This is a genomic window from Ensifer sp. 1H6, from assembly GCF_001976035.1.
Taxonomy (GTDB): Bacteria; Pseudomonadota; Alphaproteobacteria; order Rhizobiales; family Rhizobiaceae; genus Ensifer; species Ensifer canadensis.
In genome coordinates, this window is sequence record NZ_MOAI01000003.1 from 171,625 (window position 1) to 228,321 (window position 56,697).

The following is a 56,697-nucleotide window of genomic DNA, read 5'->3' on the forward strand; positions in this document are numbered from 1 at the left end:
TCAGAGCGTTGTAGATGTGGCCGGCGCCGTCGCGATAGGGTTCGCCGATAATCGCCGGTTTCTGCCCGGCGATGCCGGTTGCCAGAAACGCGGTGACGTTCAGCTTCTGCCAGGTGGCCAGATCGTCGCGCAAAACGATCGCAAACTTGGTGTCGAACATGACGGGTATCTCCATTTCAGGACATCAGGGCGTGCCCAAGGAGGCCTTAACCGAGGACGCAGCGATCAATCTTGAACGATTGTGCGGATCGCCGGGCGATGGCATCCGCGTCGCGGCACCGGTGGACGGCATAGAGCGCATCGAGGCCCGGCTGCACGGCAAGGTCTTCGAGCCGCATCGCCACGACACCTATGCGCTTGGCGTGACGCTTGGCGGCATCCAGACCTTCCAGTATCGTGGCGAGAGCCGCTACAGCACGCCTGGAAGCATCATCATCATTCACCCCGACGAACTGCACGATGGCGGCGCGGGCACGGAAGCGACGCTTCGCTACAGGATGATGTATCTGCAGCCGGAGCGATTGATCGCGGCGCTTGGCGACAGTGGCGGCGCCTTGCCCATCATAGCCGCCCCGGTTGTTGGTGACGTGGCCCTGCGCCAGGCGATCGGCGAGGCCGTCATGGATCTCGACGGCGGTATTGACGAACTCGCGCTCGACGACATTCTTACACGCATTGCAGAAGGCTTGTGCCGCCATGCCGGCACGACAAGCAAGGCTGCCGGCAGGTCGGCCAAGCGGGCGGTTTCGAGGCGACGGACTATCTCAAAGCCAACCTCGATCGCCCGGTCGACTCGCAGGAACTCGAGGCCGTCAGCGGCCTTGATCGCTTCACCCTCGCCCGCCAGTTCCGCAAGGTTCTCGGCACCAGCCCGCACCGCTACCTTCTGATGCGGCGGCTGGAGCAGGCGCGCCGGATGATTGCCGCCGGTCACAGCCTGGCAGGTGCCGCGCTCGAAACCGGCTTTGCCGACCAGGCCCATTTCACCCGCCATTTCAAACGTGCCTACGGTGTAACGCCCGGGCGCTGGGCGAGCCTGGCGCTCGCCGGCTGAAGCACCGGCGCCGCTGGGTCGTTGCGGCCCGGAACCAGTGTCCGGTCACGCGCAACAATTCGAACTCGGCGAGTTTCTCCCCTCGGGCGCAGCGCCTTTCGTCTGTCATCAAAGCTTCACCAGCCTGTAAGCCAAGCATCACCCAACCGTCATCAAAGCCGCCTATCGGGTTCCCGTACTTTGGCATCCAACCCACGGTGACTTTCATGACCAAAACGCTTCTCGCCGCTGCGGCGCTCACACTTTTGATGACGACGACCGTCCTGGCCGAGGAAAAGGCCTTTCCCGCAACCCTGAAGGCACATGCGATCCTACCGGCAAACACGATCCTGGCAGCACCGTCCGACGCACCGGAATACCTGAAGACATCGGGCAAATTCACCACGGCGGACCGCAAGCGCGCTGACGCGCTCGGCACCGTGCCCGGCAAGGATGGCGTGCGCCCGACCGGCCTTTCACTGCCGTTCAACGGCCAGCCGATGCAGGGCTTCTCCGGCATCAGGGCCATGGAAGACGGCACCTTCTGGAGCCTTTCCGACAACGGCTTCGGCAACAAGCTGAACTCAACCGATGCCATGCTGATGCTGCACCACGTGAAGATGGACTGGGACGCCGGCAAGGTCGAGGCGCTGAAAACACTGTTCCTCACCGACCCGGACCGCAAGGCCCCCTTCCCGATCGTCATGGAAGGTTCCGACAAGCGCTACCTGACCGGCGCTGACTTCGACGTTGAGTCGATCCAGCCGGTCGCCGACGGCTTCTGGGTCGGGGAAGAATTCGGTCCCTATATCCTGAAATTCGATGTCGACGGCAAGCTGACCGACGTCATCGCGACAACAGTTGACGGCAAGCCGGTTATGTCGCCCGACAATCCGACCCTGACACTGCAGGGCGATCCGTCGAAGAAGACACCCGCCTTCAACCTGAAGCGCTCCGGCGGCTATGAAGGCATGGCACTGTCGAAGGACGGCTCCAAGCTCTACGGTCTGCTCGAAGGGCCGATCTGGACCGACAGCGAAACCGTGGAACAGGCCGATGGCCGTCCGACACTACGCGTCATCGAACTCGATGTCGCAGCCAAGGCCTGGACGGGCCGCAGCTGGCTCTATCCGCTGGCCGAAGGCGGCGAGGCAATCGGCGACTTCAACATGCTCGACGACAAGACGGCACTGGTGATCGAACGCGACAACGGCGCGGGCACGCTCGACAAGGCCTGCGCCGATCCGAAGGATCCGAAGCCGGATTGCTTTGCCGTCGGCTCGAAGGTGAAACGTGTCTACAAGATTGCCTTCGATGACAGCAATGTCGGCAAGGCCGTCCGCAAGATCGGTTACATCGACCTCCTGAAGATCGCCGACCCCGACAACAAGAAGCGCCAGGGCGGTGGTGACGGCTATTACGACATGCCGTTCGTGACGATCGAAAACGTCGATCGCGTCGATGACACGCACATCATCGTCGGCAATGACAACAACCTGCCGTTCTCGGCCGGCCGGGCGCTTGATAAGGCCGACGACAACGAGTTCGTTCTGCTCGAAGTCGGCGAATTCTTGAAAGCCGAATAATCAAAAAAGGGCGCGCGGATTTGCGTCCGCGCGCCCCTTCGTCAAAGATCTGAGTGCGTTCAGCTCTCGAACTGGAACGCCAATCTTCTGCCGGTCAGCTTGCCGAGCTGCTGCAGCCGTCCGTCGAGGCGCTCGCCGGCAAATTCCGAATAGGCCGCAGGCACGACGATCTCCAGATCGACATCCGGCAGGGACGATTTGCGGAAGGTCAGATTCCTCGCCACGCCCGGCATCGACGCCGAGAACAGATAGGCGACGCGCAGCAGGCCGCCGAGCAGTTTCGCCAGTTCCAGCAGTCGCGGCGTGGTAATGCCGGTCAGTGCGCCGGTCGCGCCATCGTCGTTCAGGCCTTCGAAGCGATAGTAGTTGGCGAGCGCGATATAGGCCCGCCCCGCATGGGTGATGCCGGAGAAGGTCGAGTGGGCGATGATGTTCAGCGCCTGCAGACCGCGATAGTCCGGATGGGCGCGCCAGCTGATATCGGCGAGCAGGCAGGCAGCCTGGCGATAGCGGCTTTCCTCTTCGGTTTCCTCGACGCCGAAGAACGGCACCATGCGGCCGGTCCAGTCGGCAAGTTCGCGGGCATGCTCGGGGGAACGCGCCCGCAGGATGGCGATTTCGCCGGCGGCGGTCAGCAGCGGATCCTGCGCACGCTCGCTCTCGTTCAGCAGAGAGAAGAGATAGCCTTCGCGCACGCCGAGCGCCGAGAACGAAATCCGCTCCGGCTTCATGATCGACAGTGCTTCCTGCATCGCGATCGCGCCAAAGGGAAGCAGGCTGCGGCGGCTTTTGGAGATCGTCGCATAGGCCGATGGCTTGATGTTCCTCGGCTCGATCACCTCCGGCAGCAGCGCCATCGCCTCGTCGTAGGAGATCTCGTAGCCTTGCATCATATGCAGCGGATAGTTTCGGATTTCCATGTGCAGCTTGGCGATCGAGCGCCAGGTGCCGCCGACGGCATAAAAGGTGCGGCCGGTGCCGGTCTTCAGCACCGGCGAGCTTTTCATGAATTTGCGCACCCAGGTGCGAGCCTTCGGCAGCGAGCCGCCGCTATGCTCGAAGAGGCGGATACCCCCGAGCGGCAGGGTGATGCCCTTGCCGATCTTTGTGCCGCTGACCTCGACAAGTTCCAGCGAGCCACCGCCAAGGTCACCGACCACTCCATCAGGGTCGTGATAGCCGCTGACGATGCCCATGGCGGAGAAATAGGCTTCCTCTTCGCCGGTGAGGATGCGCACCTTGTGGCCGAGGATCGCCTCGGCCTTCTCGATGAAGGCAGGTCCGTTGCTCGCCTCGCGAGCGGCTGCGGTGGCCAGAACATACATGGAGGTCGCACGCGCCTGCTGCGACAGCGCATGAAAGCGATGCAGCGCCCGGAGAGCGCGCTCGACGCTCTCCTCGTCCATGCGTCCGGTGGCATCGATGCCCTTGCCCAGACCGCACATGACCTTCTCGTTGAACAGCATGGCCGGAGCGCGGCTCAGGCCTTCGTAGACGACAAGGCGAATGGAGTTGGAGCCGATATCCACAACGGAAACCGGGCGGATGCCGGGCAGACGCCCCTGCGCTTCAGATTCGACCATGCAATTCCGTTTTACTTGTGCCAGCTGCTCTTCCAGCCGGCAATCAGCTTCGGTGCACTGGACTTCAGGGCTTCACCCCGGCCGGAGAGGCTGGGATTGGTCATGAAATAGTGCTGCGCGTTGAAAGGTTCGGCGTCCTTGCCGACTTCCATCCGGCGAGACGTACCGTCGGGAAGAATTTCGTAGCTCTGCTGGTTATCGATGAGATTGCCCAGCATGATCTGCGAAAGTACCTGTTCGTGCACAGTCCGGTTGATAAGAGGCACAAGCGTCTCAACCCGCCGGTCCAGATTTCGCGGCATCATATCCGCCGAGCCGATATAGACAAGCGCATTCTCCGATGGAAGGCCGTGACCGTTGCCGAAGCAGAATATGCGGGAATGTTCAAGGAATCTGCCGACGATGGACTTGACACGAATATTGTCGGACAGCCCCGGCACCTGCGGCCTCAGGCAGCAGATGCCGCGTACCACCAGGTCGACTTCAGCCCCGGCACGGCTTGCCTTGTAGAGCGCGTCTATGATTTCCGGATCGACGAGCGAGTTCATCTTCATCCAGATCGCCGCAGGCCGCCGGCCTTGGCGTGCTCGATCTCCTCCTCGATATGCTTGAGGATGCGGGGGCGAAGCGTGTGCGGCGAAACCGCCAGCTTCATGCCGGCTTCCGGCTCGCCGTAACCGGTGATGAAGTTGAAGATGTTCGCCATGTCATGGGCGATGACCGGGTTGCAGGTGAAGAATGACAGGTCAGTGTAGATCTTCGCCGTGACCGGATGGTAGTTGCCGGTGCCGAGGTGGCAATAGGTGCGCAACCGGCCCTCTTCGCGACGCACCACCATCGACATCTTGGCATGGGTCTTGAGTTCGATGAACCCGAAGACCACCTGCACGCCGGCGCGCTCCAGGTCGCGCGCCCAGCGGATGTTGGCTTCCTCATCGAAGCGGGCCTTCAGTTCGACCAGCGCCGTCACGGACTTTCCGGCTTCGGCAGCGTCGACAAGCGCGCGCACAATCGGACTGTCGTTCGAGGTACGGTAGAGCGTCTGCTTGATGGCGACCACTTCCGGATCGCGCGCCGCTTGCAGCAGGAACTGCACCACGACGTCGAAGGACTCATAGGGGTGGTGGACCACCATGTCCTTTTCGCGGATCGCGGCAAAACAATCGCCGGCGTGTTCGCGCACGCGCTCGGGGAAGCGCGGATTGTAAGGTTCAAAGCGCAGATCGTCGCGCGGCGCCTTGGTGATTTCCGACAGCGTGTTCAGCGCCAGAAGCCCCGGCAAAACGGCGACGCGGTTTTCCGGAACGCTGAGTTCTTGAACGACGAACTGGCGCAGCGAAGCGGGCATTTCCGAATCGAGCTCGATGCGGATCACCGATCCGCGACGACGACGCTTCAGCGCCGTTTCGAAGAAGCGCACCAGATCTTCGGCCTCTTCTTCGACTTCGATATCGCTGTCTCTGATGATGCGGAACGTGCCCGAGCCCTTGACCTCGTAGCCTGGGAACAGCCGTTCGATGAACTGACTGACCATGTCTTCGAGCGTGATGTAGCGGATGACGTTCTTGAAATCGGGCAGGCGGATGAAGCGGTCGAGCGCCACCGGCAGGCGCAAGAGCGCCGTCATTGGCTCACGGCCGGTCTTGCTGACGAGCTGCAGGCCCATCGAGAACCCGAGGTTCGGGATGAACGGGAACGGATGCGCCGGGTCGATCGACAGCGGCGTCAGCACCGGAAAGATCGCCTGGTCGAATTCGTTGGCAAGCCAGCTTTTGTCCTGCGCCGATAAGGACGCCGGGCGGACGATGAGGATATCTTCCTTGGCCAGATACTGCTGCAGGACGGCGAGCGACGCCTGCTGCTCCATCTGCAGGTTGTCGATTTCCTTGAGGATGTCTTCGAGCTGTTCGGCCGGCGTCTTGCCATCAGGCGACCGCATGGCGAGCCCCTGCCGCACCTGGCCCTCGAGGCCGGCGACGCGCACCATGAAGAACTCATCAAGGTTGGCGGCCGAAATCGACAGAAAGCGGACACGCTCCAGGAGCGGATGCGCCGTGTTCAGGGTCTCCTCAAGCACGCGGCGATTGAATTGCAGCCACGAAAATTCGCGATTGATGAACCGTTCCGGGCTGGAGAGCAGGTCTAGCTCCTCCGCGGCCTGTTTGTTCTCATTCACCGCAGACGTCGCATTATCCATTACCGGTCAGACCCCATTTCTTCGCATGCAGGAACTATAACAGTTTGACGACGGAACTGTGACAATCAATCGGAATGGCGTTGATTTCCAAGCTCTTCCAGGACTTCGGCGGCAAGCGATCGGGTCAGCTTGACGCCGCGGGCGAGTGCCAGCCTGTCGATGCGTTCGACGATCGTCTGGGCAGCCTCGAGCGAGCGTTCCATGCGCTGGACGATATAGCCGACGAGCCTTTCGTCGATGAAAAGCTGGCGATCGGCAAAGAGCTTGATCAATACCTGCGTCAACAACTCATCGTCGGGCTCGCCGATCTCGACGACGGTTGCTGCTTTCAGGCGCGAGCGCAGGTCCGGAAGAACGACCGGCCAGGACATCGGCCACAGGCGCGAGGTCATCAAGAGGCCCGTGCCATGCTGGCGAACGCTGTTGATGACATGAAACAGGGTGGTGTCGTCGAACCCCTGACGGTCGGCATCCTCGAACAGCACAGGACCGTTGGCGGCGATCAACGCCACATCCGAGTCCGCAACCGGGTGGATCGCCCGCGCGCCCGCCCTCTCCTTCCAGATGCTGGCGAGATGCGATTTTCCGGAACCGATCGGGCCGGCGATGATGACAACCGGCGACGGCCAGTCTGGCCAGTGATCGACGATCGCGATCGCCGCGCTCAACCGATCGGAAACGAGCAGATCCTCACGACCCGTTGCCGGGTCGTGGTCGAATGCCAGAGGCAGTTGTTCGAAGGGACGTTTTGTCATGCTGTACTCGGGACAAGGATGGGACTATCAGCCGGGCTGACTGCCCTTTGCCTTCTTCGCCGCGACCTTTCCATGCCCATGGTAGAGATCGCTATCAAGGTATCGCTGGATGCCGAAGCGAACAAGCACGCCGATGGCGGCGGCCGCGGGAACCGCAACCAGAAGCCCGACGAAACCGAAGAGGGCACCGAAGGCAAGAAGCGCGAACATCAGCCAGACCGGATGCAGGCCGACGCTCTTGCCCACCAGCTTGGGCTGCAGGATGTTGCCTTCGAGGAACTGGCCGCTGAAGAAGATGGCAGCGACAAGCCCGATCCAGAGATAATCGGGCCAGAACTGTACAAGCGCGACGCCGACGGCCAGCACCAGACCGACCATCGATCCGACATAGGGGATAAAGCTGATCATGCCGGCAAAGAGGCCGATCAGCAGGCCGAAATTGAGACCGACGAGCGACAGGCCGATGCCATAGTAAAGGCCGAGGATGATGCAGAGCGAGCCCTGGCCGCGAACGAAGCCGGCGATCGTCGTGTTCATGTCCCGGGCGATCTGGCGGACGACGCTGACATAGTCGCGCGGAACCCAGCTATCGACCCGGTTGACCATCCGGTCCCAGTCGAGCAGCAGATAGAAGGCGACGACCGGCGTGATCACGAACAGCGACAGAATGTCGAGCAGCGCCATGCCAGAGTTCCAGAGCTGCTGGAACAACGTGCCGAGGAAGCTCGCGCCCTGCTCCAAAAGCTTGGCTGAATTCTGCTTGATCGCCGTCATCTGGTCCGCCAGCCATTGTGGCAGCAGCGTCGACTGGCTGTCGGTCAACAGCGCCTGCAGCTTGGAGATGTAACCGGGCATCTTCTGAATGAAGTCGGCGGCCTGGGTGAAGATCACCGGGATGATGATCATCAGCGACAGGGCGAAGATCACCACGAAGCCGATGAGGATCACCACCGTCGCCATCAGCCGACTGAGGCCGAGGCGCTCAAGGCGGTCGGCGACCGGGTCGAGGAAATAGGCCAGTGCCATGCCCGCGAGGAACGGCAGCAGGATCGAGCTGAAAACCATCAGGAAGGCGATGAAGGCGGCGAGCACCAGCAGCCAGAAGATAACCTGGCGCTGTAGTCCCGAACCGCTGACTTTTATGTCCATGGTGTTCCCCGTAACACGCCAAGCATGCCTTTACCGCATCATATTCTGTATGAGGAGATAGGTGGCGTGGCGCGCACCGGTCAAGTCCGCGTGCTTCTCAGCCCGGTAAATTGAACCCTCCATACCGTTCTTGCCGGTGGGATATGGGCAAAATGTTGAAAAAAGGCCGAGAAGGCAGGCTGTCGGCTTGCACTCCCTTGCCCATCGTGCCAATCGCATCCGCAAAATACCTGTCGCGCGACCAGCCTTGGAGAACCAGCATGAGCCAGTCGGGAAAGAACGGCCTCACCTACAGTGACGCAGGCGTGGATATCGATGCCGGCAATCTGATGGTGGAGAAAATCAAGCCGCATGTGCGCTCGACCCGGCGCCCGGGTGCCGACGGCGAGATCGGCGGCTTCGGCGGCCTGTTCGACCTGAAGGCCGCCGGTTTCACCGACCCGGTGCTCGTTGCCGCCAATGACGGTGTCGGCACCAAGCTCAAGATTGCCATCGACGCCAACAAGCACGACACCGTTGGCATCGACCTCGTTGCCATGTGCGTCAACGACCTGGTGGTCCAGGGTGCCGAGCCGCTGTTCTTCCTCGACTATTTCGCCACGGGCAAGCTCGATCCCGATCAGGGTGCCGCAATCGTTGCCGGCATTGCCGCCGGGTGCCGCCAATCCGGTTGCGCATTGATCGGTGGCGAGACCGCGGAAATGCCGGGCATGTATTCCGGAGGCGACTATGACCTTGCCGGCTTCGCTGTCGGTGCGGCCGAACGCGGCCAGCTGCTTCCAGCGGGTGACATTGGTGAAGGCGACGTCATCCTCGGCCTTGCATCGTCAGGCGTTCACTCCAACGGTTACTCTCTCGTTCGCAAGATCGTCGCGCTGTCGGGTCTTGCCTGGGATGCACCTGCCCCGTTTGGTGAAGGCACGCTTGCCGATCTCCTGATGACGCCGACGCGCATCTATGTGAAGCCGCTCCTGAAGGCGATCCGCGAAACCGGCTCGATCAAGGCGCTGGCGCATATCACCGGCGGCGGGTTCCCCGAGAACATTCCGCGCGTGCTGCCGAAGCATCTTGCAGCCGAGATCGATCTCGACGCCATCAAGGCGCCGAAGGTCTTCTCCTGGCTTGCCCAGACCGGCGGCGTCGCGGCCAACGAAATGCTGCGCACGTTCAACTGCGGCGTCGGCATGATCGCCGTCGTTCCGGCGGAAAAGGCGCAGGACGTTGCAGCCGTGCTGGAAGCCGAGGGCGAAACCGTCTTCACGCTCGGCCGCATGGTTGCCCGCGCCGAAGGCGCGCATGGCACGATCTACAAGGGCAGCCTCGCCCTATGATGAACGACGTGACGGCAGGCAGGAAAAAAGTCGTCGTCTTGATCTCGGGCGGCGGCTCCAACATGCTTTCGCTGGCCAAAGCTGCCGCCGAGCCTGGTTTTCCGGCCGAGATCGTCGCAGTGATTGCCGACAAGGCCGATGCCGGAGGCCTTGCCAAGGCTGCAGCGCTCGGCATCCCAACCTATGCGTTCCTTCGCAAGGATTTCGACAGCAAGGATGCGCACGAGGCGGCGGTCCTTGCCGAACTCGAGCGGCTGTCTCCCGATATTATCTGCCTTGCCGGCTATATGCGGCTGTTGTCGGCGAACTTCATCCAGCGCCACGAAGGCCGGATCATCAACATTCATCCGTCGCTTCTGCCGCTCTTTCCGGGTCTCCACACCCATCAGCGCGCCATTGACGCCGGCGTGAAAGTGGCGGGATGTACGGTGCATTTCGTCACCGAGGGCATGGATGAGGGTCCGATCGTCGCGCAGGCGGTCGTACCGGTTGTCGACGGCGACACGGCCGACACCCTTGCCGCTCGCGTGCTGACGGTCGAGCACCGCACCTATCCGATGGCGCTCAGGCTGCTGGCGGAAGGCAAAGCCTGGATGGAAGACGGACGGGTCGTCACGCAGGGCATCAGTCCCGTGCCCGCGTCTTCAACTCTGATTTCGCCGGCCGTATAAACCACCACTACTTTGCCGAAGCCAACCGCCGGTCGAGCGCGTCGAGCACACGCCGGGTCACGGCGGGATAGTCCTCGTCGAAATGGTGACCGCCTTCGATCGCGACGACATCGACGCCCGCGCCCTTCAGGTCAGGGCAGGCGTCGTCTTCTTCCTCGGTGCCGTGAATGCACTGCACCAAAGAGGGGTCGATGTGCTTGATATCGTCGAGCGGATCGCCGCCATCGCCCTGCCCGGCCGCGCCGAGCCAGCCAAGCACCGAAATCTTGTAGTCGACCTGATGCGATAGCGCCATCAGCGTGACCTGCCGCACATGGGCGCGCTCTGCGGGCGGGAGCAGATTGAAAGTGCGTGGCAGGATATCGGCACCGAAGGAGTAACCGATCAAGAGAACATTGCGGACGTTCCAGCGCTTGCGATAGTAGCTCATCACCTTGGCGAGATCGTCGGCCGTCGCCTGCGGTTCGCGCTCGGACCAGAAATAACGCAGAGAATCGATGCCGACGACAGGGACACCTTGCTGCTGCAGGACGTCTCCGACCTGCTTGTCGATATCGCGCCAGCCGCCATCGCCGGAATAGATCACCGCCATGGTGTCGCGTGTCGGCTTGGTATCGAGCACCGTCAGGGGCAAGCCGAATGGATTGTCTGCCGCGCTCTCGCTGTCGATCAGATCCGTCAGATGACCTGATAGCGCCGCATAGGCTTCGTCGTCGCTGTCTTCCTGCGTGATATCAGGGTGTTTTTCGATGAGTTTAGCCACATGGCTTCGGCCGTCGTCGGATGCCGTCGGCGTAAAGACGACGGAGATCGGGTCCGGCAGGGCACCGTCCGTCAGGCCGTACACCATGCGATCGGCCTTCAAGGTCTTCTCCGCCGGCGTGCAGAGCTGCTTCGTCAGCGCAACGCCTTCCTCCGGATCGACCGCAAGCGTCTGGCCGATGGTCGCAGCCGGCGTCTGTGCGGCGATGGCCAGCGCCATGGCCCCGCCCGCTCCGACCCCGGCCACAATCGGCGGGAGGTAGGCATCGCTCTTGAGGACGCGCTGGACCTGCTGGCTCAACGCTTCGATATCCGACACCGTGTAGATGCAGTCGCCGTCGTCCTTGGCGAGCGAGGCAAGATAGGCCTTGAGGTCGATACCGATGACGACCGCCTTGTCGTCGACAAGGGCGCGAGCGACCGCATCTTCCTTGTCGCTCCAGCCATCCGCATTGGACAGCAGAACAACAAGGGCGGATGCCTTGTCCTTCGGGACGAGGATATGGGGTGCCGGGATCATGCCGGTGTCGTAGGTCGCCGCCGTCTCCTGCCCTAAAGCCGGTGCAACCGTCGCGATGGCGAGAAGGGCGGCACCTGCCAGAGGCTTCCAGATCATCGGGATCCGCATCATTTCTTCATCACTCCCTTGAGGCCGCCGCCGATCAGGAATGTTACATCCATCAAGGCAAGGATCGGATTGATGCCGCCGCTCGCCACGAGATAGCGCGGCTGCCAATGGGGGTGGAACTTCGACTTGAAGGCGCGAAGTCCCTTGAAATTGTAGAAGCGTTCGCCGTGCTCGAAGAAGGTTCGCCCTGCCCGATCCCAGACCGGCGCGATCTGGCGCGAGGACATACCAGACAGCGGCGCCATGCCAAGATTGAAGGTCCGGTACCCCTCGGCCTTCAGATATTCCATCACCTTCGCGAACAGGAAATCCATCGATCCCTTGGGGGCATCCGGCGAGAAGCGCATGAGATCGACGGTGCCTTCCTGCTTGGTTGCCGTCACCAGGATATTGGCGAAGGCGACGATCCGTCCCTCGTAGGTGAGGATCGCGACCGGCTGTTCGGCCAGATACTCAGGATCGAAAGCCCCAAGCGAAAAACCCTTTTCCTTGGCATTGTGATGGGCAAGCCATGCATCGGAAATCGCCGTCAATTCGCCCATGATCGCCGGAACGTCTGCTGGAGCCACCATTTTGAACTCCAGCCCGTCGCGCTGGGCGCGGCTGACCTGCTGGCGCAGATTGGCCCACTTGCCGCCCTTCATCTCGAAACGGGCGAGATCGACATGGGCGAGCTCGCCGAGCCTGAAGGCGCGAAGTCCCGCATCGGCATAGTAGGCGAGCCCAAGTGGCGAAACCTGATAGAACACCGCGCGGCAGCGCTGGCGCGGGCCCTCTCGAAGAACTGCCAGATCAGTTCCGGCCAGGCATCGACCGGCCCCACCGGGTCGAACAGCGCGATCCACGAGCGGGCGCGCTGGCCATACATGATGAAGGCGCGACCATCGGCGGAAAACATCAGGCTCTTGTCTCCCATGCGCACCAGATTGGCATCGGACATGTCCTGCGCCTCGACGATCGCCAATGCCCGCTCCATGGCATCGTCGGTTGCCGGCTCCGCGCCTGAGGCCGCCGGGCGCATCAGGCTCCAGATGGCAACAGCGCTGGCGCCGATCGTCACACCCAGAAGCGCACGCAGGCCGCGCGGCGCCTCGGCAGAGAATTCGAACTGCCACCAGAGTTCATGGCTGTATTCGACGTCGCGATAGACGAACAGCAGGACGACCAGCCCACCCAGGCAGATCACCCCGAGTGCCGTCAACCACGGCAGCGTCAGCGCCTGGCCGAAGAGCGAAGCCGGCCGAACAAACAGACGGCGGCTGGCGAGGAGACCGACGAGAAAGAAGGCAAGCATGCCGGCCTCGACCAGCGCGATCGCCTTGATCAGCGAAAGCAGCAGTGCGGCAACGGCGATTGCGACCGACGCCCACCAGGCGCCATCGAGCCGCTGTGCGAGCCCGCGCGAGACGATGACGAGCGCAAGGCCGAGCAAGCTTGCCAGAAAGTGCGCGCCCTCGACGATCGGCAGCGGCAGCAGACCCTCGAGGAAGGCGAGATTCTCATCCGGCGTCGGCGTGACGCTCGACAGCACCAGCATGATCGCCAGCACGATGCCGAGTGTTGCCAGGAGAAGCGGCGTGATACGGCCGCCGATACGGCGCACGCTGGAGGCGACGGGATGGCCGGAAAGCTGACGAAGCTCGGTGCCGATGACAACCGCGATCGCGATCAGCAGCGGCAGCACGTGATAAATGACACGGTAGAGAACCAGCGCACCGAGGATCGTGTCGACATCGGCGCTGTGACCGAGCGTGGCGATGATGATCGTCTCGAAGACGCCGAGCCCGGCCGGAACATGGCTGAGAACGCCGATACCGACGGCAAGCGAATAGATCGCCAGGAAGGCGGGCCAACCGATTGTGCCCGCCGGAAGCAGCACGTAGAGCACCGTCGCCGATGCCGCCAGATCCAGCGCCGTGACGAGGAACTGGCGCGAGGAGGTGCGCGAATCCGGCAGGCGCAGTGTGAAGCGCCCGAGGCTGACCTCATGACCGTCACGCGCCTTGACGAAGACAGCGAGCACGACGCCGAGAATGGCAACCGCGATCATCCGCAGCCAGAAGGGGTTAAGACCCGTCAAGGGCGCCACATATTCGCCGACGGCGAGCAGGCTCAGGCACGTGACCGTCAAAAGCCCAAGGCCGAAGGCGAGCGTCACGAAGGCGATGATCCGGGCGATGTTTTCCGGCTCGATGCCCAGCCGCGAATAGGACCGGTAGCGGATGGCGCCGCCACTCAAGGCGCCAAAGCCGGCCGTGTTGCCGACCGCATAGGCGCAGGCCGCCGTCAACGCGACATCGGCATAGGGCAGCTTGCGCCTGACGTAATCAAGCGCGCCGACATCGTAGAAGGTGAGCGCGAAAAAGCTCAAGGCGGTGAAGAACACCGCCGCGGCGACAGAGGTCCAGCTGGTATCTGCAAGCGCCTGGACCACGTCGCCGTACTGCACTTCGGAGGTCAGATGAAAGATCGCCAACCCGAAGAGGGCGATCACCAGCAATGTCGCAAGTGCCTGCAGATAGCGCCGGTTACGGCGCAGAAAGGGTCTCCATCCTACCTCGATCTGCTGATCGTCGTTGGCTGCACGTTCCGTAAGGGAGGACGTCATGGGTTGCCCATGTCATTGATGAAGACATCAGCGCTGTAGCCTACCCGAGAACGATCAAAAAGTGAAATATCCGTAATGTATTGTTCTCTTATAAAACAAGGTCTTATGCCGTGAGCTTGCCGCGGTTCAGCTGGGCCCACTGCAGCAGCATGATGGTTTTGGCATCGCAGATCTCGCCGGTCGCGATCATGGCGACCGCTTCATCAAAGGGAATTTCGAGAACCTCGATATCCTCGCCCTCATGCGCCAGGCCGCCGCCATCACCGGCCTTTTCTGTGACATCAACAAGCCCAACGAAGAAGCTGGTGCGCTCGGTGAGCGCGCCGGGGCTCATATAGGCATCGAAGAGGTGAGTGGCCTTGTCGACATGGTGGCCGGTCTCCTCCAGCACCTCACGGCAGATCGCGACTTCAGGCGTATCGTCGTCGAGCAGGCCGGCCGGCGCTTCGATCATATAGGCGGGATCGCCCTGCAGCAGCACCGGCACGCGCAGCTGGCGGACGAGCACGACGCTCTCACGCCTCGGATCGAACAGCAGGATGGTCGCGGCGCTGCCGTGATCATGCACTTCACGCGTGAGCGTCGCCGTGCCGCCGCCTGACATGTCCTGCTCAAGGGTGATTTCTTCCAGATGAATGAAACCGTCCGAGAGCGTGCGCCGCTCGATGATCCTGACACGGGGATCGTGGTGGTTCGTCATGGCGGGGTCCTTGGTCGGGAGAGGAAAGGATGTGGTCGCAGTCGACCGTCAGTGAATGTGTTCCGAAGGGGCGCAGCTTTCGCGTTCCATCTGCAAGGTCGTGTGGTGCAGGTCGAACTCGTCGCGCAACCGTTGTTCGATCGCACGCCGCACCGTCTCGCCGTCGGCCTCTTCCGCCAGAACGACATGCGCCGTCAGCGACGGCTGGCTCTGGGTGATCGCCCAGAGATGCAGATCATGCACCGAGGCAACGTCGGGCACGGTCGTGATTGCCGCATGGATATCGGCCAGGCGCATGCCAGGCGGCACGCCTTCCAGCAGAATGTTGACGCAGTCCTTCAGCAGCACCCAGGTGCGCGGAAAAACCATGAAGCCGATACCAACGGCGAGCAACGAATCGACCCATTGCCAGCCGGTAAACCAGATGATCGCCGCGCCTGTTATCACCGCCAGCGACCCGAGCATGTCCGACCAGACCTCGAGATAGGCGCCCTTGACGTTGAGGCTCTCGTCCTTGTGGCTGGTCAGAAGCCGCATGGAGATCAGGTTGACGACAAGACCGATGACGGCAATCAGCAGCATGCCGCCCGACTGGATTTCCTGCGGCAGCGACAGGCGCTGCCAGGCCTCGTAGAGAATGTAAAAGGCGACGGCGAGCAGCAGCAGGGCGTTGAAGGCCGCCGCGAGAATCTCGAAGCGGGCATAGCCGTAGGTGCGCAGCAGATCCGACGGCCGGCGGCCGACATGGATGGCGACCAGCGCGATGGCCAATGCCGCCGCGTCGGTCAGCATATGCATCGCATCCGAGATCAGCGCCAGGCTGCCGGTCAGAATGCCGCCGACGACCTCGGCCAGCATGAAGCCGCCCGTCAGCCCGAGCGCACCCCAGAGACGCGAGACTGGCGTGTTGCTGACATCCGCATGTTGATGGTCGCCGCTCATGAAGGCATCCGGTGGCTAGAGTCAGGGTGCCGGTTTCACCCAGACCCTGTTGTCATGGAAAGCCGCGCCGCCATAGGGCGCAACTGCATCGGCGCCAGTAAGCACATTGATGCCCTCCCCGTCGAGATGGGCGCCGTTCGGCCACAGGCCTTCAGCGATCACCACGCCGCGCCGCGCGCCGCCGCCGACCACCACATGCAGGCGCACTTCGCCGCGTTGGTTGCCGAGCTTGACGATATCACCGTCGCCGACGCCAAGTGAGGCGGCGTCATCCGCATGCATCATTACCATCGGGCGGACTTCCTTCTGGATCGACGACGGGGTCTCGGCGAAGGTCGAATTGAGGAAAGAGCGCGCCGGCGAGGTAGCGAGACGGAAGGGGTGTTTCGCATCCGTGACCTCGATCAGGTCGACATGATCAGGGAACTCAGGCAGTGCCGCATGCGGCCCCTGCAGACCCATCGACTTCGGGGGACGGTTCGGCGCCGGCGTGCCGGTCCAGTCCGCCTTGAAGCGGAATTTGCCGTCGGGATGACCGAAGCCCTTGAGATAATGCGCGTCCTCGAACGCCGGCTGACAGTCGAGCCACTTCTCGCGCTTCATCTCGTCATAGCCGATGCCGTAGTTGGCAAGCAGCCGGTCGATATGCTGGCGCTCGCTCAACCCAAAGCCGGCATGATCGGCGACGCCGAGGCGCCTCGCCAGTTCCTCAATGACGAAGAGATTGGTGCGCACGGTCGATGGCGGCTCCACCACCTTCGGCCCAATCAGGATGTGTTGATGGCCGCCGCCGCGATAAAGGTCGTCATGTTCCAGGAACATCGTCGCCGGCAGCACGACATCCGCAAGCTGCGCCGTGTCGGTCATGAACTGTTCGTGCACCGCGACAAACAGGTCGTCCCGCAGGAACCCGCGTTTCACCAGCCTTTGTTCCGGGGCGACGTTCACCGGATTGGTGTTCTGGATCAACATCGCCGTCACCGGGCCGCCATGGCGCAGCGCCTCGGCATCGCCGGTCAGCACCCGCCCGATCTGCGACTGGTCGAGCATGCGCACATCAGGATCGTGGAATGCGGTGCCGACAAGCTCACGCTTGTCGAGCTTGAAGATGTCGTTGTTGGAATGAAACGCCCCGCCGCCTTCGTGCTTCCACGATCCAAGAACCGTGGCAACGGAGGCGGCTGCATGGATCGCCACCGATCCGTTGCGCTGGCGGGTAAAGCCGTAACCGAGGCGGAAAAAGCTCTTCGGCGTCGTGCCGACGAGTTTCGCGAACGCCTCGATCTCCTGGACGGACAGACCGGTGATCGCCGACGCCCATTCGGGGCTGCGCGACTTCAGATGCGTTTCGAGCCCGGTCGGGTCATCGGCGAATTCGGCCATGTAGGCGCGGTCGGCATAACCGTCGCGGAAGGCGACATGCATCACCGCGCAGGCGAGCGCCGCATCCGTGCCCGGTCTCAGCACCAGGCCCATATCGGCCTGCTTGACCGTGGGATTGTCGTAGATGTCGATGACGACGATCTTGGCGCCGCGATCCTTGCGGGCCTTCACCGCGTGGGTCATGACGTTGACCTGGGTGGCGACCGCGTTTGTCCCCCAGATCACCACGCAGTCGGACTTCGCCATCTCGCGCGGGTCGGGGCCGCGCAGCGAGCCGGTTGCCATCGAGAAACCGGTCCAGGCCATATTGGTGCAGATCGAGCCGAAGAAGCCGGAATAGCGCTTGGCGTGGCGCAACCTGTCGATGGAATCGCGTTGCACTTGCCCCATGGTACCGGCGTAGAAATAGGGCCAGATGGCTTCGGCCCCATGCTTCTGCTCGGCCCTGACGAACTGGTCGGCGATCTCGTCGAGTGCCGCCTCCCAGGAAATCTCCTGCCAGTTGCCGCTGCCCTTCGCTCCGGCGCGCCGCTGTGGCACCATCAGCCGGTCAGGATGATAGATGCGCTCGGAATAGCGCGCGACCTTGGCGCAGATGACGCCAGCGGTGTATGTGTTGGCGGCGGCACCGCGCACGCGGCCGATGCGGCCTTCGGCCGTCAGGTCCACTTCCAGCGCGCAAGCCGAGGGACAGTCGTGCGGACAGACGGAGTGGCCGATCGACTTTTCTGCTTTGATGGGGGTCGCAACGTTCATGGCTTTTCTATATGGCATCGACAATCGGGCTCAAAGAGCCAAACGCGCATCCATCGAAACAATTGATCACAGCCATCGGCGGCCCTCATGAACTATCGGCATATCTATCACGCGGGCAATTTCGCCGATGTTCTCAAGCATGCGGTGCTGGCACGGCTCGTCACCTATCTCCAGCAAAAGGAGAAGGCGTTCCGGGTTCTCGACACCCATGCCGGCATCGGTCTCTACGATCTGTCGAGCGAAGAAGCGCAGAAGACCGGCGAGTGGCGCGACGGCATCGGCCGGCTGCTCGAGGGTGATCTGCCAGCGCCGGTCGCAGCTATTCTCGAACCCTATCTGGCGACCGTTCGCGAGCTCAACACCGGTTCGGAGCTGACGCGTTATCCCGGCTCTCCGAAGCTGGTTCGCATGCTTTTTCGCCCGCAGGACCGTCTGTCGGCGATGGAATTGCACCCTGATGACTACGAGACGCTGCACCGGCTCTTCGACGGCGACTTCCAGAGCCGGATCACCGAGCTTGACGGCTGGCTGGCGCTTGGCGCTCACCTGCCGCCCAAGGAAAAGCGCGGCCTCATCCTGGTCGACCCGCCCTTCGAGATCGAGGGAGAATACGAACGGCTCGCCGACGGCCTCGCCAGGGGTTATCGACGCTTTGCCGGCGGCACCTTCTGCCTGTGGTACCCCCTGAAGAAGAATGCGCCGATCAAGGCCTTCCATGAGGCACTCAAGGCGCTCAACATCCCGAAAATGCTCTGCGCCGAGCTTGCCGTGCGCAGCGACCGCGACACCACGGGATTGTCGGGTTCGGGCCTGATCATCGTCAACCCACCCTTCACGCTCAAGAGTGAACTCGACGTGCTGTTGCCCTTCTTGAAAACCCGGCTCGGACAAGACCGTTTCGCTTCGGCACGCTGCTTCTGGCTGCGTGGGGAAGAAGCAGCAACTCGGGGCCTTGACTGAAAGGCTCTTAAAGCCGCAATCTTGCGAGACGATCCAGGGAGACGCCCATGACTCGCAAGCTCGCCGCAACGCTTCTGGCCTCGCTTTCCTTCGCCGCCACGACAGCGCCCGCCGCTTCGGCGGCCGACTATCTCGGGACCTACCGCGACCAGCCGACGTCCTATAGCGCGGGCGTCTGTGGCGACGCCTCGGTTCTCGGCTTCATCACCTCGCGGTTCGAATACAAGGCGGCGAACTATCTGCACGCCAATCTCTCGATCGCCGAGATCCGCAACATGGGCCAGAACCGGCTGGAACTACGCGACTACACGCACCGCGTCGAGCGCGAGTATTGCCGCGCGACTGCCGTCATGACGGATGGCGACCAGCGGCCGCTCTATTATCTCATCGAGCGCAACTGGGGCTTTGCCGGCATCGGCCGGAGCATCGAGTTCTGCGTCGGCGGCCTCGATCCCTGGTATGTCTACGGCGCACATTGCGCTTCGCTTCGCTGACCATGCCGAGGTATTGCCGACAGCGCCGGCTCCTGCCGGCGCTTTTCGTTGTGTTGGCACTTGTCGGCTGCAGCGAAGACAGCGCCGAGAAGAAGCCGCCATTGCAAACTGCAGGCCACACAAAAACGGATGTCGCCCTCCCCGTCGGCCAGGGCTTTGATTTCTACGTCCTCTCACTCTCTTGGTCGCCGACTTGGTGCGATGACAACGACCCATCAGGCAAAATCGGACAGTGCAAGATCGGCAGCAACCGCGGGCTGATCGTACATGGGCTGTGGCCGCAGGATGAGCGAGGGTACCCCGATTTCTGCCCGACGCGCCAATCCGATCGTGTGCCGGAAGCGCTCGGCCGCCAGTATCTCGATCTCATTCCTTCGATGGGGCTGATCGGCCATCAATGGCGCAAACATGGCACCTGCTCGGGCCTCAGCCAGCAGGACTATTTCGCCGTGACACGTGCAGCGCGCGAGCGCGTTGCATTGCCGGCGGAACTCGGTGCTGCGCGTCGCGAAAATTCGATGTCCGTCAGCGCCATCGAGGCCGCGTTCGTGGCCAGAAATCCGGGCATGACGACAAACGCCGTCGCTGTTACCTGCGAGGGCAAGCGGCTGGAGGAAATCAGGATCTGCTTCGACAAGGCGCTGAGCTTCCGGCCCTGCCCCGAAGTGGATCGCCAGGCCTGCCGAAGAGACACCGTGACACTGCCTCCAGCATCCTAGGCCGATACCTTGCCAATGGGTGCGGGAGCCGCTCCTATGTTTTGAAACTGCGTGTGGCCTTCCGTACTCGATTTCGGGCGGTGCGCGCGAAAGTGAAAGATGCTCGATGAGAATACTCTACTCGCCCACATCCCCCTACTCCAACAAGGTCCGCATGGCCGCGCATTATGCCGGGTTTGCGGTTGAAAGCGTGCTGACCGATACCAATGCCAACTCGCCAGAGCTTATCGGCAGCAATCCGCTCGGCAAGATTCCGACGCTGATTACCGGCGATGGCAAGTCTATCTACGACAGCCGCACGATCATGCACTTCATCGACCGGGGAACGAAAGGCAAGCTCTACCCGAAGAATGCCGGCAAGCGCTTGGATATCGAAATCCTCGAGGCGCTGTGTGACGGCATTTGTGACTGCCTGCTGGCGATCGTCTACGAGAAGCGCATCCACCCGCCGGAAAAGGTCCATCAGCCCTGGATCGACATGCAATGGACGAAGATCGAACGCGGCCTCGACCATCTGAACGAAAACCTACCCAAGACCGGAGCCAAGCTGCATGCGGGGCATTTCGCGCTCGCGGCACTGCTGCGCTACATTGAGCTGCGCTTCAGCGGCGAATGGCAGCGGGGTCGCGCCAAGCTCAAGAACTGGCCGGCGAAGTTCGAAAAGCACTTTCCGGATTATTCCAAATTCAAAGCATAAAAAAAGGCCGGGTCACCCCGGCCTTCTTTCTTTGATCCGGCAGAAGCCGATCAGAACTTCACACCCATACCGACGCGAACGCTCTGCTCATCGTAACCGGTCGAGACGCTCGTACCGCCCATATGGAAGTCCTTCGAGCCGTAGTCCGTGTAGCGATACTCAACGCGGGCGGTGATGTTGTCCGTCACGAAGGTTTCGGCACCAGCACCAGCCGTCCATCCGACCATGGTCTTGTCGTCGGCGCCAGCCTGAGTTCTAACTTTGGCGTTACCGACGGCGAGACCGGCCGTGCCGTAAACCAGGACCGGGTTCAGATCGACACCGACGCGGCCGCGGATCGAGCCGTTCACACCTTGCGTAACGCTGCGGTTGCTGGAATGAGAATCGTTGCCGGCGTAGCCGATATCGGCTTCACCACCGTAAACCATTTGGCCGCTCTGAACGTTGTAGCCGCCATAGAGGCCGCCGCCAAATCCAACCGCGGGGTTGTTGCCGGTCGCGTCGGCTTCGCCATGGCGCCAATCAACGGTACCACCGACATAAGCGCCCGACCAGTTCTTCGCAGCCGGCTCGGTGTATTCAGCCGCCGGAGCCGCCGGAACTTCGTCGATCGCGTCTGCAGCGTGGGCGGCCTGGAAGGCGATGAGGGATACGGCCGAAGCCATGAGGGTGGTGGTGAACGTACGCATAAATATTCTCCTTTACGAACCGATGCCTCGAGGGTTGGGATCCCGCAATGAAACATCGGACAACTTTCAATTAACCCGCCCGGTTGAGCTGAAATTGGCCAGCAAATGAGGATTCACAAGAGCCAAAATGTGAAATTTTGGTGGCACAATCACGCCCAAAGTTTGATGTTGCTTTCACGCCACAGGAGTTTTATTAACCATCTTTCAAGATTAACGAAAGATATACTATATGGCTTCAAAATAATACAATTTACGCGAATTCCATTAATTTTTGCGAAATGAATCGTCAGGGAGAGTTTCAGGGCGGCGTTTCTTGCCTATATCTTCGTCCGCTGGCGCGAAGATTCGAAAAGCGGGATGAAACGTGAAGAAATCACTGAAGGCGGCACTCGTAACCGGTGGCGCCAAACGGATCGGCAAGGCTATAGTTGAAGACCTCGCGGCGCACGGCTTCGCGGTCGCAATCCACGCCAATGGCTCGCTCGATGAGGCGGAGGCGCTTGCGGCTTCGCTTGTCAAAACCGGGGTCGCAGCCGTTGCCGTGAAGGCGGACCTTACCGACACACAGGAAACCTTGGCGCTGATGGCGCAAGCCAACGAAGCGCTCGGACCGATCGACCTGATCGTCAACAATGCCTCGCTGTTCAAGAAGGATAGCCTCGACGCTTTCGACGAAGCCGTCTGGGACCGGCATTTCGCCCTGCATGTAAAAGCACCCTCCCTGCTCGCCCGCGATTTTGCCCGCCAGCTGCCACGCGGCGTCTCCGGCCTCGTCGTCAATGTGATCGACCAGCGCGTCTGGTCTCCAAACCCGCGTTTTTATTCCTATATGTTGTCCAAGTCCGCACTGTGGACGGCAACACAAACGATGGCTCAGGCACTTGCGCCGGATATTCGCGTCAACGGCATCGGCCCCGGGCCGACACTGCCGAACGAGCGGCAGGATCCTCGCGATTTCCAGGCTCAGGTCGATGCGGTGATCCTCAAGCGCGGTCCGGCGCTCGGCGAATTCGGGCGGACGATCCGATTCCTTTTCGACACGCCGTCGATTACCGGACAGATGATCGCGCTGGATGGCGGCCAGCACCTCGCCTGGGAAACGCCTGATATCAGGGAGATAGTGGAATGAACGGACGCGTGCCGACTGACGGCGGCATCCTTTATGACGGCAATGACATCGAAGACGACGACGACCTGATCGAGGCGCCTGAAGGCGTGCCCGCAGGCCCGGCGATCGAGTGGGCGGAGAATCGCAACGAGGTCGTGGGCCTCAAGGGCGCCGAACTGATCCAGGCCTTCGTCAAGCGGCTGCCGAACGGCCCTGGCGTCTATCGCATGTTCAATGAGGCCGGCGACGTCCTTTATGTCGGCAAGGCACGCAGCCTGAAGAAGCGCGTCGGCAACTACGCCCAGGGGCGCGGCCACTCCAACCGTATTTCGCGGATGATTCGCGAAACGGCGAACATGGAGTTCGTCACCACCCGCACGGAGATCGAGGCGCTTCTGCTTGAAGCCAACCTGATCAAGCGGCTCCGGCCGCGTTTCAACGTGCTTCTGCGCGACGACAAGTCCTTTCCCTATATTCTGGTCACCGGCGACAGCCGTGCGCCCGCCCTTTACAAACATCGCGGCGCACGCAGCCGAAAGGGCGATTATTTCGGCCCCTTCGCATCGGCGGGCGCCGTCGGACGCACGATCAACTCGCTGCAGCGCGCCTTTCTGTTGAGAACTTGCACCGACAGTGTGTTCGAGACACGCACGCGTCCTTGTCTTCTGCACCAGATCAAGCGCTGTTCGGCGCCCTGCACGGGCGAAATCAGCAATGAGGGTTATGCCGAACTTGTGCGCGAGGCCAAGGACTTCCTCTCCGGCAAGAGCCAGGCGGTGAAAGCGACGATTGCGGCGGCGATGGGCGAGGCTGCGGAAAACCTCGACTTCGAACGTGCCGCACTTTATCGCGACCGGCTCGCAGCACTCAGCCACGTTCAAAGCCACCAGGGCATCAACCCGGCCGGCGTCGAAGAGGCGGACGTCTTTGCGATCCACCACGAGGGCGGAACCTCCTGCATCCAGGTGTTCTTCTTCCGCACCGGGCAGAACTGGGGCAACCGCGCCTATTTCCCGAAGGCGGACCCATCGCTGCCGACGGCAGAGGTGCTTTCGGCCTTCCTCGCGCAGTTCTACGACGACAAGCCCTGTCCGCGGCAGATCCTGCTGTGCGAGGCAGTCGAGGAGCAGGAACTGCTCGGCCAGGCGCTCAGCGAAAAGTCGGGCTACAAGGTGTCGATCCAGGTGCCTCAACGCGGCGAAAAGAAGGATCTTGTTGATCACGCGCTTGCCAACGCCCGCGAGGCGCATGGCCGCAAGTTGGCTGAAACCGCGTCGCAGTCGCGACTGCTCGAAGGTTTTGCCGAAACGTTCAAGCTCGAACGCGCCCCACGGCGGATCGAGATCTACGACAACTCCCACATCATGGGCACCAATGCCGTCGGCGGCATGGTGGTCGCCGGCCCTGAAGGTTTCGTCAAAGGCCAGTATCGCAAGTTCAACATCAAATCGACCGACATTACGCCCGGCGACGACTTCGGCATGATGCGCGAGGTGATGACCCGCCGCTTCTCGCGCCTGCTCAAGGAAGAAGGCAAACCGGACCGGACTGCCGAGGTCGCCGAAGATGCAGCCTTCCCGGCCTGGCCGGACGTCATCCTGATCGACGGCGGCCAGGGACAGATGACGGCTGTCCGCACGATCCTGAGGGAATTGGATGTCGAAGACTGCGTGACGGCGATCGGCGTCGCCAAGGGTGTCGACCGCGACGCCGGGCGCGAGCGTTTCTTCGCGCTCGGGCGCGACAGCTTCACCCTGCCGCCGCGAGATCCGGTGCTCTATTTCATCCAGCGCCTACGGGACGAGGCGCACCGTTTTGCCATCGGCTCCCACCGCGCGCGGCGCAAGAAGGAGATGGTCAAGAACCCGCTCGACGAGATTGCCGGTATCGGGCCGACGCGCAAGCGAGCATTGCTCACCCATTTCGGTACCGCCAAGGCCGTTTCCCGCGCCGGCATGAACGACCTGATGGCGGTCAACGGCATTTCCGAAGCGGTCGCCCGGCTGGTCTACGAGCATTTCCATGAGGACGCGGCAAAATGACCGTTGCAGCGCAGCATGTCGAAGAGGACACGCGGAAGACGCTGTAATGGTTCAACCTTGCCGCATCGTTTCGCCCCCCGATCGATACCGATTTAAGGAATTATGCAGTGGCAATTCACCGGGCGTTCAGGTGAGATGCGCCAATTATGACAACCTTCGCACAATGATTTGTTGACCTGAGGGTCGCAAAGTCATTCTGTACCTCCGAGGAAGACAGAGAACCCGAATCCATGCCCACGCCCGTCGCCTACAGCATCCCCAACCTGCTCACCTATTTCCGAATCCTGATCGTGCCGCTGATCGTGCTCTGCTTCTTCGTCGAAGGCCGGCTGCACAGTTCGGATTTTGCGCGCTGGACGGCGGTCACTCTCTTTGCCATCGCCTCGATCACCGACTTCTTCGACGGTTATCTCGCCCGCATCTGGAAGCAGACCTCGAACATCGGCAAGATGCTCGATCCGATCGCCGACAAGCTGCTGGTCGCCTCGATCCTGCTGCTCGTTGCCGCCGACGGCACGATTGCCGGCTGGTCGATCTGGGCCGCCATCATCATTCTGTGCCGCGAGATCCTCGTTTCGGGTCTGCGCGAGTATCTGGCAGCGCTGAAGGTCAGCGTCCCGGTTACCCGCATCGCCAAGTGGAAGACGACGATCCAGATGGTGGCGATCGTCTTCCTGCTGGCCGGCCCCGCTGGCGACAAGATCCTGCCCTATACGACCGAGGCCGGTATCGTTCTGCTGTGGATTGCCGCGGCGATCACGCTCTACAGCGGTTACGACTATTTCCGCGCCGGCCTGAAACATGTGGTCAACGAATGAGCACCGTCAATCTCGTCTACTTCTCTTGGGTGCGCGAACGCATTGGCAAGGGTGAGGAAACGCTGGAAGTCCCGGCCGACGTCGTCACCATTGCCGATTTGCTTGCGCATCTGAAAACCCTTGGGGAAGAATACGAGACGGCGCTCGAGCACCAGAACGTCATCCGCGCAGCGATCAACCAGGAGCATGTCGAGCATGGCGAACCGATCGCCGGCGCGCGCGAGATCGCTCTCTTCCCGCCGATGACCGGTGGCTGACGCCATGGGCGCGGCCGTCACCGTGCGCGTGCAGTGCGAGGACTTCGATCTTTCGGCCGAGGTTTCCAAGCTCTCTTCCGGCCGCCCTGACATCGGGGCGGTTGTGACGTTTTCGGGCCTCTGCCGCGACGAAGCGGGCACGCTGACCGCTCTCGAGTTAGAGCATTATCCTGGAATGGCCGAAGCCGAAATCGAACGCATCTGCAGGCTGGCGGTCGAACGCTTCGGGCTGCAAGCGGCAACGGCGATCCATCGCTACGGCAAGATCAATCCCGGCGAAAACATCGTGCTGGTGATCACCGCCTCGCCGCACCGGCAGGCGGCTTTCGATGGCGCCAACTTCATCATGGATTTCCTCAAGACCTCCGCTCCCTTCTGGAAGAAGGAGCACTCGAGCGACGGAACGGCCGGCGGTTGGGTCAGCGCCAAGGATGCCGACGACACGGCGCGTGATCGCTGGAAACGCTGACATCAGGGGATGATTTTCTCCTGCCGCGTCACCGCGAGCACGATGACGAGGAAGCCGAAGATCGCGAAATCCCGCCAGAGGATCGGGCCATACGCGCCCCAGAGCGTTTCGAGCAGGCCGATCGCTGCTGCACCGAGCGCGGCACAAAGCGGCGAGGTCTGGCCGCCGATCGCCGCGATGAACAGCACCTTGACCCCGAAGGTTAGCCCGGTGCCGAAATCCATGTTGCCATAGTAGGACGCGGCCAGGATGCCACAGCAGGCGGCGATCAGCGACGCGGCGCCATAGGCGGCGATATAGACACGCGCCGCATCGATGCCGCACAGGGCAGCAGCGCCACGATCCTCTGACACCGCTCGCCACGACCGCCCGGCGCGACTATGCGCCAGAAACCAGTGACCGCTCGCGACCAGCGCCACCATCAACAGCGTGTTGAGCAACTGGATCACCGTCAGCGTCACCGGGAACTTGGCATCGGACCAGAAGACGATGTTGCCGTTCAGAAACGGTGGCAGCCACAGGCTCTTCGTTTCCGACGCCAGCCGCGCGGTCTCCATCAGCACCAGAAGACAGCCAAGCGACGCGACGACGACAGTGTTGGCCGACGAGAATGCAAGCGGGCGCATCACATAGCGCCCGGCGACAAGCCCTGCCCCGACGCCGAGTGTGAGGCCCGCTGCGGCGCCGAGGCCGAGCGCTACCGGCAGCACCAGCCACAGTTGGTTCCAGCCGAAATTGGCAAACAGCACGAACATCTGGCCGGCGAAGGCAAAGAGAGCACCGTAGGTGAGATCGGCCCGGCGGGTCACGGCAAAGGCGATGGCATAGCCGAATGCCAGCGCAGCATAGAGCGCGGCGATAGGGACGGCATTGGCGATCTGCTGCAGGAAATAGAGCATGGCGCATCCGGGAGCGTGACAACATCAATATAACTGGTAAAATCACATTTACCAGTTAGGATTTGTTCATGACCTTCACCTGGACCGCACACCGATTTGCCGGCGGCGCGCTGGCGCTGGATGTCGCCAACTCCGTCATCCTGCGCTTTGATCCCGCGAGGCGGATCGATCGCTTTGCCGACGTCCCGGCGCTCGACGGCTTCGCCGGAGCCGCCAACCGGTTCTGCGCCGAGAGCCAACGCTTTGGCACGCTGTTGCCCGTTGCCGAGCCGAACCGCACCAGGCTCTTGACGTTGCGCGAGGCAACGGATCGGCATTTTCGGGCGCAGGCGGAGGCCGAGCAGCGGGTAGACTTGATGGCCGACCTGCTCGAGGCGATCGCCGCGGTGTTGCGTGGTGCCGGCAACGGTGGAGACGCCGTCGCGCTCGACACCGCTACGGCCCATTCCGCACTCAGCCTCGTCGCCAATCCCGAACCCGATCGGCTGAAGATCTGCCCCAATTGCGGCTGGCTATTTCTGGACAGGAGCCGCAACCGCAGCCGGACCTGGTGCGACATGGCCGTCTGCGGCAACCGCAGCAAGGCCAAGCGTCACTATCGCCGCAGCAAGGAGGAGGCACAATGATAATACGGACGATTGCAACGCTTGCGGCCATGATGACGGTGATGCTGATCGCCGGCTGCCAACGGGAGACCGGCCCCGATCCGCTAAAGCTGACTGGCAAGATGTTCATCTTCAACTACCGCCTCGCCTATGCCGTCTACACGATCACGCTCCAGAAGACGGAGCCCGTGCCCGAGGGTAGCATTGTCATCGCGACATTCGAGAACCCGGTGGGCGGCGAGTCGCTCAAGGTGACGCGCAAGCTCTTTCCAAAGCTCGACAGAGTGGTGCTGGAAAGTCCCGATCTGACTTGTGTGAAAAAGGAAAGGCCCTATGCGGTGACGATCGAGGTGAAAGGACCTGCGGGCGAAACGCTGCAGAAACTGGAGACCACCGTCACCTCCGATGTCGACCAAGATATCTTGCCGGCGAAGCCACTGGTCGAGGGTCCGGCATACGACAAGAATCCGGCGGTCTTCCGGGACGGCAAGGCGCCGGAGCATTTTGAAACGGCAAAGTGCCCGATATGAAAAAACCGGAGCGTTTCCGCTCCGGTTCAATCGAGTGATTTCAAGCCGTTATGGCCGGAAATGCAGATATTGAATTCAGCCGACGATTTCGGTGCCGGAGAACCAGTATGCGATTTCTTCAGCAGCCGTTGCCGGAGCGTCCGAACCGTGAACCGAGTTTTCGCCGATCGAAAGGGCGTGAACCTTGCGGATCGTGCCTTCATCAGCGTTTGCCGGGTTGGTGGCGCCCATGATTTCGCGGTTCTTGGCGATGGCGTTTTCGCCTTCGAGAACCTGAACGATGGTCGGGCCCGAAGACATGGACTCGACGAGTTCGCCGAAGAACGGACGTTCCTTGTGAACGGCGTAGAAGCCTTCAGCTTCGCGGCGGCTCATCCAGACGCGCTTGGAAGCAACGACGCGCAGGCCGGCGTCTTCGAGCATCTTGGTGATGGCGCCGGTCAGGTTACGCTTCGTTGCGTCCGGCTTGATCATCGAAAAGGTACGTTCAATCGCCATTGGCTCAATTCCCTTGTTTTCTTGAGAAGTGGCGGTTCATTAGCCGCCAATTCCGCGCAAAACAAGGGGGTTCACTCACGATTCGCCGCGAGCCTTGCGGGTTTCACGCCGCTGTCACAGAGCGGCCGATGCCATCGTGCAGGTCGAGGCAACGCTCGAACCAGTCGGTGACCGGATCGCCTTGGGAAAGCAGGCGTTGCGGCGAAACGATACGCGCCCATTGCAGCGCACCGAAGACGATGTAGTCGGCAAAGAGTGGCCGCTCGCCGCCGAGATAGGGCTGAAACTTCAGCATATGGCGCAGCGGCTCAAGCTTGTCGGAGAAGGTCGCAAGGGCCGCGCCTCCGGTTTCAGCCACCGCTTCGAGCGAAGTGCCGAAGCGCGCCTCGCGACTTTCGCGGAAATAGACCCGATCGACCGGATCGAGCCTGTCGTGAATATCCTTGATGATGATGCGAGCGATTGCCGGATGCAGCGTCGTCTGCGACCAGCCCTCGATGAAGCGGGCCATGGCCATGCCGCCCGGTCCGCCAAACAGCGACGGCCGATCCGGGTAGTTCTCGTCGAGATAGACGGCAATCTCAAAACTGTCCTGTACCAGCCGGTCGCCGTCGCGCAGAAGCGGCACGAGCTTGGTGGCGCCTTCCTCTACCTTGGGGATCTCGGTAAAGCCGATCGGAACGACGTCGAAGTCGAGCCCCTTATGCGCAAGCGACAGCTTGGTCTTCCAGACATGCGGTGAAAAAGGTCGGGCCCTGTCGGCACCGCAAAGCGAATAGAGTTTCCTGCTCACGTGATCTCCCGGCGAAAATTGGATCGTCTCACCTCATTCGACGCCAGACGGATCGAACGATCAAATGATTAAATTTCATGGGTGGCATTCGCCACAGGAATGCGGATCTGCGCTAACTTCGCGACCACGAAGGAGAAACAGATGCTCGATCATTTTCGCATGTTCGCCGACTACAACATCTGGGCCAACCGCCGGCTCTACGCAGCGGCCGCAGAACTTCCGGACAGCGAACTGAGGCAGAGCAAGGGTGCATTCTTCGGGTCAGCGCTTGCGACGCTCAATCATATCCTTGCCGCGGATCGGATCTGGATGAAACGTTTCACCGGCGAAGGCGACGCGCCGACAGCGCTGGATACGATGCTCCATGAAGATCTCGCCAGCCTTACCAGCGCACGCGAACGGGAAGATGCGCGAATGATTGCCTGGATCTACGGGCTCGATGAGGCGCGGTTTGCCGCCACCTTCAATTACACGACGCTGAGCTCACCAGTGATCGTCACGCAGAAGCTCGGGCCAACGCTCGCCCACGTCTTCAATCACCAGACCCATCACCGCGGCCAGGTGCACGCGACGCTGACAGCGCTTGGGCGTCCATCAATTGTGCTGGATCTCGCGTTCTTTTTGTGGACCGAAGGCGAAAAGTGGGCGAACTAAAACAGCCCATCTGGCACTCGGCCGCAGATGATTAAGCGACAGTCCGGGCTTGGGCCTTCCGTTCACAGCCGCCTTGAGCAATTGGCGTTGCAAGAGCCAGGCGGCGAGGCCAAGCGCGATGCCGCCTGCGATCGAGACTGTGGAAAAGAGCACCGTTGGGAGATGCGGCTGCAGCGGCGTCATCAACAGCTCCGGCACGAAACGGTGCAGGATGTAGATATGGAAGCCGGCAGCCGATAGCGGCAGCACCAGCTGCGCTGCCCAGCGCGGAACGCTGACGCGCGGCGCATAGACCAGAGCAACGAGCACGGCGATCAACAGCAGATACTTGATCTTCGTGCCGATCCAGACGCCCTCGTAAAGGCCGAAAAACAGGAAGGCGCCAGCTCCCGCGACCACCAGAAGCAGTCGCTGCAGATGCGTTTCGGCGATCGCGGCGCACCAGCCGATCACAGCGAGATAGAAGATCCATGGCAAGGTGAAGATCTGCCGGTTGCCGATCGGCCAGAGTATCGGCAAGGCCAGCCTGGCGATCAGCGCCACGCCGAGCAACAGCATGCCCATCGCAAAGGGCTGCCGAGCAGCAAGCCGCCGGAAGCGCTGGATCGCGAACAGCGCCACGAAGACCAGCATCATCTGGCAATAGGCTTCGATGAACCAATAGAGGTAGGGCACCATGCCACGGGTCTCCGGATCGGCGAAACCGAAATTGCCGACAAGGAAGATCGATGCCCAGGGGACTTCGCCCCAAACGGCGGCATAGGCGCCGACAATGAGATAATAGGGCACGAGGATCTGCGTGAGTGGTCGCAGAATAGCCAAGCCACCACCGGCCAGAAGCGGCCCCATCTGGAATCGGGCGAGGCTGAAACCGGCAAGGATAACCATGGCAGCCGATCCGCCCGGCAGCGGCCACAGGGTTTCGTGGTGAAGAACGACGAGCAATATAGCCAAGGCACGGATGATCAGATCCATTCCGATCCTTGCCGTCGCCGTTTCTCGCTTTTCCAGCGCCGCAAGTGTTGCGATCGGCATGGCCTCCCACATCTCCGGAGCCTGTCCAAGCGCCTTTTCGAGACCAATCGAGAGCTGCACGAAACGCAGCGAATCTCCGCCGAGCGAGAGGAAGCTATCCTCCGGCTTCACCCGTGCAGGATAGAACACTTGCTGGAAGAGGCTTTCGATACCTTCGCGATCGCCGTGGCCGGCGGCGATCGCCTGCTTTGCTGCAAGGCTCAGGGCACCATAGTCGACTTTGCCCGATGGCAACCTCGGGATTTCCGGCACGTGCGTGGCCATGATGTGGGCAAGTGTCAGGCCGCTCGCGGCAACGAGCAGGCGGCGCACGTCCTCGAGTCGGCCTTCGCCCTGAAAGAAGGCATGCAGCCCTTCGTCATCGCCGACGATTGCCGCCACAACACCGCGCCGCTCGAGCGCGTGCTCGAGGGTATCGTGGCCGATGCGCAGGCCAGCGATCTTGGACATGCGTTTCATGCGTCCAACGATGCGGAAAAGGCCATCGGTTTCGCGGACCGCCAGGTCGCCCGTATGCAGTTCGTCAAGGTCTGCGCCGCGGGCCAGGTCCTGCCGCGACGAGGCGTAGCCCATCATCACATTGGGGCCGCGATAGACAAGTTCGCCGGCGACACCGGCACCGGCAATCGCTCGCCCCTCATCATCCGCGATCGATAGCATGCCACCGGGAATGGCGACGCCGATCCGGTCTTCATTGCCCTTGAGCCGCGCGGGGGGAACATAGGCGATGCGGGCCGTCGCTTCGGTCTGACCGTACATGACGAATAAAGCGGCGCCTTGGGCGCGAAGATGCTCGTCATAGGCACGAACGCGCTCCGGCGCCATACGTCCGCCGGCAACCGTCATGAAACGCAGTTGCGGGAACGCACGGTCGCGAAAGCCGACCTTTTCCAGGAGTTCATAGGAATAGGGCACGCCGGAAAGATTGGTGCAGCCGCTGGCCGCAAGACCGTCAAGGAATCCTGGATCAAGGATCGAGCCGCTGGGAACGTAAAGGCTGGCGCCGACAGTCAGATGGGCGTTCAGCACCGAAAGGCCATAGGAGTAATGCAGCGGCAGGATCAAGCACCTGCGATCGTCGGCGCCAAGCTCCAGATATTCGGCAATCGAGCGGGCATTGACCGAAACATTGCCAGCCGAAAGCCGCACCGCCTTGCCGCACCCGGTACTGCCAGAGGTCGACAGCAGGAGGCCGAGGTCCGGATGCAACGGCTTGTCACTGCCCCCCAGATGTTCGGTTCGCCAACGGCCGTCGATCCGGCAATAGGCACAGTCCGGTTCGAACATGTCCGTCCAGGCCGCAGTGCCGGCGGCGCGCGGCGCCTGCATGGCAACCACATGTCCGGCCTTAAGCGCTGCGAGATAGGCAATGATGGCATGTTCGGAGAGTTCGGGCTCAAGCTTTATCAGCGCGCGGGTGCGCGGAAAAAGTGCGACCTGACGGTCGACCCTTTCGTGCAGGTCGCGGTAGCTGACGAAACGCCGACCGGGAAGAACCAGAGCGGGACGCTCGCCCCACGCCGCAAGATCCGCGATGAATGAAGGGGGCATTGTCAAACCATCACTCTGCATTCGAGCCTCCCGCCCGATTTAGCAAGGCGGGATATAATTGTTGACAAGCTCCGTCAACTATAAACATGAACTAAAACAGCAACTTTCGACTTTCCGCTCCAATCGGTTGCGCCAGTCCCTCCTGCGGTGGGATTTCGACAACCATACCGGGCAGATCTGGTATCGCGCCTGGTATCTTCAGACTCCCTTAAACGCAGCGCCGCCATAGTGTTTTCGGATCCCATACAGGCATCGAGGACGACCACGGAATGACCAGGCAAGTTGCCGCGAACACCGGCCGATCGCAGACGAAAAGCACCACCATCATTTTGAAGGTGGCGCAATCCATGTCTCAGCTTGGCATCGCGGCACTGCCACGCAACTATGAACTTGTCTATGAAGCCTTGTCCGGCCGGCTACCGCAGCTTTCGCGCGATCTGGCGGCGCTCGGCGCCACGCCGCAGCAGGACGCCCTCGACGAACTCGGCCTCAAGCATCATCTGGTGGCTCACGGGGCACTTGCCGCCGACAGGGCAAGGGCAGCAGCACAGGAGGCCCTGAGCGAACTTGCTCTGCAGCTGAGGCACAGCCTGGCGCAGAAACACGCCTTCAGAAGCCAGCTCGACCGCTTCAAAGACCGCCTGGTCGCCGACCCGGTTGCCGGCCTGTCGGAGTTTGCCGACGACGCAGCGAGGTTGCGGGATGCGGCCGGCCTGCTGATGAATGAAGAACAGGCTTTTCAAACAGCCTTGCAGGTAAGCGCCGAGCGCTTTGCAGCGCTGGAAGGCGAGTTCGCCGAAAGCCGCAAACCGTTGACCCGCGACCCCGCCACCGGCCTGCCCAATCGCCTGGCCCTGGCGGCGCGTTTGAGAACAATGCTGGAAGCCGAAGGCATAACCGAGCCGGTTGCCCTGCTTGTCGTGTCAGTCGAGGGGTTGCGCGGTATCGCCGAGCAGCACGGCGGCAGCGCGGCAGAAAAGGCGCTCGGCAAACTTTCGACGCTGTTTCGCAAGTCGATCAAGAAGAGTGACTTCGTCGCACGCGTCGGCGGCCAGGAATTTGCGTTCCTCTGCAGCGACGTCACAGAGGAGAACGCCGAAGCAATTGCGCAGCGCATCCAGCAATCGGTGGAGGCGCTGCGCGTCGCCCTGCCCGGCCGTGCTTTCACGACCGAAACCCTTTCGCTCTCGGCCGGCATCGCGACGGCCCAGCCGATGGCGACGCCAGCCGACGTCATGCAGCAGGCCGAACTGGCGCTTGCGGCCGCCCGAACGGGATCGCGCTCGGGAATTCTTGCCTATACGCCGGAGCTTGGCGGCAAACGGGCGAAGATCTATTCGCCGCACGCTGCCTAAAGCGCGTCGCGATCTCCAGGGTTCATGCCGCTTCTGACTGCCGCTCATGCACGGCCATCCGGCTCGTGCCGATTTCGCAAGCCTTGTCACCCAGCCGACCGAGCAGGCGATGAAGATCCGTGCGCTCATTGTCATCGAGCGCCGAGAAAAGCTCTTCGATCATCTGACGACGTGGCCGGAGCGCCGCTTCGAGGCCGGCCCGGCCGAGGTCGGTAATCGAGATGATCTTTGCTCGCCGGTCCTCGGGATCCGGCTCGCGGACGACCATCCCGTCGCGCTCAAGTCCGTCGATCGCCTCAGTGACGGTTCGCGGGGCAAAGCTGAGTGCCGAAGCGATGTCGGCGCAGCGACATGGCCCGAGTTCGCTGAGATAGAACAGGAACTTGCTGCGCGCGAGCGAGACGCCTTCTTCACTCATGGACGCGTTCACCAGGCGGTGGACGCAGTGGTAGAGTTCGAAGAGCCGCTCAGCGACGTGAATTTTTTCTGTCATGGCAAATCACCTCATTGGCAACGCCAAAACGAGATAACCCGGCCCCGCTTGGCGGGACCGGGTTATCTGGTCGTCCGTTTGGCGTGGGTTATTGACTGTCCTGACCGGTCTTGCCGAAGGCCTTCGCATTGCCGTTGGCAATCGCGCCTGTCGCCGCGGCGTCAACCGCCTTGTTCTCGATACCGGCATAGTAATCACCACCGTCGACGTGTTTGCGGACACGCCGGCACCTGCCGAAGCGTCTGCACGACCGGTAAAGAGCGGCTTCGGGCTGACGCCTTCATAGTAGCTGCCGCCGGCAAAGGCGGTGGATGCGCCGGCCAACGTTGCCGCTGCAACGAGAAGCGTTGCGATGGACTTTTTCATGGGAGTTTTCCTTGATGGGGATGGAGCGTCATGGGGCTGGAAGCCCCATGACCGGAGACGGAATGCGCCTTAGCGGGAGATGCCCTGGTAGTATTCGCCTTCGCCGCCCTGAACAACCTGCGGCCTGGCATCGTAATTGTGGACCGAGCCGGTGGACGTACGGTCGACATATCCGGCTTCCGAACCGCGGATGTTCAAGGCGGAGCTACCGGCGGCCTTGGGAGCGCGTTCGGTAAACAGCGGGGTCGGGCTGATGCCTTCGTAATAGCTGCCGCCGGCAAAGGCGGCGGAGGCGCCGCCGAGAACGGCTGTTGCAACGAGAGCTGCGGCGAGTGCGGTGTGGATCGTGGTTTTCATCGTCTTTGCTCCTGGGAGGCTCGTTCGCTTGAACGAGGGTTTCATCAAAACTACGTTTGGCCGGATCGGTCTTTCCTGGAACGCGGTGGCCTTGCCGATGGCGTTCAGTCGATCGAGGCGGTCGGAAGAGCTTTCGCTGCCCTTCGCTTAAACAGATGGTCCCTCACGATGAGGATGTGTAGTATCGATTGTCGGAACGCGTTGTTCATGAATTGATAACAATGGCCCCTTGAAATCCGCGAACCAGACATCCACGCGCCGGGCCGAAACTGCAGTCGCGACGCACCTCTTGCCTTCCGGCTCAAGTCCGGGCAAAAGGCCGCAATGATCCAGATTTCCGGCCTTTCCGCCCGCATCGCGGGCCGTCTCCTCATCGAAAACGCATCCGTGACGCTTCCGGCGGGCACGAAGGCCGGGCTAGTCGGACGAAACGGTGCCGGCAAGTCGACGCTGTTCCGTATCATTACCGGTGAGTTCGCTTCGGAAGCCGGCACAATTTCGCTGCCCAAGAATGCGCGGATCGGCCAGGTCGCACAGGAAGCGCCCGGCACCGAGGAACCGCTGATCGAGATCGTGCTCAAGGCGGACAAGGAACGCACGGCGCTGGTCGCCGAGGCGGAGACCGCGACCGACCCGCACCGTATTGCAGAAATCCAGACCCGGCTCGCCGATATCGGCGCCCACTCGGCGGAGGCGCGTGCGGCGAGCATTCTCGCCGGCCTCGGCTTCGATCACGAAGCGCAGCTGCGCCCTGCCTCCTCCTTCTCCGGCGGTTGGCGGATGCGCGTGGCGCTCGCAGGCGTTCTCTTCTCCGAGCCGGACCTGCTGCTGCTCGACGAGCCGACCAACTATCTCGACCTCGAAGGTACGCTCTGGCTCGAAGATTACATTCGCCGCTATCCGCACACCGTCATCATCATCAGCCACGACCGCGATCTGTTGAACACGGCGGTCAACGCCATCGTGCATCTCGACCAGAAGAAGCTCGCCTACTATCGCGGGCCTTACGACCAGTTCGAGCGACAGAAGGCGGAAGCCGACGAGTTGCAGATGAAGGCGAAGGCCAAGAACGACGCGGCGCGAAAGCACCTCCAGAGCTTCATCGACCGCTTCAAGGCCAAGGCCACCAAGGCCCGCCAGGCGCAGAGCCGCGTCAAGGCACTGGAGCGCATGGGTACGATTGCGGCCGTGATCGAGGATCACGTTCAGGGCTTCTCCTTCCCAGAGCCGGAGAAAGAGGCCGCATCGCCGATTATCGCCGTCACCGGCGGAACCGTCGGATACGAGCCCGGCAACCCGATCCTCAAGCGCCTCAACCTGCGGATTGACACCGATGATCGCATCGCGCTGCTCGGCTCGAACGGCAACGGCAAGTCGACCTTCGCCAAGTTCATCTCCGGGCGGCTGGCGCCAGAATCCGGCGAGTTGAAGATCGCGCCGAACCTCAAGGTCGGCTTCTTCGCGCAGCACCAGCTGGATGATCTGATCCCGACCCAAAGCGCCGTCGAACATGTGCGTCGTCGCATGCCGGAAACACCGGAAGCCAAGGTGCGCGCCCGCGTGGCGCAGATGGGCCTGGCGACCGAGAAGATGGAAACGCCTGCCAAGGACCTCTCGGGCGGCGAGAAAGCACGCCTGCTGATGGGGCTGGCTGCCTTCGACGCGCCCAACCTGCTGATCCTCGACGAGCCGACCAACCATCTGGATATCGACAGCCGCAATGCGTTGATCACCGCGCTCAACGACTATTCCGGCGCCGTGATCCTGATCTCGCACGACCGCCACCTGATCGAGGCGACCGCCGACCGGCTGTGGCTCGTGCGGGACGGAACGGTGACGAGCTACGACGGCGACCTGGAAGACTATCGGAGCCTGATCGTCGGCGGCCCTAAGGCCAAGGAGGACAAACCCAAGGCAGCCGGAGCGGACGATTCCCTGTCAAAGGCGGACCAGCGCAAGGCCAACGCGGACAAGCGCGCATCGCTGGCACCTCTCAGAAAAAAGATCAACGAAATCGAATCGCTGACGGGAAAGCTGGAGAAAGTGATTCAAGCGCTCGACGCTGAACTCGCCGACCCAACGCTTTACGAAAAGTCGCCGGCGAAGGCCGCGCAGAAGGCCAAGGAACGCTCCGACGCAGTCGACAAACTTGCGCATGCCGAGGAACAATGGCTCGAGCTCTCGTCCGAGTACGAAGAGGCGATGGCCATCTGATCCGACACTTTCGAAATGGCTGTCCCGGCACGTCGCCGGTCAGCCGAGTTCGAAGGTGGTGATGCCGTAGATGCGGGCGAGCGGCAGATCGGGCACGACGCCTCGATACATCCGCGCCGTTTCGAAAACCGGTTTCATGTTGTAGCGCTCGCAGAGCGCACGCGCCGAGGCATTCGGCTCGGGAATGTCCAGGTGGATCTCCTCGCCCTTCACCGTCGCAGCCAGCTTTCGAAACACCAGGTCGGCTGCCGTCTCGCTTTCGGAAAAGAGCGGACCGATCCTGTAGCCCTGCCGGCAGGCGCGCAAGGTGCCGTAGCCGGCAATCGCACCGTCCCGGAGCAGCACGACGCTTCGTCGCGTACGGCCCGGTCTCAGCCATTCGGTGAGAAAAGTGTCGCGCCGGGCTGGCATGAAGCGACGGTCGTAGTCGATCAGCATCGGCATGTGGATCGGCGCAACCTCCACCAGGTCCGTACCCGGAGGCTCGACCGCGTCGACGATGCCGCCATAGCGGATATTGGCGTGGGCGAGAACGAAGCCAGACCGCCGGTAGTTCTCCTGCTCGGCAACGACACCGTCGAGACCGACAATGCGTTGTCCCGCCGCCGCCAAGGCGTGCTGCCACATCTGGCCGCCGATACCCTGCCGGCGGAAATCCGGTGCCGTTATGTAGAAGCCAAGGAAGGCATAGTTCTCGTCGTAGCGCACCAGCGATATGGCGGCTGCGAGCTTGTCCTCGCGCTCCGTCACCCAGTATCCTTCCGGATCCGCCGCCCAGAATGCCGCCGCATCGTCGAGCCCCGGGTTCCAGCCTTCGCGGGCCGCCCAATCGATGATGGCATCGAGTTCGTGGCGGCTGGCATGGCGGATTTCGTGGTGCATAATCTCTCCTCGTTCTGCCGGTCACCGCGCGTGTCGCGTTTGCTGCACATGTGGATTGGCATCATGGATTGTAGAAGCTACTGCATGCTCCTTAAATCCTATTCGATTTAAGGATAAAAACATGCAGCAATTCAAAGTGCTACAGCGACCTTTGCGCGTCTGATAAGACGCGCGGCGCTGTAGGGCACAGGAGGCCAGAAAGAATGGGTCCGTTGCCGTTTGTTTGGCGTTCAGCAAACCGGGCTCGCGTCTCTTCGGCAGTGCTTGCCCGCGCCGCGCAATCTGCTACAAGAACCGACAATAAATCATACTAATATGAGCGAAACACCATGCCTCCAATTCAAATCGCGCTTGTCGGCGTCGGCAAGATCGTTCGTGACCAGCACCTGCCGGCCATTGCCAAGAACGACGACTACCACCTGATTGCTGCGGCGAGCCGCCACGGCACCGTCGATGGCATCGATAATTTCAAGTCGATCGAAGCGATGCTGGAGGCCGTTCCCGCAATCGACGCGGTATCGCTCTGCATGCCACCGCAATACCGGTATGAGGCCGCGCGCACGGCCCTTGAGGCCGGCAAACATGTCTTCCTCGAAAAACCGCCAGGCGCCACATTGAGCGAAGTCGCGGATCTGGAGGCTCTGGCTGCATCTAAGGGGCTGTCACTGTTTGCAAGCTGGCATTCGCGCTATGCACCGGCAGTAGAGGCAGCGAAGTCGTTTCTCACCGCGACCGCAATCCACGATGTGAAGATCATCTGGAAGGAGGACGTGCGGCACTGGCATCCGAATCAGGAATGGATCTGGGCGGCCGGTGGCCTCGGTATCTTCGATCCGGGTATCAATGCGCTGTCGATCGTAACGCATATCCTGCCACGGCCGCTGTTCATAACCGCAGCCACGCTGGAATTCCCGGAGAACCGCGACGCCCCGATCGCCGCCACGATCGCCTTCACCGACGCGAACAAGCTGGCGGTTTCGGCAGAGTTCGACTGGCGCCAGACCGGTAAACAGAGTTGGGACATCGTCGCGCAGACCGCATCAGGCGAAATGGTGCTTTCGGAAGGTGGCGCAAAGCTCTCGGTCGACGGCAAGATTGTGCATGAGGAGCCGGAGCAGGAATATCCGATGCTCTACAAGCGCTTCGCCGAAATCATCAGGGCCAAGACGTCGGACGTCGATCTGGCGCCGCTGCGCCATGTCGCCGATGCCTTCATGCTCGGCCGACGCAAATTCGTCGAAGCCTTCCACGACTAGGCGTCCGGACAGGATCGAAAAACAAAACCCGCGGTTTGCCGCGGGCTTTGTCTTCTTGAAGCCGTTCTTGCGTCGCTCAGGCCTTCTTTTCCCAGCGTCCGTCACGGTTCTGTTGCCAATAGGTGAGGTTGTGGCCCTCACCCTTCAGCCGCTTCCAGTGACCGCGAGCGGCTTCGAGCTGTTCCTGGTCGTAGCCGTCGAACATGAAGACGATCCGCTCGTAAGTATCGACCGGTGGCGGGTTGGCACCGTCGACGACGAAGCGAACGGTTGCGGCATTGTGATTGCCATCGTCCGCCACCAGGAGAACCGGCTGCTCGGCAGCGAGTTCCCCGGCATCTGTCCCGTGCGGCAGGAAACTTTCGTCCCTGTAAACCCAGAGATGCGTATCGAGCGCATCGCGCCTCTCGGCATCGACCGTCTGCACCACCACCCTCCAGCCGCGCTCGACGCTTTTATCGAGCAGCGGTGGAAGTGCGTCCTCGAGCTTCGATTCCGTCAGGTGATAGAAAAGGACCTCGATCACACCGATCTCTCCACGACCTTCACCGCGGCTCACGATGCCGCTCAGGACTCATAGCTCGCGCGGACCAGCTCATCGAGCAGGCGAACGCCGAAGCCGGAGCCCCAGGATTGATTGACTTCGTCGGTCGGCGAGCCCATGGCGGTTCCGGCGACATCGAGATGCGCCCAGGGCGTATCCTTGACGAAACGCTGCAGAAACTGCGCCGCCGTAATCGCGCCGCCATGACGTCCGCCGGTGTTTTTCATGTCGGCAAACTTGCTGTCGATCATCTTGTCGTATTCCTTGCCGAGCGGCATGCGCCAGAGGCGCTCCTGCGTGGCAATGCCGGCGGCCAACAGCTGGCCGGCCAGGCGGTCATCATTCGAAAACAGGCCGGCGTGATGGGTCGCGAGCGCAACCATGATGGCGCCTGTCAGCGTCGCAAGGTCGATCATGGCCTGCGGCTTGAAGCGGTCGTTGCAATACCAAAGTGCATCGCACAGAACGAGACGTCCCTCGGCATCGGTGTTGATGACCTCGATCGTCTGCCCTGACATCGAGGTGACGATGTCGCCTGGGCGTTGTGCGCTGCCATCCGGCATGTTTTCCACAAGCCCGATGATGCCGACGACGTTGACCTTGGCGTGACGGGCAGCGAGCACGTGCATCAAGCCGGTGACGGCGGCAGCACCACCCATGTCGCCCTTCATCTCTTCCATGCCGGCCGCGGGCTTGATCGAAATGCCGCCGCTGTCGAACACGACGCCCTTGCCGACGAAGGCGACCGGGCGATCCTTGGACTTGCCGCCCTTCCACTGCATCACGACCAGCCGCGGCGGACGCGTCGAGCCCTGGGCAACGCCGAGCAACGCACCCATTCCAAGCTTCTTCATTTCCTTTTCGGTGAGGATTTCCACCTCGACGCCGAGCTTTTCCAGCTCCTTCGCCTTGGCGGCGAACTCCAGCGGACCGAGGACGTTTGCCGGCTCGTTGACCAGGTCGCGGGCGAGAAATACGCCCTCGCCGACCGCCTGCGCCGTCGCAAAAGCCTTCTTCGCTGCAATCACCGCGCCGGTAACGATCGTCACCTTGACCGGCTTGCCTGCCGGCTTGGCATCGTCGTCCGCTTTCTTCGTCTTGTAACCGTCGAAGCTGTAGGCGTTCATTTCCATGCCGAGCGCAAAGTCGGCCGCCGCCTTGCCGGTGACATCGAGGTCGGGGACGTCGATGAAGATCGTGGCCTTGTCGGCTCCACGCAATTTTGCGGCTGCCGCGCCGCCTGCCTTCAGCCAATCGTGATCGGTCAATGCATCGGTGTCACCAAGACCAAGAACCACGATCCGGTCCGCGGGCGAGCCATGCGGGGCAATGATATCGAGGGTGGAGAATGCCTTGCCGCTGAACTTCTTGACCTTCGCCGCCTTGGCCAGCACGCCTTCCGGATCGGCGACATCGGCGCCCGCCGCCTGTCCTGCGGCGGCTTTCAGGAGGACCGCAACACCACCCGCCGGGCGATGGGACTTGGCGAAGGTGAACTCAAATTTCATAGACATTACAAAACTCCGGGCATTTTTCGGTCTTACACGACCCGCCCTGTTACCGGGGGGTGACAGTGACAAACATTCGCTGCGTCTACCACCGTCAAAGCTGTGGTCGGCACCCTTCTCGCTTTTCAACGGCTTGGCAAGATGCCCGCAGATGTTTACATGCGGTTAACCGAGGTTCTTCGTCTTAAATTATCCCAGTTGCTTTACGATTTGAGCAGCGCCGGACGTGAGACGGAAGCTCGGTTCCCGCTGATGGCGGCGGCAGCAACAGGCGTTTCGATGCGGCGGTGCGGCACAGAAACATGAGCATGGATTTGGACCGGAAACGGACATGAAGCTGATCGAACGCTACATTTTCCGGCGTGCCCTGACCATGTTCCTCGCTACGCTTTTGCCGTTGCTCGGCATCGTGTGGACGACGCAGGCCCTGACCAACGTCAACCTGGTTACCGATAGCGGGCAGTCCGTCTTCGCCTTCCTGAAGCTGGCAACGCTCATTCTGCCGTCGGTCGTGCCGATCATTCTGCCTTTCGCCCTGGTGATCGGCGTAACCCAGACGCTCACGACGATGAATACCGATTCGGAGCTGACGGTGCTGAACGCGGCCGGAAGCTCGCGCATGACCATCATCCGGCCGATCATCTATCTCGCCGCTGGCCTTAGCGTCCTGTCGTTCGTGGTCGACAATTTTGTCGAGCCCTATTCGCGCGTCGCTGTGCGCAAGATGCTAGCAACGGCCAACGCCGACCTGCTTTCCTCGGTCGTCCAGGAGAACGCCTTCCGCAAGATTACTGACGGCCTCTATGTCCAGGTTGGCGGCCGGCGCGGCGGTGGTGTGCTTGAGGGGATTTTCGTTGCCGATTCGCGCAACCCGGCTTTCGAGCTCGTCTATTATGCGCGCGAAGGTGCCGTGGACGAGAAAAGCTCGGCGCTGGTCATGAAGGACGGCGAAGTCCAACGCAAACTGCCGGACGGCGGCGTGTCGATCATCAAATTCGATTCCTACGCCTTCGATCTGGCCGACATGACGAAGGCGACCCGCGAAGCGACGATACGCGCCAAGGATCGCGACCTTCCCAATCTTTTCAATCCGGATCCCAATGATTCTGTCTACCAGGGCAACCCGCTTGCCTTCACCGCCGAACTGCACCGCCGCCTGACGGAATGGACGTTCCCGCTGGTGTTCGGCCTGATCGCGCTTGTCTTCTGCAGTGATGCACGCTCGCACCGCGAGGCGCGCGTCCATCCGATGGTCAGCGCACTCGGCTCTGCCCTCGTCATCCGATGGATGACGTTCTATGCGGGCAACAGCGCCGAGGATTCCGTCTGGTTCGTTCCGTTGATGTATATCGTGCCCCTTGCGACCGGAGCGCTCGCCATTCACCAACTCGCCAGCAACCGGCGTCTCGACATTCCGATGACCTGGCAGGAAAAGCTGTCCGAGCTGATGGTTCGCCTTCGCCTCGTGCGCCCCTCATCTGACGGGAGCAACGCATCATGATTTTCACCACACTCGGCCGCTACTTTCTGACCCGTTATGCTGTCACGACCTTCTGGTTTCTGGTCGGCATTTTTTCGCTGGTCTTCATCATCGACTTCAGCGAACAGGCGAGCCGCCTGTCCAACCTTCCGCACTATTCGGTCACCGGCGCGTTGCTGATCAGCGCGTTCCGGATCCCGACCATCCTGCAACAAACCGTGCCCTTCGTGGCACTCTTCTCGGCGATGGCGGCTCTGATCTCGCTCAACCGCCGCTACGAGCTCGTGGTTACCCGCGCCGCGGGCATTTCGGTGTGGCAGTTCCTGCGCCCGTTCGTGCTTGGCGCCTTCCTGTTCGGCGTACTCGCCGTGCTTGCGCTAAACCCGCTCGCAGCCTGGGGCACGAAGAAGGAAGAGACCCTGCTTGCTGCCCTCGGGTCATCGCGCACCTCGGATGCCGGCTCGATTCCCTGGCTGCGACAGATCTATGAAGGCACCGATACGATCATCGGCGCACGCTCGGTTCAGGATGGCGGCACCACACTTCTGAACGTCACCGTCATCCACTTTGATCCACAGGGTTCGATCATTCTGAGACAGGATGCCGCCTCCGCTAAACTCGAAGATGGTTACTGGCTTCTTAATGGCGTAACGGAAACAAGCAGCGGACAGCTGCCTCGCCGTCTGCAAACGGCACAACTCCGCACGAATCTGAAGCCAGAGTTTGTTCAGGAAAGGCTTGCAAAGGCTGATTCCATTCAGTTTTTCGACCTTCCGCGGAAGATCGAGGTGGCGCGCTCCTTCGGCTTTTCCACAAACGGCATGGAAACCCAATTCCACTCCCTGTTGTCACTGCCGCTGCTGCTTGTCGCCATGACGCTGATCGCTGCGTGCGTGTCGCTGAAATTTAGCCGGTTCAACCAATCGCGCTCGGTGATTCTCGGTGGAATCCTGTCGGGCTTCGTGCTTTATGTCGTCACCGTGCTTGTCAAAGCATTCGGGAGCAGCGGTATTGTACCTCCCTTCGTTGCAGCCTGGTTGCCAGTTGTTGTAGCGATGGCGCTGGGCTCGACGATTCTTTTAAATCAGGAGGATGGCTAGTGGCGGTAGGCAACCGCAAACGTACAAAGCTGATCAACGCTGCCCTGCTCGCAGGAGTGGCGCTGCAGACACTTGCCATGGGAATGAGTGCACCCGCGCTCGCGCAGCAGACGTCGGAGCGCCTTGATTCGCTGCGCCCGAACATGCCGGAAGATGCCAAGCTGCTTCTGTCCGCCAATGAGCTTGTCTATAACAAGGACGCCGAAAAGGTCATCTTGCGCGGCAACGTGCAGATCGATTACGGCGGCTACAAGATGGTGGCCCGACAGGTCGAATACGACCAGAAATCGGGCCGCATTCATGCCACCGGTGAAATCCAGTTGATCGAGCCGGGCGGCAATGTCGTCTATGCCGAAAAGATGGACGTCACCGATGACTTCGGCAACGGCTTCATTGATGCCTTGCGGATAGAGACGACCGATCTGACACGGCTTGCTGCGACCAGCGGCGAACGGCGGAACGGCGAAGAATTCATCCTCAACGAGGCCGTTTACACCGCGTGCACGCCCTGCACGACGAAGCCCGATCACCGTTCGCTGTGGCACATCAAGGCCCAGCGCGTCGTCCAGAATGGACGTACGCGGACGATACGGCTGGAAAACGCCCGTTTCGAGCTTTTTGGCAAGCCCATCGCCTATATTCCGGTGATGGAACTGCCTGATCATACGGTCAAGCGCAAGAGCGGCTTCCTGTTCCCGCAGTTTCAGTACACACAGAAGCTCGGCGCAGGCGTGGGCGTCCCCTACTATTGGGCGATCTCGCCCTATATGGACGCGACCGCCACCGTGACGGGCCTGAGCCGCCAAGGCTTCCTGCTCGAAGGCGAGTTTCGCCAGAGCTTCCACAACGGCCTTCACACCTTGCGCTTCGCCGGCATCAGCCAGCTCGACAAGAGCCGCTTCACGCCTGGTACGGTCGACGCGCTTGAAACGAACCGCGGCATGGTCGCTTCCAGGGGCGTATTCGAGATCAATCCGCGCTGGAGCTTCGGCTGGAACGTCCTCGTCCAATCCGACAACAACTTCGCCAAGACCTACGAACTGTCGACTTTCGACGGAACGACCTACGTCAACCAGGCGTATCTGACCGGGCTTGGCAAGCGGAACTTCTTCGACCTGCGCGCCTTCTATTTCGATATCCAGGACGCAGATCCGAACAGCATCGCTGAAAACCAGCAGCCTACCGCGCAGGTTCTGGATTATTCCTACAAGGCGCCAGAGCCGGTATTGGGAGGCGAACTTTCGGCGACGGTGAACCTCACCAACATCAAGCGAAACCGGCTTGACCTTGACGCCGTTCCAGACGTCAACAGGTACCTAGGTCTCGAGGGCACGTCGCACCGCCTCACGGCCGAACTCGAATGGAAGCGTACCTACATTGCTCCGGGCGGGTTCGTGCTGACGCCGTTGCTTGCCGCGCGCGGTGATGCGCTCGGCCTGAACATGACGGATCCGGGGCCTGGTTATGCCGGGGATTATGACAACAGCGACGCCGCGACGCGGCGGATGCTGACGGCGGGCCTCGAAGCGCGCTATCCGATCCTCTTCGTCGGCGACAACAGCAGCCACGTACTCGAGCCGATCGCCCAGATCTATGCCCGTCCCGACGAGCAGCATCCCGGTGGCCTGCCAAACGAAGATGCGCAGAGCTTTGTCTTCGACGCGACGAACCTGTTTGATCGCGACAAGTACTCCGGCTTCGACCGCATCGAAGGCGGCACGCGCGCCAACGTCGGTCTTCGCTATACCGGGACATTCGACAGCGGCTACGGCTTGCGCGGCATCGTCGGCCAATCCTACCAGCTTGGCGGTTTGAACTCGTTCGCAACGGAAGACTTGGTCCAGGCGGGAGCGAATTCGGGCCTCGAGAGCACACGGTCCGACTACGTCGCCATGTTCGGTGTCGATGCGCCGTCTGGCCTTATGGCCAGCCTTTCCGGCCGTCTCGATGAAGAGGACCTGGCGCTGCGTCGCGCCGATGCCACCGTGGGGTATCTTGGCCTTACCTGGCAGGCGGCAATGACCTATACGCGCATCGAGGCGCAGCCGCTTTACGGCTCGCTCGACAACCAGGACGAAATCCAGACCGCGGCGGCCTACAGGTTCCACGATTACTGGTCCGTCTTCGGCGCGATAACCTACGACATCAACAACGATGTCATCTCGCGCAATGGCTTCGGCATCACCTATGACGATCAAGACACGCTGTTCTCGCTCGTCTACAAGCAGGAACGCGATACCGACAACACGATTGCGAACGACTGGTCGATCGGCGCCCGCATCAGCTTCCGTACGCTTGGCGACGTCAATGTCGGCGACACGAAGTTCGAAGAGCTGGACTACTATTGATACGCTTCGATCCGAGGGGCATTCGCCACATGTTTGCCCCTCTGCCCGCTGTCGGGCCGGCCAAACGGTCTTGTCATCGTTTGGCCGCATGTATTATGCATTCCCTCCGACAAGATAGAACAACGGCGTGAGCCGGGCTGCGGATCGAAGCACCAGGCTTCGCCCGCGCGAAGGACAGGAAAAGATGATGGGCGGGAAAATGTCGATCTTGAGGACGCTTTCGGCACTGGCTTTGGCCGGCAGCCTGAGCATTGCCGTTTGCGCCAGCGCGCAAGCTGCAAGCCAGGTGACGGTAACGGTCAACAACACCGTGATCACCTCCGGCGACGTTGCCAAGCGCGTCGCCTTCCTTCGCCTGCAACGCCAGGCTGGTGGCGCAGAAGAAGCCAAGAAGCAGCTCGTCGACGAGGTGCTTAAGCGTGGCGAGATCGCGCGGATCGGCCAGTCGGTCAGTACGCAGGACGTGGACGCGGCCTATGCGCGCTTTGCAGCCGGCAACAAGCTCTCGCCGGAGCAGCTCGGCAAGATTCTCGATCAAGCCGGCGTTGGTTCCGACCATTTCAAGCAGTTCATCGCGGTGCAGATGAGCTGGCCTCGCGCCGTCAACTTCCGTTTCGGCAACTCAAGTCGCCTGCAAGGCGCTGATCTCGTCAAGCGCATGATGGAAGGCGGAGGCACCAAGCCGGTCACAACGGAATACTATCTCAAGCAGGTCATCTTCGTCATTCCGGAGAAGAAGCGCGGCGCCATCACCGGCAAGCGTCAGGCGGAAGCCAACGCAGCGCGTGGTCAGTTCCCGGGATGCGATACCGCCAAGGTTTTCGCGGCAAACTACCGTGACGTTTCTATCCGCGATCTCGGCCGCATGCTTGTCCAGCAGTTGCCGGACGAGTGGAAGCCGCTCGTCGAGAAGGCCGGCGACGGCAACACGACGGGAACACGCGTGACCGAAAAGGGCGTCGAATTCCTGGCGATCTGCAAGAAGCGCCAGGTCAATGACGACACCGCAGCCGAAATCGTCTTCCGCGCCGAGGACATCGGCAAGAAGAAGGCCGGCGGTGAAGACCCGAACAGCGAAAAGTACCTCGAAGAACTGCGCAAGAAGGCGCAGATCGTCAACAAGTAAGATCAGCGGGCAAAAATGCGTGACACGACCGGCGGGCCCCTTGCCCTGACCATGGGCGATCCTGCCGGGATCGGACTCGACCTTAGCCTGACCACCTGGCTTGGCCGCCGTGAACGCGCGACCCCGCCATTCCTTTTCATCGGTGACCCCACAGTTCTCGCGGCGCGGGCAGCATTGCTCGGGCATACGGTTGCGATCCGCGAGACCGATTGCCGGGATGCCGTCTCCATTTTTGCCGACGCCTTGCCCGTTCTGCCGGTGCGCTGCCCTTCTCCCGTCATTGCTGGCGAGGCCGATTCTGCCAACGCTCCGGCCGTAACGGGGTCGATTGACACAGCGGTACAGCTGGTCATGGATGGCGAGGCTTCAGCCGTCGTCACGAACCCGATCGCCAAGGCCGTGCTCTACGAAGCCGGCTTCCGCTTCCCCGGCCATACCGAATACCTTGCTGATCTCGCGGAGAAGGCCACCGGCGAGCCCCTGTTGCCGGTGATGATGTTGGCCGGCCCCAAGCTTCGTGCCGTGCCGGTGACCATCCACATCCCGCTGAAAGACGTGCCCGCCCAGCTCACGGCAGATCTGATCTATCGAACCTGCACCATTACCGCGGCGGATCTTCGCACGCGCTTCGGCCTCGACAGGCCGAAGCTGGCACTCGCCGGGCTCAATCCCCACGCCGGCGAAGGTGGAGCGCTGGGCGCCGAAGACGATGCCATTATCCGTCCGGTCGTCGAACGGCTGCGCGCCGAAGGCATCGATGCAACCGGGCCTCTGCCCGCCGATACGATGTTTCACGACCGCGCGCGTGCGACCTATGACGTGGCGATCTGCATGTATCACGACCAGGCGCTCATCCCCGCCAAGGCACTTGGTTTCGACGATAGCGTCAATGTCACGCTCGGCCTCCCCTTCATCCGCACGTCGCCCGATCATGGCACCGCCTTCAGCCTCGCCGGAAAGGGCATTGCCAGGGACGACAGCCTGCTCGCAGCCTTGAAGCTCGCGGCAGAACTTTCCAACAATACCGCAGGAGTTATCGTCTGATGGCCGCTCTCGACGGGCTCCCGCCGCTTCGGGATGTCATCCAACGCCATGGCCTCGACGCCAAGAAGGCGCTCGGGCAGAACTTCCTGCTCGATCTCAATCTCACACAGAAGATTGCCCGGACGGCCGGCCCGCTCGAGGACGTGACAGTCATCGAAGTCGGCCCAGGCCCGGGCGGCCTGACGCGAGCAATCCTAGCACTTGGCGCAAAGAAGGTAGTGGCGATCGAAAGGGACGCGCGCTGCCTGCCGGCGCTTGCCGAAATCTCCGGCCACTATCCGAACCGTCTCGATGTCATCGAGGGTGACGCGCTCAAGATTGACTTTGAGGAGATCACCGGTGGTGGCCCGGTCAAGATCATCGCCAACCTGCCCTATAATGTCGGCACGCAGCTTCTGGTCAATTGGCTGCTGCCAAAGACATGGCCGCCCTTCTGGCAGTCGCTGACACTGATGTTTCAGCGCGAGGTAGGCTTGAGGATCGTGGCCGACGCTGACGACGATCATTACGGGCGTCTGGGGGTTCTGTGTGGCTGGCGAACGAACGCCCGCATGGCCTTCGACGTGCCGCCGCAGGCCTTCACGCCCCCGCCCAAGGTGACATCCTCGGTCGTGCATCTGGAGCCGGTCGCCAATCCGATCCCCTGCGCGGTGTCGTCTTTGGAGAAAGTGACGCACGCCGCCTTCGGCCAGCGCCGCAAGATGCTCCGCCAGAGCCTGAAGCCGCTTGGTGGCGAAACGCTGCTGGCAAAAGCCGACATCAATCCACAGCGGCGCGCCGAAACGCTCTCCGTGGAAGAATTCTGTCGGCTGGCAAACTGCCTCTAGAGCATTTCCAGGAAAAGTGCGAAGCGGTTTTCCGTCAGGAAATGCATAAAAACAAGGAGATAGAGCGTTTCTGCGACTCCGCTTAAACCGGAAACGCTCTAGCGCATGTCGCCCGAAAGGGCGCTGCGGCTTTGCGGGAGCGGCAAACGTACCCGCGATAGCAATATCTACGGATGGCCGGCATTGCCGGCCATGCCTCCGGTCAGAACGGGTTTTCCGTCAGAAGTCCATTGACGAATTCGAACAGGCCCGGGCGGCGATCTCGGCGCAGGCGCTCGGCCTCGACGATGGCGCGTACCGCCGAGAAGGCGCGGTCGAGATCGTCGTTGAGAACGATATAGTCGTACTCGCGCCAGTGCTCGATTTCTGCACGTGAATTGGCCAGACGCGTGGCGATCACTTCCTCGCTGTCCTCGGCGCGACGATGCAGCCGCGATTGCAGCTCGGCCATCGACGGCGGCAGGATGAAGATCGAGATGACGTCGCCGGCCATCTTCTCCTGAAGCTGCTGTGCGCCCTGCCAGTCGATATCGAAAAGCATGTCGCGGCCTGCAGCCATCGCCGCTTCGACGGCGTCGCGCGGTGTGCCGTAGAAATTGCCGTGAACCTCAGCCCATTCCAGCAGCGAGTCGGTCGCCCGCAATGCTTCGAACTCGCGGATAGACTTGAAGTGATAGTGCCGTCCATCAATTTCGCTCGGACGGCGCTGACGCGTGGTCACGCTTACCGAAATGCTCATATCGGGATCGGCTTCCAGCAGATTGCGCGCGATCGTCGACTTTCCCGCACCCGAGGGTGAGGAAATGACCAGCATCAGCCCGCGGCGGGCGATCTTGATGGGCGAAGGGGTCGCCGGTTTCATGCGTTACTCCAGATTTTGAACCTGTTCGCGGAACTGATCGATCACCACTTTCAACTCGATGCCGGCGGCGGAGACCACTGCCGCATTCGATTTGGAACAGATCGTATTCGATTCGCGGTTAAATTCCTGTGCCAGGAAATCAAGCTTGCGGCCGACCGGCCCGCCTTTCGACAAGAGGTCGCGGGCAGCGACAATATGAGAGCCAAGCCTGTCCAGCTCCTCTCTCAAATCGGCCTTGGTCGCAAGCAGTGCCACTTCGGCATGCAGCCGGTCGCGATCGAGCGAAGAGCCGCTGCCCATCACCAGCGCCACCTGCTGCGCCAGCCTTTCGGCAATTGCCCCCGGGCTGCGCGAGGGATCATTCTCGACTGTTGCCGTCAGTGCTTCGATGCTGCCGACCTGCGCCAGCAGGATCTGACAGAGCGCCCCGCCCTCTTCGGCGCGCATGCTGCGCAGATCGCTGAGAGCAAGCTTGAGGCCCGTCATGATATCGTCGTCGAGGGACGCGCGTTGCGCTTCACTCTCCTCGGGCTCACGGAAGTCGACAATGCCTCGGATCGCCAGCAGCGTGTCGAACTTGAGCGGTGCGGGATCGACGAGGTCTCCGAGCTGTTCGCGCAAGGTCAGGACAGCCGTCAGCGCCGCCTGGTTCACCACCGCTTCGACAGCGCTCTCCGCTCCACTGACGGACAGGCTGATCTGCAGATTGCCTCTTGAGAAAAATTCTGCAGTGAGCCGGCGCACATCCGGCTCGAACCGCTCAAGTCCCTGCGGCAGGCGAAGCCTGACATCGAGGCCCTTGCCGTTGACGGAGCGCAATTCCCAGGCCCAGCGATGCCGGCCGCTGCTGCCTTCTCTCCGGGCAAAGCCGGTCATCGATTGGAGCGGCATCCTCACCTCCGTGGCATTTTCTGGAAAAGCAATAAGGCGACGGCGCGGTATCCCGCAAGGGATATCCGCGCCGTGACAAGTCCGTCCACAATGCAGGCCGTTGTTACTGAGGCTGTGCCGTCGTTGCCGCGTCCTGGGCGGCCTTTGCCGCTTCGGCTGCCTTTTCGGCTTCGACCTTGCGCCAGCGGCGAACATTGGCGTTGTGTTCATCCAATGTCACGGCAAAGACGTGGCCGCCCGTGCCGTCGGCCACGAAGTAGAGTTCCGGTGTGCGCGACGGATTGGCAACGGCTTCAAGTGCGGCGCGGCCCGGGTTGGCGATCGCCGTCGGCGGCAGGCCCTTGATGATATAGGTATTGTAGGGCGTATCCTTATCGAGGTCCGACTTCAGGATCGGCCGGTCCGCCGGTTTCCCGTCACCGCCGAAAATGCCGTAGATGATCGTCGGATCGGACTGAAGGCGCATGCCCTTGTCGAGCCGGTTGATGAAGACCGAGGCAACACGCGGGCGCTCGTCGGCGCGTCCGGTTTCCTTCTCCACGATCGACGCAAGCGTCACGAACTCCTCGACAGTCGAGACCGGGAGGTTCGGATCGCGCTTTTCCCAGATCTGGTCGACAAGCGCCTTCTGGGCAGCCGCCATCTGCTGGACGATTTCGACGCGCTTGGTGCCGCGCGTAAACTTGTAGGTGTCAGGCTTCAGCGAACCTTCGGCAGGCAGCTCCTGCGGCAGGTCGCCGACGAGGACTTCGTCATCGGACAAGCGATGGAACATCTGCTTGACGGTCAGACCTTCCGGCAGCGACACGGAATAGAGAATGGACTTGCCGGATTTCAGGAGCTGCATGATCTCCTGCATCGATGATCCAGCCTTGATCTCGTACTCGCCGGCCTTCAGTGTGTCGTTGTCCAGGTAAGCCTCCGAGACGAACCGGAAGACGCGGCCATCGGTGATGATGTTGCCACGCTCGAGGCCGCTGGCGATCTCGCTGATACCGGCGCCGCTTCTGACGATGAAGTTCTTGTTGGCTTCGAGCGGGCCTGCTTTTTCGTACTGATGCATCGCATAATAGACGGTACCGGCCGCTGCGAGCGCGACGAAGACGATAACGGTCATGACGAAATTCAGGAAGATCACGACCTGGCTGCGCGCCTTGCGCGAACGCTTCGTAGGCGGCTGCGGCGCCTTCTCGGGGCGCAAGGCTTCGCTGGCCGATTTCGGAATGATCGGCCCGTTGTTCCCGGTGTCGCTGCGGCCGAATTGCGCCGCGCCGTTCTCGTTTGAGTCGCTCACGATTGTCCCGAACCCGAAATTCGCATCCTCATTCTAGCTGCCGCGGTGCGAATTTCGGCCTGGACCGTGGCAGGTATAAAACAAAACGTTTGAGCCGCAGCCATCCCCTTGGATTGGCAGTGGAATAAATGGTCTCGGCGCACCCGCCGGTCAACGGCGTTTTCGCTCGAAGACAGCCAGCATGCGCCCGGCAATAGCGATACAACAAACTGTCAGATGTGCCTTGCGCGAACATAGCCGTCAGGCAGCGCCAATCCCTGAAAAGGGCCGACACGTCCTCCTGCTACATGCTTGTAGCGAGCAATGCGGCAAAAGCAGGATCAACGGGCCAGTGACATGCATCGCCCCGTTGATAATTCGGCAATATCAAACGCCGGTGTAGCGGCGCAGAACCAGCGAAGCGTTCGTGCCGCCGAAGCCGAAGGAATTCGACAGCGCGACGTTGATTTCGCGCTGGCGCGCAACATGCGGTACGAGATCGATCTTGGTCTCGACGGAGGGATTGTCGAGGTTCAGCGTCGGCGGTGCGACGCCGTCGCGAATCGCCAGCGCCGAGAAGATCGCTTCCACAGCGCCGGCGGCGCCCAGCAGGTGGCCGATCGCCGATTTGGTCGACGACATGGAGATCTTCGAGGCATGCTCGCCGACCAGCCGCTCGACGGCGCCAAGCTCGATCGTGTCGGCCATCGTCGATGTGCCATGGGCGTTGATGTAGTCGACGTCTGCCGCCGTCAGGCCGGCGCGCTTCAGCGCCATCTGCATGCAGCGGTAGGCACCGTCGCCATCCTCGGACGGCGCGGTAATGTGGTAAGCATCGCCAGAGAGACCGTAGCCGGCGACTTCAGCATAGATCTTGGCGCCGCGCGCCTTGGCGTGTTCCAGCTCTTCAAGGATCACAATGCCGGCACCCTCGCCCATGACGAAGCCGTCGCGGTCGACATCATAGGGACGCGATGCCTTCTGCGGATCATCATTGTGCTGCGTGGATAGCGCCTTGCAGGCGGCAAAGCCGGCCAAAGAGATACGGCAGATCGGCGATTCGGCGCCACCGGCAACCATGACGTCGGCATCGCCGAGCGCGATCAGGCGGCCTGCGTCGCCGATGGCGTGGGCGCCGGTCGAACAGGCGGTGACCACAGAGTGATTGGGACCACGCAGCTTGTGGCGGATCGAGACCTGACCCGAGGCAAGGTTGATCAGACGGCCGGGAATGAAGAAGGGCGAAATGCGCCGAGGCCCCTTGTCGCGCAGCGTATAGCCGCCTTCGACAATGCCTTCGAGACCGCCGATGCCCGAACCGATCAGGACGCCGGTTGCAATCTGGTCTTCGTCGTTTTCGGGCTTCCAGCCGGCATCGGCCAGCGCCATGTCGGCAGCGGCCATCGCATAGACGATGAAGGGGTCAACCTTGCGTTGCTCCTTCGGCTCCATCCAGTCGTCGGCATTGAAGGTGTTGTTCGAGCCATCGCCGAACGGAATGCGGCACGCGATCTTCGCGGGCAGATCTTCGACTTCGAATTCCGTGACCTTGCGCGCAGCATTGTCGCCCGCGATCAGGCGCGCCCAAGTTGCCTCGGTTCCGCAACCCAAGGGAGATACCATGCCGGTACCGGTGATAACGACACGTCTCATAGTCCGCGACCCACCCTGACTGTTCAATTTCAGAGCCGGATCGGACCACGCGTGACGAACCCGATCCGTGCATCCATTTTAAGTTCTTGTAGCAACGATCAGAGGGAAATGCGGGACCGCTTTGCTGATCGAAAACCCGCGCCCAGCGCGAGACAGCCCACTTCCCCTGGGCTGATTACGGGCCGCTGAACGCGGCCCGCCAATGGCTTGATCGCAAAAGATCAGGCCTGAGCTTTTTCGATGAACTTGACGGCGTCGCCGACAGTCAGGATCGAATCCGCGGCATCATCCGGGATTTCGACGCCGAATTCTTCTTCGAATGCCATGACCAGTTCGACGGTGTCGAGCGAGTCCGCGCCGAGGTCATCGATAAAGCTTGCGCCTTCGCTGACCTTTTCGGCGTCGACGCCAAGATGATCAATAACAATTTTCTTTACGCGTTCTGCGATATCGCTCATGTCGGAGTTCCTCGACCTTCGTTTCTCTGGGCGCCTTTCTGGCACCGGTACTCTCAATAAGCCTGATAGACCAAGACGGTCCAACGGGCAATCCATCCAACCAGAACCGCGGCAAACCCAAGGCAGCCAAGGCTGCCGGACACCTGGCGGGGCCGGTCGACTGCTAACAGTCATGGCCCGATTAACACGGTTTAAGTCTGCCGCAAAGTGCGAAAATGCCTGACAATCGCTTGCTCAACATTGAATTTCAGGCATTTGGCCGGTGGTGTGCCGGAGCATTGCAGGCCAAGATCACGCCCGTTTCGCGTGCGTGGCATGCAGGCCCCGGACACCTCGTCAGATCATTGCCATGCCGCCGTTGACGTGTATGGTCTGGCCGGTGACATAGCCTGCCTCGTTCGAAGCGAGATAAACGACGGCAGATGCAATCTCGGCACCGGTGCCCATGCGCCTCATCGGGATCGCTCCCATGATGCCTTCCTTCTGCTTGTCGTTCAGCTTGCCGGTCATGGCGCTCTCGATGAAGCCGGGCGCAACGCAGTTGACCGTGACATTGCGGGTGGCGATTTCCTGGGCGAGCGACTTCGAAAAGCCGATCATGCCGGCCTTCGAGGCGCAGTAGTTGGCCTGGCCGGGATTGCCGGTGACGCCGACGATCGACGTGATGTTGACGATACGGCCGAAGCGGCGGCGCATCATCGGATGGGTCAGCTCGCGGGTCAGGCGGAACACGGCGGTCAGGTTGACCTCCAGAACATTGTCCCAGTCGTCGTCGCTCATACGAACAAAAAGGCCGTCCTTGGTGATGCCGGCATTGTTGACGAGAATGTCGACGCCGCCCAGTTCAGCCTCGGCCTTTTCGCCGAGCGCCTTGACTTCGGCGCGATCGGAAAGATTGGCCGGGAACAGCTGGACACGCTCGCCGAGTTCGTTGGCAAGCGCCTCGAGCTTTTCGACGCGCGTGCCGTGAAGGCCGACGATTGCGCCCTGAGCGTGCAGCATGCGGGCGATTTCTTCGCCGATACCACCGGATGCACCGGTTACAAGAGCCTTACGGCCGGAAAGATCGAACATCGGATTGATTCCTTATAACTGGAGCACTCAGGCCAGAAGCGCCGAGAGCGCGGTGTCGATATCGGCAGGCGTGTTGACAGTAATACCGGTGACTGACTTGTCGATCCGGCGGGCAAGCCCGGTAAGAACCTTGCCGGAGCCCACTTCATAAAGCGTCGTGACGTTGTTGGCGGCGAACCATTCCACCGTCTCGCGCCAGCGAACCTGGCCGGTGACCTGCTCGACGAGAAGGCGCGCAATCTCTTCGGCGTTGCTGACGGGAGCGGCCAGGACGTTGGCGATAACGGGCACGGACGGATTGTGCTTTTCGACCTTGGCAAGCGCTTCACGCATTGCCTCGGCGGCAGGCGCCATCAGGCTCGAATGGAAGGGCGCAGAGACCGGCAGCATCAGCGCGCGCTTGGCGCCTTTTTCGGATGCAAGTGCCGCAGCCTTTTCGACGGCCGCCTTCTCGCCGGAGATCACCAGCTGACCGCCGCCATTGTCGTTGGCGATCTGGCAGGAGCCGAGAGCAGAAGCTTCGCGGCAGATCGCGTCGACGTCCGCATGCTCAAGACCGATGATGGCCGCCATCGCGCCCTTGCCAACGGGCACGGCCGCCTGCATGGCGTTGCCACGGATGCGCAGCAGGCGCGCGGTGTCGGCGATCGAGAAGGTTCCGGCGGCACAGAGCGCCGAATATTC

50 protein-coding genes and 4 pseudogenes (2 of these 54 cut by a window edge) are annotated in these 56,697 nt (G+C 61.6%); 27 read left to right on the plus strand and 27 right to left on the minus strand.

All coding sequences use genetic code 11. The features are described from left to right. On the minus strand, positions 1–160 hold the start of the coding sequence (locus BKP54_RS05305; RefSeq protein WP_057211443.1) for a DUF2000 family protein. It extends 248 nt beyond the left edge of the window; only the first 160 of its 408 coding nucleotides appear in the window; the start codon lies at positions 158–160; its stop codon lies off the left edge, out of view. On the opposite strand from BKP54_RS05305, the pseudogene BKP54_RS36390 reads away from it, so the two are divergent. The 3 genes and pseudogenes from BKP54_RS36390 to BKP54_RS05315 all read left to right on the plus strand — a co-directional run. After that, positions 159–614: pseudogene (locus BKP54_RS36390) on the plus strand (AraC family ligand binding domain-containing protein); the annotation flags it as partial. The gene BKP54_RS05305 and the pseudogene BKP54_RS36390 overlap by 2 nt on opposite strands. 74 nt (positions 615–688) lie before the next feature. Further along, a complete protein-coding gene (locus BKP54_RS36395) occupies positions 689–1,054 on the plus strand; it encodes an AraC family transcriptional regulator (protein WP_244497544.1) in 366 nt (121 codons plus the stop codon). 206 nt (positions 1,055–1,260) lie between these two features. Continuing rightward, on the plus strand, positions 1,261–2,619 hold the full coding sequence (locus tag BKP54_RS05315) for an esterase-like activity of phytase family protein (RefSeq protein ID WP_025426500.1): 1,359 nt from the start codon (positions 1,261–1,263) through the stop codon (positions 2,617–2,619). Between the two features lie 59 nt (positions 2,620–2,678). On the opposite strand, the gene ppx is transcribed toward BKP54_RS05315, so the two are convergent. From ppx to BKP54_RS05335, 4 genes and pseudogenes are all read right to left on the minus strand, one after another. Beyond that, entirely contained in the window at positions 2,679–4,202 is a 1,524-nt protein-coding gene (ppx, locus tag BKP54_RS05320; protein ID WP_025426499.1) for an exopolyphosphatase, read from the minus strand. 11 nt (positions 4,203–4,213) lie between these two features. Next, a pseudogene (locus tag BKP54_RS05325) lies at positions 4,214–6,430 on the minus strand (RNA degradosome polyphosphate kinase). 34 nt (positions 6,431–6,464) lie between these two features. Further along, positions 6,465–7,154: a DnaA regulatory inactivator HdaA gene (gene hdaA / locus BKP54_RS05330; RefSeq protein WP_025426497.1), complete on the minus strand. Its 690-nt coding sequence runs from the start codon at positions 7,152–7,154 to the stop codon at positions 6,465–6,467. A 27-nt stretch (positions 7,155–7,181) separates the two neighbouring features. Then, a complete protein-coding gene (locus BKP54_RS05335) occupies positions 7,182–8,303 on the minus strand; it encodes an AI-2E family transporter (protein ID WP_038575993.1) in 1,122 nt (373 codons plus the stop codon). Positions 8,304–8,563: 260 nt separating this feature from the next. On the opposite strand from BKP54_RS05335, the gene purM reads away from it, so the two are divergent. After that, complete coding sequence (gene purM / locus BKP54_RS05340) at positions 8,564–9,634, plus strand: phosphoribosylformylglycinamidine cyclo-ligase (protein WP_025426496.1); 1,071 nt, start codon at positions 8,564–8,566, stop codon at positions 9,632–9,634. Then, positions 9,634–10,305 (plus strand): phosphoribosylglycinamide formyltransferase, encoded by a 672-nt coding sequence (gene purN, locus BKP54_RS05345; RefSeq protein WP_025426495.1) that lies wholly within the window; start codon positions 9,634–9,636, stop codon positions 10,303–10,305. Before purM ends, purN begins: the two co-directional genes overlap by 1 nt. A 7-nt stretch (positions 10,306–10,312) precedes the next feature. Here purN and BKP54_RS05350 read toward each other — a convergent pair whose 3' ends face one another. The 5 genes and pseudogenes from BKP54_RS05350 to BKP54_RS05370 form a co-directional block, all read right to left on the minus strand. Next, the gene (locus BKP54_RS05350; RefSeq protein ID WP_084814302.1) at positions 10,313–11,698 is read right to left on the minus strand and encodes an AcvB/VirJ family lysyl-phosphatidylglycerol hydrolase; all 1,386 of its coding nucleotides are present in this window, start codon (positions 11,696–11,698) and stop codon (positions 10,313–10,315) included. After that, positions 11,695–14,303, minus strand: a pseudogene (mprF, locus tag BKP54_RS05355) (bifunctional lysylphosphatidylglycerol flippase/synthetase MprF). Before mprF ends, BKP54_RS05350 begins: the two are co-directional and overlap by 4 nt. Before the next feature lie 103 nt (positions 14,304–14,406). After that, positions 14,407–15,003 carry an NUDIX domain-containing protein gene (locus BKP54_RS05360; protein ID WP_084814303.1) on the minus strand — a complete coding sequence of 199 codons (597 nt, stop codon included), beginning with the start codon at positions 15,001–15,003 and terminating at the stop codon, positions 14,407–14,409. 51 nt (positions 15,004–15,054) lie between these two features. After that, positions 15,055–15,945: pseudogene (locus tag BKP54_RS05365) on the minus strand (cation diffusion facilitator family transporter); the annotation flags it as partial. A 21-nt stretch (positions 15,946–15,966) separates the two neighbouring features. Next, positions 15,967–18,102: a molybdopterin oxidoreductase family protein gene (locus BKP54_RS05370; RefSeq protein WP_025426490.1), complete on the minus strand. Its 2,136-nt coding sequence runs from the start codon at positions 18,100–18,102 to the stop codon at positions 15,967–15,969. Between the two features lie 69 nt (positions 18,103–18,171). On the opposite strand from BKP54_RS05370, the gene BKP54_RS05375 reads away from it, so the two are divergent. From BKP54_RS05375 to BKP54_RS05390, 4 genes are all read left to right on the plus strand, one after another. Beyond that, positions 18,172–19,044, plus strand: a complete 873-nt coding sequence (locus BKP54_RS05375; RefSeq protein ID WP_025426489.1) for a 23S rRNA (adenine(2030)-N(6))-methyltransferase RlmJ — start codon at positions 18,172–18,174, stop codon at positions 19,042–19,044. Positions 19,045–19,091: 47 nt separating this feature from the next. Beyond that, positions 19,092–19,538 carry a hypothetical protein gene (locus BKP54_RS05380; RefSeq protein ID WP_025426488.1) on the plus strand — a complete coding sequence of 149 codons (447 nt, stop codon included), beginning with the start codon at positions 19,092–19,094 and terminating at the stop codon, positions 19,536–19,538. A gap of 2 nt (positions 19,539–19,540) precedes the next feature. Further along, positions 19,541–20,257: a ribonuclease T(2) gene (locus BKP54_RS05385; RefSeq protein WP_057211525.1), complete on the plus strand. Its 717-nt coding sequence runs from the start codon at positions 19,541–19,543 to the stop codon at positions 20,255–20,257. A 106-nt stretch (positions 20,258–20,363) separates the two neighbouring features. After that, complete coding sequence (locus BKP54_RS05390; protein ID WP_025426486.1) at positions 20,364–20,954, plus strand: glutathione S-transferase; 591 nt, start codon at positions 20,364–20,366, stop codon at positions 20,952–20,954. A gap of 50 nt (positions 20,955–21,004) precedes the next feature. Here the strand turns inward: BKP54_RS05390 and BKP54_RS05395 are convergent, their stop codons facing one another. After that, positions 21,005–21,643 carry an outer membrane protein gene (locus tag BKP54_RS05395; RefSeq protein WP_025426485.1) on the minus strand — a complete coding sequence of 213 codons (639 nt, stop codon included), beginning with the start codon at positions 21,641–21,643 and terminating at the stop codon, positions 21,005–21,007. A 364-nt stretch (positions 21,644–22,007) separates the two neighbouring features. Between BKP54_RS05395 and BKP54_RS05400 the strand changes: the two genes are divergently transcribed. The 5 genes from BKP54_RS05400 (at position 22,008) to BKP54_RS05420 (ending at position 26,337) form a co-directional block, all read left to right on the plus strand. Next, on the plus strand, positions 22,008–22,772 hold the full coding sequence (locus BKP54_RS05400) for an SDR family oxidoreductase (protein WP_025426484.1): 765 nt from the start codon (positions 22,008–22,010) through the stop codon (positions 22,770–22,772). Next, positions 22,769–24,793 (plus strand): excinuclease ABC subunit UvrC, encoded by a 2,025-nt coding sequence (uvrC, locus tag BKP54_RS05405; RefSeq protein WP_025426483.1) that lies wholly within the window; start codon positions 22,769–22,771, stop codon positions 24,791–24,793. The genes BKP54_RS05400 and uvrC overlap by 4 nt, the downstream gene beginning before the upstream one ends. 230 nt (positions 24,794–25,023) lie before the next feature. After that, positions 25,024–25,611, plus strand: coding sequence for a CDP-diacylglycerol--glycerol-3-phosphate 3-phosphatidyltransferase (pgsA, locus tag BKP54_RS05410; protein WP_025426482.1), 588 nt, complete (start codon positions 25,024–25,026; stop codon positions 25,609–25,611). Then, positions 25,608–25,868 carry a molybdopterin converting factor subunit 1 gene (moaD, locus tag BKP54_RS05415; protein ID WP_057211447.1) on the plus strand — a complete coding sequence of 87 codons (261 nt, stop codon included), beginning with the start codon at positions 25,608–25,610 and terminating at the stop codon, positions 25,866–25,868. Before pgsA ends, moaD begins: the two co-directional genes overlap by 4 nt. Before the next feature lie 4 nt (positions 25,869–25,872). Then, on the plus strand, positions 25,873–26,337 hold the full coding sequence (locus BKP54_RS05420) for a molybdenum cofactor biosynthesis protein MoaE (protein WP_084814304.1): 465 nt from the start codon (positions 25,873–25,875) through the stop codon (positions 26,335–26,337). Between the two features lie 2 nt (positions 26,338–26,339). Here the strand turns inward: BKP54_RS05420 and BKP54_RS05425 are convergent, their stop codons facing one another. After that, positions 26,340–27,236 (minus strand): branched-chain amino acid ABC transporter permease, encoded by an 897-nt coding sequence (locus BKP54_RS05425; RefSeq protein ID WP_025426479.1) that lies wholly within the window; start codon positions 27,234–27,236, stop codon positions 26,340–26,342. A 68-nt stretch (positions 27,237–27,304) separates the two neighbouring features. Here BKP54_RS05425 and BKP54_RS05430 point away from each other — a divergent pair, with 68 nt between their 5' ends. Together BKP54_RS05430 and BKP54_RS05435 are read left to right on the plus strand one after the other, a co-directional pair. After that, positions 27,305–27,862, plus strand: a complete 558-nt coding sequence (locus BKP54_RS05430) for a CGNR zinc finger domain-containing protein (protein WP_025426478.1) — start codon at positions 27,305–27,307, stop codon at positions 27,860–27,862. Continuing rightward, positions 27,859–28,371: a hypothetical protein gene (locus BKP54_RS05435; RefSeq protein WP_038575989.1), complete on the plus strand. Its 513-nt coding sequence runs from the start codon at positions 27,859–27,861 to the stop codon at positions 28,369–28,371. Before BKP54_RS05430 ends, BKP54_RS05435 begins: the two co-directional genes overlap by 4 nt. A 75-nt stretch (positions 28,372–28,446) precedes the next feature. Here the strand turns inward: BKP54_RS05435 and ndk are convergent, their stop codons facing one another. Then, positions 28,447–28,869 carry a nucleoside-diphosphate kinase gene (gene ndk, locus BKP54_RS05440; RefSeq protein WP_025426476.1) on the minus strand — a complete coding sequence of 141 codons (423 nt, stop codon included), beginning with the start codon at positions 28,867–28,869 and terminating at the stop codon, positions 28,447–28,449. 103 nt (positions 28,870–28,972) lie between these two features. Further along, a complete protein-coding gene (locus BKP54_RS05445; protein WP_025426475.1) occupies positions 28,973–29,662 on the minus strand; it encodes a glutathione S-transferase family protein in 690 nt (229 codons plus the stop codon). Between the two features lie 141 nt (positions 29,663–29,803). Between BKP54_RS05445 and BKP54_RS05450 the strand changes: the two genes are divergently transcribed. Next, a complete protein-coding gene (locus BKP54_RS05450; protein WP_025426474.1) occupies positions 29,804–30,316 on the plus strand; it encodes a DinB family protein in 513 nt (170 codons plus the stop codon). Here the strand turns inward: BKP54_RS05450 and BKP54_RS05455 are convergent. Further along, complete coding sequence (locus tag BKP54_RS05455) at positions 30,257–32,923, minus strand: AMP-binding protein (protein WP_084814305.1); 2,667 nt, start codon at positions 32,921–32,923, stop codon at positions 30,257–30,259. The genes BKP54_RS05450 and BKP54_RS05455 overlap by 60 nt on opposite strands. 248 nt (positions 32,924–33,171) lie before the next feature. Between BKP54_RS05455 and BKP54_RS05460 the strand changes: the two genes are divergently transcribed. Then, positions 33,172–34,257, plus strand: a complete 1,086-nt coding sequence (locus BKP54_RS05460; protein WP_025426472.1) for a GGDEF domain-containing protein — start codon at positions 33,172–33,174, stop codon at positions 34,255–34,257. Positions 34,258–34,279: 22 nt separating this feature from the next. On the opposite strand, the gene BKP54_RS05465 is transcribed toward BKP54_RS05460, so the two are convergent. Beyond that, the gene (locus BKP54_RS05465) at positions 34,280–34,750 is read right to left on the minus strand and encodes a MarR family transcriptional regulator (RefSeq protein WP_025426471.1); all 471 of its coding nucleotides are present in this window, start codon (positions 34,748–34,750) and stop codon (positions 34,280–34,282) included. A 91-nt stretch (positions 34,751–34,841) separates the two neighbouring features. Here BKP54_RS05465 and BKP54_RS35760 point away from each other — a divergent pair, with 91 nt between their 5' ends. Continuing rightward, positions 34,842–35,036, plus strand: coding sequence for a hypothetical protein (locus BKP54_RS35760; protein WP_158071675.1), 195 nt, complete (start codon positions 34,842–34,844; stop codon positions 35,034–35,036). Between the two features lie 149 nt (positions 35,037–35,185). On the opposite strand, the gene BKP54_RS05475 is transcribed toward BKP54_RS35760, so the two are convergent. Next, positions 35,186–35,473, minus strand: coding sequence for a hypothetical protein (locus tag BKP54_RS05475; protein WP_025426469.1), 288 nt, complete (start codon positions 35,471–35,473; stop codon positions 35,186–35,188). A gap of 324 nt (positions 35,474–35,797) precedes the next feature. Between BKP54_RS05475 and BKP54_RS05480 the strand changes: the two genes are divergently transcribed. Continuing rightward, positions 35,798–37,687 carry an ABC-F family ATP-binding cassette domain-containing protein gene (locus BKP54_RS05480; RefSeq protein WP_057211449.1) on the plus strand — a complete coding sequence of 630 codons (1,890 nt, stop codon included), beginning with the start codon at positions 35,798–35,800 and terminating at the stop codon, positions 37,685–37,687. 39 nt (positions 37,688–37,726) lie between these two features. Here the strand turns inward: BKP54_RS05480 and BKP54_RS05485 are convergent, their stop codons facing one another. Beyond that, a complete protein-coding gene (locus BKP54_RS05485) occupies positions 37,727–38,569 on the minus strand; it encodes a GNAT family N-acetyltransferase (protein ID WP_025426467.1) in 843 nt (280 codons plus the stop codon). Positions 38,570–38,898: 329 nt separating this feature from the next. On the opposite strand from BKP54_RS05485, the gene BKP54_RS05495 reads away from it, so the two are divergent. Further along, positions 38,899–39,825 (plus strand): Gfo/Idh/MocA family oxidoreductase, encoded by a 927-nt coding sequence (locus tag BKP54_RS05495; protein ID WP_025426466.1) that lies wholly within the window; start codon positions 38,899–38,901, stop codon positions 39,823–39,825. A 76-nt stretch (positions 39,826–39,901) separates the two neighbouring features. Here BKP54_RS05495 and BKP54_RS05500 read toward each other — a convergent pair whose 3' ends face one another. Together BKP54_RS05500 and BKP54_RS05505 are read right to left on the minus strand one after the other, a co-directional pair. Then, a complete protein-coding gene (locus BKP54_RS05500; RefSeq protein ID WP_025426465.1) occupies positions 39,902–40,351 on the minus strand; it encodes a DNA polymerase III subunit chi in 450 nt (149 codons plus the stop codon). Positions 40,352–40,392: 41 nt separating this feature from the next. Further along, positions 40,393–41,883 carry a leucyl aminopeptidase gene (locus BKP54_RS05505; RefSeq protein WP_025426464.1) on the minus strand — a complete coding sequence of 497 codons (1,491 nt, stop codon included), beginning with the start codon at positions 41,881–41,883 and terminating at the stop codon, positions 40,393–40,395. 325 nt (positions 41,884–42,208) lie between these two features. Between BKP54_RS05505 and lptF the strand changes: the two genes are divergently transcribed. The 6 genes from lptF to rsmA all read left to right on the plus strand — a co-directional run bounded on the left by lptF (position 42,209) and on the right by rsmA (position 49,802). Then, positions 42,209–43,378 carry an LPS export ABC transporter permease LptF gene (lptF, locus tag BKP54_RS05510; protein ID WP_025426463.1) on the plus strand — a complete coding sequence of 390 codons (1,170 nt, stop codon included), beginning with the start codon at positions 42,209–42,211 and terminating at the stop codon, positions 43,376–43,378. Then, positions 43,375–44,457 carry an LPS export ABC transporter permease LptG gene (lptG, locus tag BKP54_RS05515; RefSeq protein WP_025426462.1) on the plus strand — a complete coding sequence of 361 codons (1,083 nt, stop codon included), beginning with the start codon at positions 43,375–43,377 and terminating at the stop codon, positions 44,455–44,457. The genes lptF and lptG overlap by 4 nt, the downstream gene beginning before the upstream one ends. After that, positions 44,457–46,805, plus strand: coding sequence for an LPS-assembly protein LptD (locus tag BKP54_RS05520; RefSeq protein ID WP_025426461.1), 2,349 nt, complete (start codon positions 44,457–44,459; stop codon positions 46,803–46,805). Before lptG ends, BKP54_RS05520 begins: the two co-directional genes overlap by 1 nt. A gap of 184 nt (positions 46,806–46,989) precedes the next feature. Continuing rightward, positions 46,990–47,931 (plus strand): peptidylprolyl isomerase, encoded by a 942-nt coding sequence (locus BKP54_RS05525; protein WP_025426460.1) that lies wholly within the window; start codon positions 46,990–46,992, stop codon positions 47,929–47,931. A gap of 15 nt (positions 47,932–47,946) precedes the next feature. Beyond that, positions 47,947–48,975, plus strand: coding sequence for a 4-hydroxythreonine-4-phosphate dehydrogenase PdxA (pdxA, locus tag BKP54_RS05530; protein ID WP_025426459.1), 1,029 nt, complete (start codon positions 47,947–47,949; stop codon positions 48,973–48,975). Then, a complete protein-coding gene (gene rsmA, locus BKP54_RS05535) occupies positions 48,975–49,802 on the plus strand; it encodes a 16S rRNA (adenine(1518)-N(6)/adenine(1519)-N(6))-dimethyltransferase RsmA (protein ID WP_025426458.1) in 828 nt (275 codons plus the stop codon). The genes pdxA and rsmA overlap by 1 nt, the downstream gene beginning before the upstream one ends. A 202-nt stretch (positions 49,803–50,004) precedes the next feature. Here the strand turns inward: rsmA and gmk are convergent, their stop codons facing one another. The 7 genes from gmk to fabD all read right to left on the minus strand — a co-directional run. Then, positions 50,005–50,664, minus strand: a complete 660-nt coding sequence (gene gmk, locus BKP54_RS05540; RefSeq protein WP_084814307.1) for a guanylate kinase — start codon at positions 50,662–50,664, stop codon at positions 50,005–50,007. A gap of 3 nt (positions 50,665–50,667) precedes the next feature. After that, positions 50,668–51,555: a YicC/YloC family endoribonuclease gene (locus BKP54_RS05545; protein ID WP_025426456.1), complete on the minus strand. Its 888-nt coding sequence runs from the start codon at positions 51,553–51,555 to the stop codon at positions 50,668–50,670. 103 nt (positions 51,556–51,658) lie between these two features. Continuing rightward, on the minus strand, positions 51,659–52,849 hold the full coding sequence (gene mltG / locus BKP54_RS05550) for an endolytic transglycosylase MltG (protein WP_025426455.1): 1,191 nt from the start codon (positions 52,847–52,849) through the stop codon (positions 51,659–51,661). Positions 52,850–53,215: 366 nt separating this feature from the next. After that, positions 53,216–54,481: a beta-ketoacyl-ACP synthase II gene (fabF, locus tag BKP54_RS05555; RefSeq protein ID WP_025426454.1), complete on the minus strand. Its 1,266-nt coding sequence runs from the start codon at positions 54,479–54,481 to the stop codon at positions 53,216–53,218. Between the two features lie 221 nt (positions 54,482–54,702). After that, positions 54,703–54,939 carry an acyl carrier protein gene (locus BKP54_RS05560; protein ID WP_003531676.1) on the minus strand — a complete coding sequence of 79 codons (237 nt, stop codon included), beginning with the start codon at positions 54,937–54,939 and terminating at the stop codon, positions 54,703–54,705. Positions 54,940–55,275: 336 nt separating this feature from the next. Then, entirely contained in the window at positions 55,276–56,013 is a 738-nt protein-coding gene (gene fabG, locus BKP54_RS05565) for a 3-oxoacyl-[acyl-carrier-protein] reductase (RefSeq protein WP_057211450.1), read from the minus strand. Positions 56,014–56,040: 27 nt separating this feature from the next. Next, positions 56,041–56,697: the 3' portion of an ACP S-malonyltransferase gene (gene fabD, locus BKP54_RS05570; RefSeq protein WP_025426452.1), read on the minus strand. Its footprint extends 288 nt past the window's final position; the window shows 657 of its 945 coding nt (coding positions 289–945); its start codon lies beyond the right edge, outside the window; its stop codon occupies positions 56,041–56,043.

Bases quoted from the DNA above. Each gene is read 5' to 3' on its own strand.
- BKP54_RS05315 (WP_025426500.1), top strand. From the start codon at position 1,261: ATGACCAAAACGCTTCTCGCCGCTGCGGCGCTCACACTTTTGATGACG.
- ppx (WP_025426499.1), bottom strand. From the start codon at position 4,202: ATGGTCGAATCTGAAGCGCAGGGGCGTCTGCCCGGCATCCGCCCGGTT.
- hdaA (WP_025426497.1), bottom strand. From the start codon at position 7,154: ATGACAAAACGTCCCTTCGAACAACTGCCTCTGGCATTCGACCACGAC.
- BKP54_RS05335 (WP_038575993.1), bottom strand. From the start codon at position 8,303: ATGGACATAAAAGTCAGCGGTTCGGGACTACAGCGCCAGGTTATCTTC.
- purM (WP_025426496.1), top strand. From the start codon at position 8,564: ATGAGCCAGTCGGGAAAGAACGGCCTCACCTACAGTGACGCAGGCGTG.
- purN (WP_025426495.1), top strand. From the start codon at position 9,634: ATGAACGACGTGACGGCAGGCAGGAAAAAAGTCGTCGTCTTGATCTCG.
- BKP54_RS05350 (WP_084814302.1), bottom strand. From the start codon at position 11,698: ATGATGCGGATCCCGATGATCTGGAAGCCTCTGGCAGGTGCCGCCCTT.
- BKP54_RS05360 (WP_084814303.1), bottom strand. From the start codon at position 15,003: ATGACGAACCACCACGATCCCCGTGTCAGGATCATCGAGCGGCGCACG.
- BKP54_RS05370 (WP_025426490.1), bottom strand. From the start codon at position 18,102: ATGCCATATAGAAAAGCCATGAACGTTGCGACCCCCATCAAAGCAGAA.
- BKP54_RS05375 (WP_025426489.1), top strand. From the start codon at position 18,172: ATGAACTATCGGCATATCTATCACGCGGGCAATTTCGCCGATGTTCTC.
- BKP54_RS05380 (WP_025426488.1), top strand. From the start codon at position 19,092: ATGACTCGCAAGCTCGCCGCAACGCTTCTGGCCTCGCTTTCCTTCGCC.
- BKP54_RS05385 (WP_057211525.1), top strand. From the start codon at position 19,541: ATGCCGAGGTATTGCCGACAGCGCCGGCTCCTGCCGGCGCTTTTCGTT.
- BKP54_RS05390 (WP_025426486.1), top strand. From the start codon at position 20,364: ATGAGAATACTCTACTCGCCCACATCCCCCTACTCCAACAAGGTCCGC.
- BKP54_RS05395 (WP_025426485.1), bottom strand. From the start codon at position 21,643: ATGCGTACGTTCACCACCACCCTCATGGCTTCGGCCGTATCCCTCATC.
- uvrC (WP_025426483.1), top strand. From the start codon at position 22,769: ATGAACGGACGCGTGCCGACTGACGGCGGCATCCTTTATGACGGCAAT.
- pgsA (WP_025426482.1), top strand. From the start codon at position 25,024: ATGCCCACGCCCGTCGCCTACAGCATCCCCAACCTGCTCACCTATTTC.
- moaD (WP_057211447.1), top strand. From the start codon at position 25,608: ATGAGCACCGTCAATCTCGTCTACTTCTCTTGGGTGCGCGAACGCATT.
- BKP54_RS05420 (WP_084814304.1), top strand. From the start codon at position 25,873: ATGGGCGCGGCCGTCACCGTGCGCGTGCAGTGCGAGGACTTCGATCTT.
- BKP54_RS05425 (WP_025426479.1), bottom strand. From the start codon at position 27,236: ATGCTCTATTTCCTGCAGCAGATCGCCAATGCCGTCCCTATCGCCGCG.
- BKP54_RS05430 (WP_025426478.1), top strand. From the start codon at position 27,305: ATGACCTTCACCTGGACCGCACACCGATTTGCCGGCGGCGCGCTGGCG.
- BKP54_RS05435 (WP_038575989.1), top strand. From the start codon at position 27,859: ATGATAATACGGACGATTGCAACGCTTGCGGCCATGATGACGGTGATG.
- ndk (WP_025426476.1), bottom strand. From the start codon at position 28,869: ATGGCGATTGAACGTACCTTTTCGATGATCAAGCCGGACGCAACGAAG.
- BKP54_RS05450 (WP_025426474.1), top strand. From the start codon at position 29,804: ATGCTCGATCATTTTCGCATGTTCGCCGACTACAACATCTGGGCCAAC.
- BKP54_RS05455 (WP_084814305.1), bottom strand. From the start codon at position 32,923: ATGCAGAGTGATGGTTTGACAATGCCCCCTTCATTCATCGCGGATCTT.
- BKP54_RS05460 (WP_025426472.1), top strand. From the start codon at position 33,172: ATGACCAGGCAAGTTGCCGCGAACACCGGCCGATCGCAGACGAAAAGC.
- BKP54_RS05465 (WP_025426471.1), bottom strand. From the start codon at position 34,750: ATGACAGAAAAAATTCACGTCGCTGAGCGGCTCTTCGAACTCTACCAC.
- BKP54_RS05475 (WP_025426469.1), bottom strand. From the start codon at position 35,473: ATGAAAACCACGATCCACACCGCACTCGCCGCAGCTCTCGTTGCAACA.
- BKP54_RS05480 (WP_057211449.1), top strand. From the start codon at position 35,798: ATGATCCAGATTTCCGGCCTTTCCGCCCGCATCGCGGGCCGTCTCCTC.
- BKP54_RS05485 (WP_025426467.1), bottom strand. From the start codon at position 38,569: ATGCACCACGAAATCCGCCATGCCAGCCGCCACGAACTCGATGCCATC.
- BKP54_RS05495 (WP_025426466.1), top strand. From the start codon at position 38,899: ATGCCTCCAATTCAAATCGCGCTTGTCGGCGTCGGCAAGATCGTTCGT.
- BKP54_RS05505 (WP_025426464.1), bottom strand. From the start codon at position 41,883: ATGTCTATGAAATTTGAGTTCACCTTCGCCAAGTCCCATCGCCCGGCG.
- lptF (WP_025426463.1), top strand. From the start codon at position 42,209: ATGAAGCTGATCGAACGCTACATTTTCCGGCGTGCCCTGACCATGTTC.
- lptG (WP_025426462.1), top strand. From the start codon at position 43,375: ATGATTTTCACCACACTCGGCCGCTACTTTCTGACCCGTTATGCTGTC.
- BKP54_RS05525 (WP_025426460.1), top strand. From the start codon at position 46,990: ATGATGGGCGGGAAAATGTCGATCTTGAGGACGCTTTCGGCACTGGCT.
- pdxA (WP_025426459.1), top strand. From the start codon at position 47,947: ATGCGTGACACGACCGGCGGGCCCCTTGCCCTGACCATGGGCGATCCT.
- rsmA (WP_025426458.1), top strand. From the start codon at position 48,975: ATGGCCGCTCTCGACGGGCTCCCGCCGCTTCGGGATGTCATCCAACGC.
- gmk (WP_084814307.1), bottom strand. From the start codon at position 50,664: ATGAAACCGGCGACCCCTTCGCCCATCAAGATCGCCCGCCGCGGGCTG.
- BKP54_RS05545 (WP_025426456.1), bottom strand. From the start codon at position 51,555: ATGCCGCTCCAATCGATGACCGGCTTTGCCCGGAGAGAAGGCAGCAGC.
- fabF (WP_025426454.1), bottom strand. From the start codon at position 54,481: ATGAGACGTGTCGTTATCACCGGTACCGGCATGGTATCTCCCTTGGGT.
- BKP54_RS05560 (WP_003531676.1), bottom strand. From the start codon at position 54,939: ATGAGCGATATCGCAGAACGCGTAAAGAAAATTGTTATTGATCATCTT.
- fabG (WP_057211450.1), bottom strand. From the start codon at position 56,013: ATGTTCGATCTTTCCGGCCGTAAGGCTCTTGTAACCGGTGCATCCGGT.